Raw genomic sequence first — 56,715 nt, 5'->3', positions numbered from 1 at the left:
GGCCTGGCGCGGCCCGCTCGGCAGGCGCTGGCCGACGATCCTCCAGCGTCTGGAGAAGGTCCCCGGGGGCGACTACCCCACCTCGTCGCTGCCCTCGGACGCCGCGCACGGCGCCTGGCTGTACCGGGACAACGTCCGGGCCCGGCTGCGCAGGCCGCGCCCGGACGCCTACGCGCACGCGCCCGTACAGCTCGTCACCCCGTTGGGGGACGCGTTCCTGTCGGAGCGGCTCTACGACGAACTGGAGCAGTGGGCTCCGCAGTTGACCCGTCGCACGCTCCCGGCCAAGCACTGGGTCCCCCGCACCCGGCCGGACCAACTGGCGGCCTGGATCTCGGAGTTCGCGACGGCCGTCGAGGGCGGCCGGCCGGAGCCGGAGGGGAAGGCCGACGGCGCGTACGCCGACCGGTTCGGCGGGCAGCTCGTGCTGGTGACCGGCGCGGGCAGCGGCATCGGACGGGCGACGGCGTTCGCGTTCGCGGAGTCCGGCGCGCGCGTGGTGGCCGTCGACCGGGACGGGGAGGCCGCGGCCCGCACCGCCGAGCTGTCCCGGCTGATCGGCGCCCCGCGGGCCTGGGCGGAGACGGTCGACGTCTCCGACGAGCAGGCCATGGAGAAGCTCGCCGAGAAGGTCGCCGCCGAGTACGGCGTGGTCGACGTGCTGGTGAACAACGCCGGCATCGGCCTGTCGGGCTCCTTCTTCGACACGACACCGGACGACTGGCGCCGGGTCCTGGACGTCAACCTGTGGGGCGTCATCCACGGCTGCCGCCTGTTCGGCCGGCAGATGGCGGAGCGCGCCCAGGGCGGCCACATCGTCAACACCGCCTCGGCGGCGGCCTACCAGCCCTCCAAGGTCCTGCCCGCGTACAGCACCTCCAAAGCCGCGGTGCTGATGCTGAGCGAGTGCCTGCGCGCCGAACTGGCCGGGCAGGGTATCGGCGTGACGGCGGTCTGCCCCGGCATCGTCAACACCGGCATCACGTCGACGGCCACGTTCGCGGGCGTGGACGACGAGGAGCAGCGGCGCCGCCAGAAGCGGGCGGCGCGGCTGTACGGGCTGCGCAACTACCCACCGGAGAAGGTCGCCGAGGCGATTCTGCGCGCGGTGGTGCGCAACGAGGCGGTGGTGCCTGTGACTCCGGAGGCGCGGGGCGCGCGACTGCTGTCCCGTTGGATGCCGGGGGCGTTGCGGGCGCTGGCGCGGGTGGGGCCGGATGGTCGGTAGGGACTCTGATTGGGGCTGGAGCTGGGGCTAGGGCTGGAGCTGGGGCTTGGTATGGGGCTGGGCCTGCTTCGGGGCGGGTTGAAGCGGGCCTGGGCCTACTGGGCTTGCTTCGGGGCGGGTTGAAGCGGGGGAGGCGGCCTCGCTCGTGCACCGCGGGCGGGCGTCCCGACACCGGTATCGGGCACTTCACGAGGACACATCACATGGTCAACTCCCCGGCCACCGAGCCGTCGTACCGCATCGAGGACCTGGCCCATCTGAGCGGAGCCAGCGTCCGCACCATCCGTGCCTACCAGGACCGGGGCCTGCTCCCCCGTCCCGAACGCCGGGGCCGGGCCAACGTCTACACGGACACCCACCTCACCCGCCTCCACCAGATCGCCGCCCTCCTCGACCGCGGCCACACCCTGGCCTCCGTCAAGGAACTCCTGGACGCCCACGACACCGGCCGCGGCCTGGGCGGAATCCTCGGCCTGGTCACCGAGGTCGAAGGCCCCTGGACCGACGAGGAACCCTCCCGTGTCTCCCGCGCCGAACTGACCGCCCGCTTCGGCGCGACCCCCGACGACGACGCGATCGCCGACGCCGTCGACCTGGGCATCCTTCGACCGGCCCCCGGCGAGGACGACATCTTCCTCGTCCCGAGCCCCCAGGAGCTCGCTGTGGCTGCCGAGTTGCACGCCGCTGGTGTGCCCCTCTCCGCGATCACCGCCCACCTGAGGGAGTTGAGGGTCCAGGTCGAGCACATCGCCGCCCGCTTCCTGGAGTTCACCACCGAGCACGTCTTCGCCCGCTACCTCGACGGACCACACCGTCCCACCGACGCGGACGCGGCCGAGGCGGCCTCGCTCGTGCGCCGGCTGCGCCCTCTCGCCCAGCACACGATGGACGCCGAACTCGCGCGGGCCATGCGCCTGTTCGCCACCCGTCATCTGCGACGACACCTCGGCACGGACTCCGCGCCACATCCCGACAGCGGGACGCGTGCGGTGCAGCTCCCCGAGGAGACAATGCGAGCCGTGGACACCCTGGTTGGGCGGGATCAAGCGGCGGCGTTCATCGCTGCGGCCGCGCAACGGGAAGTGCAGGCCCGTACTTTGGACCGTCTGACCGCAAGTCATCTCACAGCACGTGATCTTGACGAAACCACCTGAATCGACAGGTGGTTGTCCACAGATTCTCCAATTCCCCTGTGGATAACTACAGTTGGTTGTGGATCAAACATCGGTCTCAAAACAAAATGCGTGATCCCCGTCTCGCGCGTCATGCTGTCCGGATGGATGAAAGACGCACCGTGAAGGTGTCGAAGTACCTCTCGAAGCACCTGCGCCATCAACCCGAGCGCATCGGCCTGACCCTCGACGACGCCGGCTGGGTCGAGATCGAGACCCTGATCGCGGCGGCCACCGCCCACGGATTCCGCTTCACCCGGGACGAACTGGACCATGTGGTCGCCGCCAACGACAAGAAGCGGTTCGCGATCGAGGGCACCCGGATCCGGGCCAGCCAGGGCCACAGCGTCGAGGTCGACCTCGGACTGCCGACGGCGACCCCGCCGCCGTACCTCTACCACGGGACCGTGGCCCGCTCCCTGGAGGCGATCCGCGCCGAGGGCCTGCGGCCCATGAACCGCCACGACGTACACCTCTCGGCCGACCGGGAGACGGCGACCCGTGTCGGCGCGCGACGCGGGCGGCCCGTCGTGCTCTCCGTGGACACCGCCGCCATGCACCGCGACGGCCACGTCTTCCACGTCAGCGCGAACGGAGTGTGGCTGACGAAGGCGGTGCCGCCGCAGTACCTACGGTTCCCTCAGACGCACTGAGCGCACTGGGCTCACTGAACGCGCCGGAGCCACCGGAGCCGCCGGAGCCGATTCCGCGGCCGTCCCTGCATCCGCCGCCCCCTCACCGGCATGATCATCGGCATGGACCACCTCCCCACCACCGAGGCCGCCGTCACCGCCCTCCGTACGATCGCCGCCACCTACCACCGCGAGATCGAGGTCACGCACGACATCGGCGCCGACCGGACCTCGCGCCGCAGCGCCGCCGGCGTGGGCGTCACCACCGACCCGGACGGTTCCCTGCCTCATGAGGCCTACGTGGAGTTCGGCGGCCTGCCCCGGGTGAGCGTGCGCCTCTACCCCGAGGACGACGCTCTGATCACGGTCGAGGGCGTCGAGTGCCCCGACATCCCGCGCGACGACGTACCCGCCTTCCTCCGGTCCGTCTACGACGGCCTCGCCTACGTCAAGGCCCGCCGCTTCCCGCCCGGCCACTTCCTGATCGTCCCCCTGCCCGGCGGCCGCGGGGTCAAGCAGTACCTGCCGATGTTCGGCCTCAGCCCGTGGCTGAGCCGATGCGTAAGGTGACCGTTTCACGTGAAACCGAGGCGGGCGCCTACGCTCGCTCCATGAGCCTGCGCCTGAGCACCGTCATCCTCCCGTACCTCCGCTGGCACGAGGGCGGCCGTTCGACATGGACGCGTGCCGAGCAGCTCGGTTTCCACACCGCGTACACCTACGACCATCTGTCCTGGCGCAGCTTCCGGGACGGCCCCTGGTTCGGCGCGATCCCGACGCTGACGGCCGCCGCGGCCGTGACCGACCGGCTGCGACTGGGCACCCTGGTGACCTCGCCGAACTTCCGGCACCCGGTGACCCTCGCCAAGGAGCTGATCTCCCTCGACGACATCTCCGGCGGCCGCGTCACCCTCGGTATCGGAGCGGGCGGCACCGGATTCGACGCCACCGCCCTCGGCCAGGAACCGTGGACCCCGCGGGAGCGGGCCGACCGGCTGGCCGAGTTCGTCCCCCTGCTCGACCGGCTGCTGACCGAGGACTCGGTATCGCACGAGGGCACGTTCTACTCGGCGCACGAGGCCCGCAACATCCCCGGGTGTGCGCAGCGCCCCCGGCTGCCCTTCGCCGTGGCGGCCACCGGCCCGCGTGGGCTGAAGCTCGCGGCGCGCCACGGGCAGGCGTGGGTGACCACCGGCGACCCCAAGCTGTACGAGAACGGCACCCCCGACGAGTCGGTCGAGGCCCTTCGCGGCCAGGTCGCGAAGCTCGCCGAGGCCTGCGCGACGGTCGGCCGCGATACCGACGAGCTGGACAAGATCCTGCTCACCGGCTTCACCCCGGACCGGGGCCGTCCGCTGGAGTCGCTCGACGCGTTCGTGGACTTCGCCGGCCGTCACCGGGAGCTGGGCTTCACCGAGCTGGTGCTGCACTGGCCCATTCCCGACTCGGACTTCGCCGCGAACGAGAAGGTCTTCGAGCAGATCGCCATGGAGGCCCCGGCACAGCTGGGCTGACCGGGACAGCCGACCGCGACAACAGGTCATCCATGTCCCACCTGCACGGGCCCCCGCACGCCTGTGCGGACCTATGCGCGAGAATGGCCGGGTGACCTCAGCGACCAGAGAACCCGCGACCCCGGCCGCCACCGTTCCGCCCCGGCTGATCGCCACCGATCTCGACGGCACCCTGCTGCGTGACGACAAGTCGGTGTCGCCACGCACGGTCGCCGCCCTCGCCGCCGCCGAGGAGGCGGGCATCGAGGTCTTCTTCGTCACCGGCCGCCCGGCCCGCTGGATGGACGTCGTCAGTGACCACGTCCACGGCCACGGCCTGGCGATCTGCGGAAACGGTGCCGCCGTGGTGGACCTGCACGGCGGCCCGGGCACCCACCGGTTCGTGAAGGTGCGGGAGCTGGCGCGGGAGAACGCGCTGGACGCCGTGCGGCTGCTGCGCGACGCGGCCCCCGGCACGGTCTACGCCATCGAGCAGACCTACGGTTTCTACCAGGAGCCGAACTACCCGAAGCTGCACCTGGAGATCCCCGACCACCGGGCGCCCGCCGAGAATCTGCTGGCGCCGGACGCGCCCGGTGCCGCCGAGCCGGTGCTGAAGATCCTCGCGTACCACCCCGACCTCGATCCCGACGCCTTCCTCACGGTCGGCCGCCTCGCGATCGGCGCCCGCGCCAACGTCACCCGCTCCAGCCCGAGCGCCCTGCTGGAGATCAGCGGACCCGGCGTCTCCAAGGCCAGCACCCTCGCCCTGTGCTGCGCCGAGCGCGGCATCTCGCACGAGGAGGTCGTCGCCTTCGGGGACATGCCGAACGACGTGGAGATGCTGACCTGGGCGGGCCAGTCGTACGCCATGGGCAACGCCCACCCGGACGTGGTCACCGCGGCCTCCGGACGGACGGTCGCCAACAACGACGACGGAGTGGCGGTCGTGATCGAACGGATGCTGGCGGAGCGCGGATGACCGCCTGCGGCCGACCGCCCGGAGGAAACGGGCGCGGAGCGGAGACGCGGTCTCATGTCCGAGGTGCCGTCGCGCATCGGTGAAGCGGTCGCGCGTCTGAGGCCCGGCCACGTATCTGAGGACCGGCCACGCGGCCGGAGGGTGACGGCCCTCGCCTATCCGACCGCCACCCCGCGCGCCCCGAGCCACGGCACCGGATCCAGTGCCGAACCCGTCCGCGGGGTGACCCGCACCTCGAAGTGCAGGTGCGGACCGGTGGAGTTGCCGGTGGTGCCGGACTGGCCGATCCACTGGCCGGCCGCCACCCGGTCGTCCCGGGCGACGGCGACGGCGGCCAGGTGGGCGTACTGGGTGTAGTAGCCGTTCTCGTGCCGGATCACGATCTGGATGCCGAACGCTCCCCCACAGGAGACCTGCACCACGCGGCCCGCACCGGCGGCCCGCACCGCGGTCCCGATCGGCACCGCGAAGTCCTGCCCGGTGTGCCGGTGCGCCCAGCGCTCGCCGCCGCTGCCGAAGCTCGCGGACAGCCGGTACGTCTCCACCGGCGCGACCCACGCCCTCGTGGAACTCGTCCGCTGCCGGCCGAGCCGGACCGCGCCGCCGCACCGGCCCGTCGCGACCGAGGCGTCCGCCCGCGCCTGCAACCGCCGCCGGGCCTCGTCGAGCCTCGCCTCGATGGACCTCCGCACGCCGGCGAGTTCACGGTTGCGCCTCTGCACCGCCCGCCACCGCGCTGCCTCCGCGGCCTGGTCGGCGGCGAGCCGGGCCTCGGCCTCGCGGCTCCTGCCGATCGCGACGGCGAGCGCCACATTTGCCTGCGGCAGGGCGCGTTGCGGGCGCGTCGGCTGGTCGGTGCCGCCGTGTCCCACGTGGGCACCGCGCCCCAGATCCTGGTACAGGACGGCGAGCGATCGGCGTTCACCGTCCAGAAGCTGCCCGGCGCGCCGCACCCTGGCCTCCTGCTCGTCGGCCTCGCGCCGCCCCGCCTCGTACCGCTGTGTCACCAGGGCGGCGTCCTGGTACAGCCGCGCCACCTCCGAGCCGGCTCCCGGGCCCCGGCCGCCCGTACCCTCCCCGGCTTCACCGTCGGCCCCCGTGGGCCGTGCCACGAGTACCGCGAACGCGCACAGCAGGACAGGAACGAGCAGCGGATGACGACGAGACAGGCGCATATGACTGATCGTCACCTGATCCGGACGAACCGGCCCTGTTCAGGTCGTACGCACGGGGGACCGACCGCCCCGGACGGCTCAGTACGGGCTGTGCGGACCGTCCGCCGGACTCGCGTCCAGCGGTGCCTGCCAGACCACCGTCGTACCCCGGCCGTCCCCCTTGCCCGGTCCGTACCGGCTGCCGCCGCCGAGGGACTCGGCCCGCCGTTCGAGGTTGCGCAGCCCGCTGCGCCGGCCGCCCTCGACGATGCCCACGCCGTCGTCCGCGACGGTCAGGCGGACACCGGGCCGCCCGTCCGGCAGGATCACCGTCGCATCGACCACGACATCGATCCGGGACGCCTCGGCATGCCGGAAGGCGTTGGAGAGGACCTCCCGCAGGGCGGCGACAAGGTTCGTGCCGGTGAGGTCGCCGACCCGTTCGTCGACCTCCCCGACGAAGCGGTGCGAGGGCCTGAAGCCGAGCGGTACGGCCGCCATGTCGATCTCGTGGAGGACGCGCGTGCGCAACCCCGACGCGGCCTGTGCGGGGCCCTGTTGCAGCGCGAAGATCGCGGTACGGATCTCCCGGATGGTGACGTCCAGTTCCTGAACGGCCTTGCCGACCCCCTCCCGCACCTCGGGCACGACGGAGCCGCGCCGCGCGCTCTCCAGCATCATCCCCGTCGTGAACAGCCGCTGGATGACGAGGTCGTGCAGACCGCGGGCGATACGGTCGCGGTCCTCGTACACCGCGAGCCGCTCCCGGTCGCGCTGCGTCTCGGCCATCATCAGGGCGAGCGCGGCCTGCGAGGCGAACTGCTCCGCCAGGGTGCGTTCGGTCCGCGTGAAGAGCCGCGCTCCGCGCGCGCGTGGGGTGACGAGGCCGCCCAGGATCCGCCCGTCGCTCTCCAGTGGAAGCAGCATGATCGGACCGTAGGCAGGCGGGAAGCAGGTGCCCATGCGGGGGTCGGTGGCCGCGTCGTCGACGAAGGCCGCGTGTCCGTGCAGGAGTTCGCCGACGATCCCGTTCTCCGCCGGGATGACCAGACCCAACAGGGTGGACGGCCGGTCGCAGGCCACCGCGACGACCTCCAGGCCGCCCTCGTCGGCGGGCAGGAGCACGAGTCCGGCCGCCGACCCGGACAGCCGGCGGGCCTGTTCGGCGACGACCTGGAGGGCGTCGTCGGTGTCACCGCCGGACAGCAGGGCGGTGGTGACGGCCACCGATCCGTCGATCCAGCGCTCACGCTGCTGGGCGGCCTCGTACAACCGGGCGTTGCCGACGGCGATGCCCGCCTCCGTGGCCAGCACCCTGACCATGTCGAGATCGTGGTCCGTGAACGGCCCCCCGCCGCGCTTCTCGGTCAGATAGAGGTTGCCGAAGACGTCGCCGTGGACGCGGATCGGGACGCCGAGGAAGCTGCGCATCGGCGGATGGTGCCGGGGGAATCCGCAGGAGCGCGGGTCCGTGGTCAGGTCGGCGAGCCGGACCGGTTCAGGGTCACGGATGAGCGCGCCCAGCAGCCCCTGGTGCCCGTCCGGCAGCCGCCCGATCCGCCGGACCGTCGTCTCGTCGGCCCCGTGGTGGACGAAGTCGGACAGTCCTTCCCCGTCCTCGGCGACGACACCGATGGCCGCGTACCGGGCGTCGGTCAGGTCGGCCGCCGTCGCGCAGATCCGGTCCAGCGTCGGGTGCAGCTCCAGTCCGCTGCCGACGCACCGCATCGCGTCCAGCAACCGTGCCACCCGCGCGGCCTGCTCGGCCGGCCCAGCCGGTTCGGCCGGCAGGCCCGACGGGGGCTCGGAGGGCGCCGCGGGAGACATGCCCCGAGCCTAATCAGACGTATTTGTCCAGGAAAGTCGAATTGCGTCCGGCGGCCGTCCCACAGCCATGGGACGGCAGCGCGTCACCCCGCCCCCACCAGCGATTCCGACTCCGCCTCCCGCCGCGCCATCCCGCGCAGCGGCCCCGCTGCCGCGGCCAGTTCCGCGTAGGTCCCGCGCTGGACCACCCGGCCCTCGACCAGGACGAGCACCTCGTCCACGGCCTCCAGGCCGGCCAGCCGGTGGGTGATGAGCAACGTCGTACGGCCCTCGGTGGCGGCCAGCAGATCGGCGGTGAGCGCGTCGGCCGTCGCCAGGTCCAGATGCTCGGCGGGCTCGTCCAGTACGAGCACGGGGAAGTCGGCGAGCAGCGCGCGAGCCAGCGCCAGACGCTGCCGCTGCCCGCCGGACAACCGGGCACCGTGCTCGCCGATCGACGTGTCGAGCCCGTCGGGCAGGCTGTCCGCCCAGTCCGACAGCCGGGCCCGCGCGAGCGCGTCACGCAGGTCGGCCTCGGTCGCGTCCTTCCGGGCGAGGAGCAGGTTCTCGCGCACCGAGCTGTCGAAGAGGTGCGCGTCCTGCGCGCACAGTCCGATGTGCCGCCGCACATCGTCGCCGTCCAGCGCGTACGCGTCCACACCGCCCAGCGTGTACGAGCCCGCTTCCGCGTCCAGGAAGCGCAGCAGGACCTGCGCCAGGGTCGTCTTGCCGGATCCGGACGGCCCGACCACGGCGATCCGGCGCCCTTCCTCCAGGGTGAGGTCGACTCCGCCGACCGCGTCCCGGGTCTGCCCGGCGTGCCGGGCGGCCAGCCCCCTGACCACGACCGGGAAAGGCGACGCGGGCGCGGTCCGGGGCCGCTCCGGTGCCCGCACGGGTTCGGGAGCGTCGAGCACCTCGTACACACGCTCCGCGCTCCTGCGCACCCGCTGCCGGAACTGCGCGGCGACCGGCAGCCCGAGGACCGCCTCGAAAGCGGCCAGCGGGGTCAGCACGACGACGGCCATCGCCACCCCGCTCAGCCTCCCGGCGGCGACCGCCTGGGTACCGACGACGGCGGTGGCGGTCACGGTCAGGCCGGACAGCAGCGCGGTGAGGCCGTCGCCGAGCGCGGTGGCGGTGGCGGCCCGCGAGGCGATCCGGGTGAGCGCGGTGTCGGCCTTCCGGGCCTCGGTGCTGCGCGCGGGCAGCGCGCCGGCGACGGTGAGCTCCGCGGTACCGGTGAGCAGGTCGGCGACCCGGGTGGCGAGGAGGCCACGGGCCGGGGCGAGACGCTGTTCGGCTCGGCGGGCCACGGCGGCCGTCACGAGCGGCACGCCGGCTCCGGCCGCGAGCAGCCCGGCCGCGAGCACGGCGCCCGCCTCGGGCAGCAGCCAGGCGGTGAAGGCGACGGACCCGGCGGAGACGAGCGCGGCTGCGCCGGCCGGCAGCAGCCAGCGCAGCCAGTAGTCCTGCAAGGCGTCCACATCGGTGACGAGCCGTGCGAGCAGGTCGCCCCTGCGGGTCCGGCGCAGTCCGGCGGGCGCCAGCCGTTCCAGCCGCCGGTACACGGCGACCCGGGTGTCGGCCAGCATCCGCAGCACGGCGTCGTGCGACACCAGCCGTTCCGCGTACCGGAAGACGGCCCGCCCGATACCGAAGGCGCGCGTCGCCGTCACTGCCACCATCAGGTACAGCACCGGCGGCTGTTGCGAGGCCCGCGAGATGAGCCACCCGGAGGTGGCCATCAGCCCGACGGCGCTCCCGAGCGCGAGGCTGCCGAGCAGCAGGGCCAGCGCGAGCCGTCCCCGCCGCGCGCCGGCCATGGCACGGACGCGGGTCAGGACACCGCGCGTGTCCGACACGGGACGCGTCCCGGCCTCGGCTTCCGGGGCGACGGGCGTTCGCCCGGCCGCCGGCTCGACCGGACGCACCTCGGCGTTCCCGCTCCCGGCCACCTCGTGGGCGTCAGGACTCGGCATCTCCAGGCGCACCACCCGGTCCGCCACCGCCAGCAGCGCCGGCCGGTGCACCACGAGCAGCACGGTTCGTCCCACCGCCAGCCGGCGCACCGCCTCGACGACCTCGGCCTCGGTCTCCCCGTCCAGTGCGGCCGTCGGCTCGTCGAGCAGCAGCACGGGCCGGTCCGCGAGGAACGCCCGGGCCAGGGCGAGGCGCTGTCGCTGTCCCGCGGACAGACCCGCCCCGTCCTCCCCGAGCAGGGTGCCGGTCCCATCCGGGAGAGCGTCGACGAACTCCAGCGCGCCCGCGTCCTTCAGCGCCCGCCGTAGCGCGCCGTCGTCCGCCTCGGGACGCGCCAGCCGTACGTTCTCGGCGATCGTCCCGGCGTACAGGTGCGGTCGCTGCGGCACCCAGGCGATCCGGGAACGCCACTGCGCGAGGTCGAGGTCGGCCAGGTCCGTCCCGCCGACCCGGACCCGTCCCTCGATCGGGCCCACAAAACCCAGCAGAACGTGCAGCAGCGTGGACTTGCCCGCACCGCTCGGCCCTACCAGCGCGACCGTCTCACCGGTTTCGACCGTGAGGGAGGTGCCGGTGACGGCGTCCGCGGACCTTCCGGGATATCTGACCGTCACCCCCTCGAAGACGACGGCCCCCGTCGGCACGGCGGACGCTCCGGACGCCGGGACCGGGGTCTCCAGCACAGCGAAGATCTCCTCGGCCGCCGCGAGCCCCTCCGCCGCCGCGTGGTACTGCGCCCCCACCTGGCGCAGCGGCAGATACGCCTCGGGTGCGAGCACGAGGATGACCAGTCCGATGTACAGGTCCATCTCGCCGTGGACGAGTCGCATACCGATGGTCACGGCGACCAGGGCCACCGAGAGCGTCGACAGCAGCTCCAGCGCGAAGGAGGAGAGGAAGGCGATCCGCAGCGTGCGCATGGTCGCCTGCCGGTACTCGCCGGTGATGCGCCGGATCGAGTCCGCCTGTGCCTTGGCCCGCCCGAACACCTTGAGGGTCGGCAGCCCCGCGACCACGTCGAGGAAGTGTCCCGAGAGCTGGGACAGCAGCCGCCACTGGCGGTCCATCCGGGACTGGGTGGCCCAGCCGATCAGCATCATGAACAGCGGGATGAGCGGCAGAGTGCCGACGATGATGGCCGCGGAGACCCAGTCCTCGGTGACGATCCGCGCGAGCACCGCCACCGGCACGACGACCGCGAGCCCCAACTGCGGGAGGTAGCGGGCGAAGTAGTCGTCGAGGGCATCGACTCCTCGGGTGGCGAGGGCGACCAGTGATCCGGTCCGCTGGTCACTCAGCCACCCGGGCCCCAGGGCGGTGGCCCGCTCCAGCAACCGCCCCCGCAGTTCCGACTTCACGGCAGCGCTCGCCCGGTGGGCCGCCAGTTCGGTGAGCCAGGAAACCAGCGCGCGTCCGCCCGCGACCGCCGCCAGCAACAGCAGGGGAGTGCGGAGTTCACCCGCCGACATTCCATGCTGGAAGGCGCCGACCACCACCTCGGCGATGAGCATCGCCTGCGCGATGACCAGCCCTGCACCGAGGGCTCCCAGGCCGACGACCGCGACCAGGAAGACGCGGGTGGCTCGGGCGTACCGCAGCAGTCGCGGATCGATTGGTTTCACGTGAAACATGCCCTTCGGCCCAGAGGGGTGTGTTTCACGTGAAACACACCCCTGATCGGACTCAGTGCGCGGCTTCGGCGATGTGCTGCGTGCCGATCCGCTTGCGGAACACCCAGTAGGTCCAGCCCTGGTACAGCAGGACGAGCGGCGTGGCGATCCCCGCACACCAGGTCATGATCTTCAGGGTGTACGGGCTCGACGAGGCGTTGGTGACCGTGAGGCTCCAGTCCGCGTCGAGCGAGGACGGCATGACGTTCGGGAAGAGCGACAGGAAGAGCATGGCCACGGCGGCCACGATGGTGACGCCGGAGAAGGCGAACGACCAGCCCTCACGCCCCGCCCGGATCGCCACGAGTGCCGCGACGAGCGCCAGCACCGCCACGACCAGGGCCACCAGACTCTGGCCGTCCCCGCTGTCGACCTGTGTCCACACCAGGAAGACCAGCGCCAGCGCGGCGGCCACCAGACCGACCCGAAGCGCCAGCTTTCGCGCGCGTTCCCGGATGTCCCCGACGGTCTTGAGGGCCGTGAACACCGCACCGTGGAAGGTGAACAGCGTCAGCGTCACCAGGCCGCCGAGCAGCGCGTACGGATTGAGCAGATCCCAGAAGCCACCGACGTACTCGAAGTTCTGGTCGATCTTCACGCCCCGCACGATGTTGCCGAAGGCCACACCCCACAGGAACGCCGGGATCAGCGAGGTCCAGAAGATCGCCGTCTCCCAGTTGCGCTGCCAGTTCTCCTCCGGCCGCTTGGCCCGGTACTCGAAGGCGACGCCCCGGACGATCAGACAGACCAGGATGATCAGCAGGGGCAGGTAGAAGCCGGAGAACAGCGTGGCGTACCACTCGGGGAACGCCGCGAACGTCGCGCCGCCCGCCGTGAGCAGCCACACCTCGTTGCCGTCCCAGACGGGGCCGATGGTGTTGATCAGCACCCGCTTCTCGATCCGGTTCCGGGCCAGCAGCTTGGTGAGGATGCCGACCCCGAAGTCGAAGCCCTCCAGGAAGAAGTAGCCGGTCCACAGGACGGCGATCAGGACGAACCAGACGTCGTGAAGTTCCATGACTGTGCAGCTCCCTCGGCCTAGTACGAGAAGGCCATCGGCTTGTCGGCGTCACGAGGGTCGCCGCCGATCTTCGTGGGCGGGTTGAGGTCGGCCTCGGTGAGCTCCGGCGGTCCTGCCTTGACGTACTTCACGAGCAGCTTGACCTCGACCACGGCGAGGACGGCGTACAGCGCGGTGAAGACGATCATCGAGGTGAGGACTTCGCCCTGGGAGACACCGGGGGAGACCGCCTGACGGGTCTGGAGGACGCCGTAGACGACCCAGGGCTGGCGGCCCATCTCGGTGAAGATCCAGCCCCAGGAGTTGGCGATCAGCGGGAAGCCCATGGTCCAGATGGCCACCAGCCAGTACAGCTTGCCGAGCTTGGGGTTGAGGGCCTTGTTCTTGAAGAGCACCAGGTGCGGCACCTCGTCGTCGCCGACCCGCAGATGCTCGGACAGCATGAACTTCTTGCGGGTCAGCCAGAGTCCGGCCAGGCCGATGGCGAAGGACGCCATGCCGAAGCCGATCATCCAGCGGAACGCCCAGAAGGTGACGGGGATGATGGGCCGGTAGTCACCGGGGCCGTACTTCTCCTGCTCGGCCTTGTTGGTGTCGTTGATACCGGGGACGTACGAGCTGAAGTTGTCGTCGGCGAGGAACGACAGTATCCCCGGGACGGACAGCTCGACGGTGTTGTGTCCCTTGCTCACATCTCCGTACGCGAAGATCGAGAAGGGTGCGGAGTTCTGGCCGTCCCACAGCGCCTCGGCGGCGGCCATCTTCATCGGCTGCTGCTTGAACATGACCTTGCCGAGGGTGTCACCGCTGATCGAGGTGAGCAGGCCGGCGATGACGACGGTGACGAGGCCCAGCCGCAGCGAGGTCTTCATCACGGTGACGTGCTTCTTGCGGAACAGATGGAGGGCCGCGATGCCGACCATGAACGCCCCGCCGGTCAGGAAGGAGGCGCTGAGTGTGTGGAACGCCTGGGCGAGCGCGGTGTTCTGGGTCAGTACCGCCCAGAAGTCCGTGAGTTCGGCCCGCCCCTTCACCTTGTTGATCCGATAGCCGACCGGGTGCTGCATCCACGAGTTGGCCGCGAGGATGAAGTACGCCGAGAGGATCGTGCCGATGGAGACCATCCAGATACAGGCCAGGTGGATCCTCTTGGGCAGCTTGTCCCAGCCGAAGATCCACAGGCCGATGAAGGTGGACTCGAAGAAGAAGGCGATGAGGGCCTCGAAAGCCAGCGGGGCGCCGAAGATGTCACCGACGAAGCGGGAGTAGTCCGACCAGTTCATGCCGAACTGGAACTCCTGCACGATGCCGGTGACGACACCCATCGCGATGTTGATCAGGAAGAGCTTGCCCCAGAACTTCGTCGCCCTGAGGTACTTCTCCTTCTCGGTGCGCACCCAGGCGGTCTGGAGGCCGGCCGTGAGAGCGGCGAGCGAGATCGTCAGGGGGACGAACAGGAAGTGGTAGACGGTGGTGATACCGAACTGCCAGCGCGCCAGTGTCTCCGGCGCCAGAGCCAAATCCACGTCGTCAGTCTCCTTACATCGCCGCGAGAGCGGCAGTTTGCCCCCTTTGTCGCCCGCATCATCGGCACAAACGGGACACGCTTGTGAACGCGTTCACATTCACAAGCAAGTATGACGCATGCCCGTTCGAAGCCGGAGCGGTGGGGGGTACCTAAGGAGGTCCTCCAACAAAACGGGCGCCTGTTCCACGTGGAACAGGCGCCCGGCGCTCCCAGCGGCTCTCCGCGAAGTTCCCCGCGGAGGGCCGCTGGGGTTCTACAGCTCCTTGCGGAACCCTTCCGCCACCTTCAGGAAGATGTCGTTCGCCTCGTTCTCCCCGATCGTCACCCGCACACCCTCGCCCGGGAACGGCCGGACCACGACGCCCGCCTGCTCGCACGCCGCCGCGAAGGCGGCCGTGCCCTCGCCCAGCCGCAGCCACAGGAAGTTGGCCTGGGTGTCGGGGACCGTCCAGCCCTGAGCGCGCAGGGTGTCGACCACGCGCGTGCGCTCACAGACCAGGGAGCCGACCCGGCCGAGCAGTTCGTCCTCGGCGTTCAGGGAGGCGACCGCCGCGTCCTGCGCGAGCTGGCTCACGCCGAACGGGACCGCCGTCTTGCGCAGCGCCGCCGCGACGGGCTCATGGGCGATGGCGAAGCCGACGCGCAGGCCGGCGAGGCCGTACGCCTTGGAGAACGTGCGCAGGACGCAGACGTTCGGCCGGCCGCGGTACAGCTCGACGCCGTCCGGCACCTCGGGGTCACGGATGAACTCCCGGTACGCCTCGTCGAGCACCACCAGCACATCGCCGGGCACCCGGTCCAGGAAACGTTCCAGCTCAGCCCGCCGCACCGCCGTGCCGGTCGGGTTGTTGGGGTTGCAGACGAAGATCAGCCGGGTGCGTTCGGTGATCGCGTCGGCCATCGCGTCCAGGTCGTGCACGTCGCCCGGCGTCAGCGGCACCCGCACCGACGTGGCGCCGCTGATCTGCGTGATGATCGGGTACGCCTCGAAGGAACGCCAGGCGTAGATCACCTCGTCACCCGGCCCGGCGGTCGCCTGGATCAGCTGCTGGGCGACGCCCACGGAGCCGGTGCCGGTCGCCAGATGGGAGACCGGGACGCCGAAGCGGTCGGCCAGCTCGTTCATCAGGGCCGTGCAGGCCATGTCCGGGTAGCGGTTGAAGGCGGAGGCCGCGGCCGTCACGCTCTCCATCACACCGGGCAGCGGCGGGTACGGATTCTCGTTGGAGGACAGCTTGTAGGCCACCGGACCTTCGGCCGCGGCGGCTTTGCCCGGCTTATAGGTGGGGATCCCCTCCAGCTCGGCGCGCAGCTTGGGGCTCGTCTCGCTCACCGCAGTCCTCCTCGTGACCACCACCGGTTCCAATACTCCTCACCTTATGAGGATTCGGCCCGGCTGCGTACTGGTGGTGCCCAACCTCCTCGGTACGTCGGGCCGCCACCGGCGCCGATCTCACCCGTCCCACCAACATCAGGGGCATCACCGTATGAAGGCGTACGAATCAGGGGGCGCGCCATACATATATCTATGCGCCGGTAGCTCACGCCGTGGCGCGCATCGCCCGTGCAGGTGAGTTGAGACCTCTTCGAGACATCGGACACTTGGCAGGTCCGTGCACGCCGACAAGTCAGGTATCGGTATTGAATCGTTCAACTGACTTGTTTTCTAACGTAGTTGATACCAAATGACCTTGCAGAAACGTGCCTGTCAACGCGTGCATATGCGTCCGCACTACCCCACCGCATGAGCCCTACTATCGGCTCGCCATGACAGCAGCAGGGAAGCACCAGGTGAGCCGCGCGGAGACCTCGCGCCGAGGCAACCGGCCGGGCCGGGCGGGTATCAGGGACGTGGCCGCCGCCGCCGGGGTCTCCATCACGACCGTCTCCGATGCCCTCAACGGCAAGGGCCGGCTCCCCGACGCCACCCGACGCCATGTCCGCGAGGTCGCCGACCGACTGGGCTATCGCCCCTCGGCCGCGGCCCGAACCCTCCGTACCGGCAAGTCGGGCCTCATCGGCCTGACCGTGACGACCTACGGGGATGAACCTTTCACCTTCACCGAGTTCGCGTACTTCGCGGAGATGGCCAGAGCCGCCACCTCCGCCGCGCTCGCCCGCGGCTACGCCCTCGTCATTCTGCCCGCGACCTCGCGTCACGACGTGTGGTCGAACGTCGCCCTGGACGGCACGGTCGTCATCGACCCCTCCGACCAGGATCCGGTCGTCAGCGAGCTGGTCCGCCAGGGCTTACCGGTCGTCTCCGACGGCCGCCCGGCCGGCGCGCTGCCGGTCACCGCGTGGGTCGACAACGACCACGAGGCCGCCGTACTCGGCATCCTCGACCACCTGGCCGACGCGGGCGCCCGACGCATCGGCCTGCTCACCGGGACGACCACCGACACGTACACCCGCCTGTCGACCACCGCGTATCTGCGCTGGTGCGAGCGCGTCGGCCAGGATCCGGTGTACGAGGCCTACCCGGCACACGACCCGTGCGCGGGCGCCGTCGCCGCCGACCGGCTGCTCGCGCGCCCCGACCGCCCCGACGCGGTCTACGGCCTGTTCGACCCCAACGGCACCGATCTGCTCGCCGCCGCCCGGCGCTACGGACTGCGCGTACCGGACGACCTGCTGCTCGTCTGTTGCAGCGAGTCCACCGCGTACGCCACCACCGAGCCGCCCATCACCACGCTCTCGCTGAAGCCGCGCCGCATCGGCACGGCGGTGGTCCAGCTCCTCATCGACGCCATCGAGGGAGTCGACTCCGACCTGCCGGTCGAGCAGGTGATACCCACGGAGCTGATCGTGCGCACCTCTTCCCAGCGACGCCCGCCTCGCACCACGGTGAGCCCGCCGAGGGCGCCTGAGAAGGGGTGACATGCGGGGCCACGCGGTCTCCGGGGCGGCCGAAAAAACGGCCGGGCCGGCGGACGAGGCGCGTCGGCCACGGCGCGGCGCGCCGCCCGGCTGTCGCGGCTGGGTGTCGGCGCCCGGATGCCGTCCCCAGGTGTGGTTTCCGGGTGTCGTTGCCGGGAGCTGTGCCGGGTGGCTCGCTGCTCGGCCGCCGCCGGGTACCACGGCGGTCGGCTCGTTTCGTCGGCGGCGCCGGCGGCGGGCACTCGGGCGCTGCGCGGCGGGTGGTGGTCCGTCTGCTCCCCCAGGAGCACTGCCTGCTCCCGACTCCGGCGGGGTGCTGCGGTCGACGCTCCGGCGAGTGAAGGCGGACGGGTACCGGGCCGGAGGGAAGTCGGCGGGGTCGCGGTGACGGAAGAGGCCCGGGGCCGACCTTCGGGCGGTCCCCGCGCCGTCGACGTGGTGGAGCGCGGCACACCCGATCGTGGGAGACAGCTGTGAAAACGGCGTCCGGTGCACCCCTCGGCCCGACGAACCCCTAGTCAGGAGGTGGTCGAAGCCCTACCCAATCGGGGCGAATGACGCACCGAACTGTAGTCGTGCGCCGATTCACCACCCCTGGGTCATCGCACGGCCCGATCCGCATTCCTATGATGGGCCCACGGCACCCCGGGCCGCTGCGACCAGGCAGTCCGAAGCGGTGCAGATGCGGCGCGATGGTGGAGGGGTCTGATGACTCAGGGGGCCGGTCAGGGACCCGAGGTGGAGCGGACGGCGACGTTGCGCGACTTCCGGGTGCCCGCGTACGTCCACGAGACCGGTCCGTACGCCCACGGCACCCACCCCGGTGAGGCCGCCATCCCGGTCGAGGAACCGCCGGTGGAGCACCCCGACGGGTACACCCCCACCCAGCGCGACCTGCCCGTCATCAACCGGGGTGACACGCTTCAGGTGGCGGTCGAGCCGGCGATCACGACGGCCCCGCAGCCGGGTGTCGGCCCCGGCCCGCTGTACGTCGTCGGAGACGTGCACGGCTACATCGACGAACTGCTCGCCGCCCTCCAGGCTCAGGGCCTGGTCGACTCCGCCGGCCAGTGGTGCGCGGGCACCGCGCGGCTGTGGTTCCTCGGCGACTTCACCGACCGCGGGCCGGACGGCATCGGCGTCATCGACCTCGTGATGCGGCTGTCCGCCGAGGCCGCCGCGGCCGGCGGCTACTGCAAGGCGCTCATGGGGAACCACGAGCTGCTGCTGCTCGGCGCCAAGCGGTTCGGCGACACCCCCGTCAACTCCGGCGCGGGCACCGCCACCTTCCAGGCGGCCTGGCTGCTCAACGGCGGCCAGAAGACCGACATGGACCGCCTCCAGGACCACCACCTCCAGTGGATGGCCCGCCTCGACGCCATCGAGGAGGTCGACGGCCACCTGCTCGTCCACTCCGACACCACCGCCTACCTCGACTACGGCGACTCGATCGAGGCGGTCAACGACACCATCCGCGAGACCCTCACCCGCAACGACGCGGACGAGGTCTGGGACCTGTTCCGCAAGTTCACCAAGCGCTTCTCCTTCCGCGACGAAGGCGGTGCCGACGCCGTGCGCTCCCTGCTCGATACGTACGGCGGCGCCCGCATCGTTCACGGCCACAGCCCGATTCCCTACCTGCTGGGCGAGGTCGGCTCCGAGGACGACGAGGACGGCACCGGCCCCGTGGTCGACGGCCCGCACGTCTACGCCGAGGGTCTCGCCATCGCGATGGACGGCGGCGTGACCATGGCCGGAAAGCTGCTGGTCCAGCAACTGCCGTTGACTGCCTGAACGTTCGCCGGACATATGTCCGGCGGCCGACGTCCGTGCAGGCCACCACCCAATTCTGGAAACCCCCTGTCACCCCGAGCCGTAGCCGCTCTACTATCGGCTTATCCGTAGCAGGCTCCCCTCCGTTTCTGCCCGACGGCTCGTCGCCATGCGAGCCTCAAGCCCTACGGAGCATCGGGGGATGCACATGAACAGCGTTCCGCAGCACCTGCTGAGCGAGGACCGCCAGGAATACGAGCGGATCCTCGGTGAGGCGCTGCGCTCCGCACCACACCGCCCGGAACTGGCCGCGGTAGGACAGCGGCTCAACGCCGAACAGCTGCGCACCATGGCGCTCAACGCCACCGCACTCATCACGGTGGCCGCGGCGACCGAGTACCAGCACTACGTGAAGGTCCGCGAGGAACTGCGCCAGCCGGCCCAGTCCACCCCGTCGTCCGTGTCCGCAGTCGGCTCGACGGAGCCGGGCGCGGGTGCGATGGGGCTCGCCGCCACCATGGGAGAGGTCGCCGAGACCGCCGGCGCGGGTGCCGTCGCCGTCGTCGCGGTCCTGGCCCCCGTCCTCGCCGGAACCGCCGCGGCGATCTTTCTGCTCGTGGGGTACCTGCTCAAGATGCTCGACCCCGAGCCGACGTTCGCCCAGACCATGATCACCGCCGGGTGGGTGTTCGGCGCCATGACGGCGGCCGCGATCCTCGTGGCCACCGTCGGGCTGCTGCTCACCGCACTGCGCAACCGGCCCTCGCTCGAAAGCGGACCACACCCCGAACTCCTCGAGGAAGTCGCCCAAGCCAAGGAAGCCTGGTGCGAGGCCCTCCTGGAACGGGGCATCCTGCCGTTCCTGCGAGAAGCACTGGCCGACCCCGGCACGGCGGTGGCGGGGTATCGCACGCCCCCGCCCGCACCGACCGGTCGCATGCCGCGCCTCGGCTACGACCGTCCGGGCTTCACCAGCCCCGACGACGGCCCCGCCGCGGGCCCGCGCCCGAGCTACACGAGCCCGGACTTCACCAGCCCGGACTTCGGCGGGCCCGAGCACCAGCCGGAATAGCCCCTCGGCTTGCGCCCCCGCAGGGAGGCGCAGGCCGAGCATCCGCCCCCGTCCGCCGGGACAGGCGCACGCTCATGCCGTCGACAGTTCCCCGGCGACGTCCGTCGTGGCCCGTACGAACTCGCGTACGCGCTCCGTGGTGTTCCCCTCCAGCCAGACCGGGCCGCGCTCGATCGGCCGCGCGTCGTGGAGGGGCACGTAGGACACGTCAGGTCGGGGGTAGTAGCGGCGGGAGTGCTCCCCGACCGGAAGGACGCCCCTGCCCATCGCGACCAGCGTGAGCATCTCGGAGAACGAAGCTCCGGCCGGCCCCTTCGGCACGGGTCTGCCCGACGGGGTGCGGTCCGGGGTGCGGTCCCGCTTGAACGCCGCCGAGGTCACCTCGGGGTACTGCACCACGGGGTGGTCCGCGAGCACTTCGAGCGACACCGACTCCTCGTCGGCGAGCGGATGTCCGGCGGCGACGGCGAGTACCCGCTCCTCCGTCAGCAGTACCGGCCCGCGGGCCATCCCGTCGAACGGGTACGAGGCGATGAGGACATCGACCGAGCCGTCGAGCAGGCTCGCACGGGAATGGGACAGCTGAACCTCCCGCACGGCGACCCGGCAGTCGGGGTGCCGCTCGCCGAACAGCGCGACCGCTTTCAGAAGAGCCGGTGCCGTCCACTCGCCGAGGAAGGCGACCCGCAGTTCTCCCGTGACCCCGCGGCTGGCGTCGGCTGCTTTTCGGACCGCGTTCTCGATGCCGGTGACCAGCGGTATCAGGTCAGCGGCCAGCTGACGCCCGATCGCCGTGAGCCGGACGGTTCTGCTGTTCCGGTCGAACAGCGGGCCACCGATCCGGCGCTCCACCTTCTTGATGACCTGGCTGACCCGCCCGGTCGTGATGTGCAGACGCTCCGCGACACGGCCGAAGTGCAGCTCCTCGGCGAGCGTCAGGAAGATCTCGATCTCCAGCCGTTCCAGCATGATCCCCCAGCGTTTAATCAGACTCAACGAACGTATAGCGATCGTGCCTTGATGACGGATTTCCCCCGGCGGATCGTAGAAGACGTCCACCCGCACCCCACGAGCCGAGGAATCCCCATGGCCGCCTCCGCCCCCACGGCCCCCCTGGTCGGGCCCGACGACGCAGAGCTCATGACCGTCGACGGCGTGGGCCACGCCCTAGCCGCCCGCCCGCATCGCGCGATCGCCCTGGAGACGACATGACCCCTCTGCGCGTCAAGGCCTTCGACCATCTGGTCCTCAACGTCGAAGATGTCGAACGGTCCCTGGACTTCTACACCGGGCTCCTCGGCCTGGATCCGGTCCGCGTGACCGAGTGGCGGTCCGGCCGAAGCCCGTTCCCCTCGGTACGGATCAGCGCCGAGACCATCATCGACCTGGTCGCCGGCCCTCGCGGCGGATCCAACGTCGACCACATCTGTCTCACCGTGGAACCGCTGGACTGGGCGGAGGTCATCGGGTCAGGGGCCTTCACGGTGCTCGAAGGCCCCGTTCAGCGCTTCGGCGCACGCGGCACCGCCACGTCGGTCTACGTCCAGGACCCGGACGGCAACACCGTGGAGCTCCGCTGGTACCCGCAGGACTCCGTGGCCTGACCATGCTCCGGTCCTCCCGGTCCGGGTCGGCTCATGCCCCGGACCGGGATCCGTCTCGGTCGGCCTCGGACCGTGTCAGTCCGCCATGGGCAGATAGACCCGGTTGCCGCTCGCCGCGAACTCCTTCGACTTCTGGAGCATCCCTTCGGCGATCTCCTCAGGAGAGGCCCCTTCGGCCCCCGCCCCGCCGAACCGCTCGGTGATGGTCTGGCTGATCTTCATCGAGCAGAACTTCGGCCCGCACATCGAGCAGAAGTGGGCCGTCTTGGCGGGCTCCGCCGGCAGGGTCTCGTCGTGGAACTCCCGTGCCGTGTCCGGGTCGAGGGCGAGGTTGAACTGGTCCTCCCACCGGAACTCGAAGCGGGCGTCGGACAGCGCGTCGTCCCATTCCTGCGCGCCCGGGTGCCCCTTGGCGAGGTCGGCCGCATGGGCAGCGATCTTGTAGGTGATGACGCCGGTCTTGACGTCGTCACGGTTGGGCAGGCCCAGGTGCTCCTTGGGCGTCACGTAGCAGAGCATCGCCGTGCCCCACCAGGCGATCATCGCGGCACCGATGCCGGAGGTGATGTGGTCGTACGCCGGCGCGACGTCCGTGGTCAGCGGGCCGAGCGTATAGAACGGAGCTTCATCGCAGATCTCCTGCTGAAGGTCGATGGTCTCCTTGATCTTGTGCATCGGGACATGTCCCGGGCCCTCGATCATGGTCTGTACGTTGAAACGCTTGGCGATCGTGTTGAGTTCCCCGAGCGTGCGCAACTCCGCGAACTGCGCCGCGTCGTTGGCGTCCGCGATCGATCCCGGGCGCAGACCGTCGCCCAGCGAGTAGGTGACGTCGTAGGCGGCGAGGATCTCGCTCAGTTCCTCGAAGTTCTCGTACAGGAACGACTCCTGGTGGTGCGCGAGGCACCAGGCCGCCATGATCGAGCCGCCGCGCGAGACGATGCCGGTCTTGCGGTTGGCCGTCAGCGGCACGTACGCCAGCCGGACCCCCGCGTGGACGGTCATGTAGTCCACACCCTGCTCGGCCTGTTCGACGACCGTGTCCTTGTAGATCTCCCAGGTCAGCTCCTCGGCCCTGCCGTCGACCTTCTCCAGGGCCTGGTAGAGCGGCACCGTCCCGATGGGGACGGGGGAGTTGCGCAGCACCCACTCCCGGGTGGTGTGGATGTTGCGCCCGGTGGACAGGTCCATGACCGTGTCGGCGCCCCACCGGGTCGCCCAGGTCATCTTGTCGACCTCCTCCTCGATGGAGGAGGTCACCGCGGAGTTGCCGATGTTGGCGTTGACCTTCACCAGGAATCGCTTACCGATGATCATCGGCTCGATCTCCGGGTGGTTGACGTTCGCCGGCAGCACGGCCCGGCCCGCCGCGATCTCCTCCCGGACCACCTCGGGCGCCACGTTCTCCCGGACGGCCACGAACTCCATCTCCGGTGTGATCTCGCCCCTGCGCGCGTAGGCCAGCTGGGTGACCGCCTTGCCGTCACGGCCGCGGCGGGGCTGGCGCGGCCGTCCAGGAAAGACCGCGTCGAGGTTGCGCAGGCCGCCACGCGGCGAGGTGTGCTTGATCCCGTCGTCCTCGGGGCGGACGGGACGCCCCGCGTACTCCTCGGTGTCCCCGCGCCCGATGATCCAGTTCTCCCGCAGCGGTTGGAGGCCCCTGCGGACATCGGTGGCGAGGAGGGGATCGGTGTACGGGCCCGATGTGTCGTACAGCGTGACCGACTGCCCGTTGGTGAGGTGCACCTGACGGACCGGCACGCGCAGGTCGGGGCGTGATCCCTCGACGTACGCCTTGTGCCAGCCGATCGATTTCCCGGCCTCCTGGGGCTGTTCGCCCTGGTCGGAGGCAGGCGTGCGTGCGTCCTTGTTGGTCATGAGACCTACTCCCTACGCCGGCATTACCCGGTAACAGGTTCAGCGGTCGACGCAGCGGCTTCCGTCGGCGGACGTTTCATGTGAAACATCACTCGTTCCACGTGAAACATCGCTAAGACGAAGGTCAGCGCCCTCTCAGCCCGGTGCTCCGAGCTCCCGCGTGTGCAAAGGTGCCTCCACGCTAGCGTCATTTGTGGCGCGGTGAACAGTGGGCCTCTGCCGTTCTTGCGATGATCGGTCGGTGACCACGACACACGAACCGCCGTACCCATCGCCGGACCAGCCTCGCGGACCCGGTGCCGACCACGGCACCGGGAGCGGCAACGGCAACGGCCCCGGATACGGCCATGGTTCCGGTGCGGGGCACACTCACGGACAGCACCACGGACACGGCCCCGGAGTTGGACAGGGGCCCAGACCTGGGCAGGGGCCCGTACCTGGACACGGGCCCGTACCTGGACACGGGCCCGACCAGGGGCATGGTCCGGGACACGGGCACGGACCCGGGGATCAGGATCCGGGTTCGGGCGGCGGACACGGGTCCGGATCCGGTGGCGGGCACGGTCACTCGCACAGCCACGGCCCCGCCGCCCCCGTCTCCAAGCACCTGCGCAAGGTCATCGCGGCGATCCTCGTGCCGTTCGCGGTGGCGGTGGTGGCCGGCCTCGCGGTGCTGTGGCCCGGTGGTGCCCCGGCACACGAACGCACCGGGGTCGGCTTCGACCGGCAGACGCAGCAGGCCACGGTCACCACGGTGGACAGCGTGAGCTGCAGTTCGGTGAACGCCCCGGGGGGCGCCCCGGCCGGAGACACCTCGACCGCCGAGGGCTCCTCCGGCCGGCAGGATGCCAAGGGCACCTGCAAGAAGGCGACGATCCGGGTCGACACCGGCTCGGACAAGGGCCGTACGTTCACCGAGATCGTCCAGCCGGACCAGTCGCGTCAGCTGCACCAGGGCGAGGAGGTCGTGGTCGCCTACGAGCCCTCCGCGCCGAAGGATCTCCAGTACTCCGTCACCGACGTCAACCGCCGGATCCCGATGACGCTGCTCGCGGGCGTCTTCGCGCTCGCCGTCGTGATCGTCGGGCGGCTGCGGGGTGTGATGGCTCTGGTGGCACTGGCCATCAGCTTCCTGATCCTGAACTTCTTCATCCTGCCCGCCATCCTGCAGGGTTCGAACCCGCTGGTCGTGGCGGTGGTGGGGTCGAGCGCCATCATGCTGATCGCCCTGTACGCGTGCCACGGACTGTCGGCCCGCACATCCGTGGCGGTACTCGGCACTCTGATCTCACTGGTGCTGATCGGCGTTCTGGGCTCGCTGTTCATCGACTGGGCCTCGCTCACCGGCAACACCGACGACAGCACCGGTCTGATCCACGGTCTGTATCCGGGGATCGACATGAGCGGTCTGCTGCTCGCCGGCATCATCATCGGCTCGCTCGGTGTCCTCGACGACGTGACGGTGACGCAGACGTCGGCGGTCTGGGAACTGCACGAGGCCAATCCGTCGATGGGCTGGCGGGGGCTGTACCGCGCGGGCATCCGCATCGGCCGTGACCACATCGCGTCCGTCGTCAACACGCTCGTCCTCGCCTACGCGGGCGCGGCGCTGCCCTTGCTGCTGCTGTTCTCCATCGCGCAGAGCAGCGTCGGCACGGTCGCCAACAGTGAACTGGTCGCGGAGGAGATCGTGCGCACGCTGGTGGGATCGATCGGTCTGGTCGCGTCGGTGCCGGTCACCACCGCGCTCGCGGCGCTGGTGGTCGCGGCCGACCGGCCGGGTCAGGACGGCGCCGTGACCGCGGCCCCGACGGGTGCCCAGCAGGCTCCGGCACGCGCGGGGAAGGGCCGCCGACGCAAGCGGTGACGCACACCTGACACCACCCGAACGCCTCGCCGCGGCATCACCCGGACACCTCACAGCAGCAACACCCGGAGCAGCCGGATCGGCCGGATTCCACAGAAGCGTTCCTGCAGACCTGCGGAGAGCCCACAGAAGCGTTCCTGCATGCCCCCACGCGCCGCTCTGACGCGTCCGGCGCCCTCAGGCGTCCCCGGCTTCAGCCCGCGCTCTGTTCCTCCGCCAGGATGCGGTCCAAGGCCTCGTCGAGATGGGCGTCGAAGTCGGCGAGAGAACCTTCCTGACCGAGCGGCACCAACTTGTCCGTGCGGTCGAGGAAGGCCACGAGCGGCGCGGTCGACGAGCGGAACAGCGCCTGGTCCACGCCGACCTGAAGCCGGATCAGGACCTCGCCCAGCGAGTCGGGGTCGACGGGCGCGACCCGCACGTCTCCCTCACCGCACGCCCGGCCCACCCCGTCGATCAGGAGCTCCCGCCCGAAGGCCCACGTCACCGGGGCGTCTCCGGGAAGGTGGAAGGTCAACCGCACGGCGTACGGATCACTGGACTCGTAGCGCAGTTCCACCGGGATGCGGAAGGAGAGCTCCTCGGAGACGAGAAAGCTCATCATGACCTCTGCCTGGACCGACTCGCGCATCGCCTACCCCGTCATATGCCGTCGCATGGCTGGGAATGAACCCCTGACATTTGGTGGCATCTTGCAGAAAGTACACGACAGATCACAAGGAGTGATTTTTCAGATACTGATAGAGAGCCCGAACGACCCCAGCAGGCGCCCGATCTCGGCCTGCAACTGCTGCACGGCGGGAATCAGCCGGTCGGCCTGATGGGAGGGCAGCGAGATGGCCATGGTCGCGGCCGTCGCACCCAGCGTGATCGGGATCGCCGCGCACACCGCCCCCAGGGCGTACTCCTGGCGTTCCGTCACCGGTCCGGTCCGCCGGGTGCGTTCCAGCCGTCGTAGCAGGGTGTGACTGTCACGCACCGTGTACGGGGTGAGGGACCGCACGGGGTAGCGGTCCAGGTGGTCACGGCGGGATTCGTCGTCCAGCTGGGACAGCAGACACTGTCCGATGGCGTGCGCGTGCCCGGTCTCACGGAAGTCGGCCCACTCCTCGACCGCCGGATTGCCCGGGGTGTCGGAGACGCACAGGAGCTCGATCTCGCCGCCGCGGTACACCGCGTAGTACACCGGCACACCGATGGAATCGCGCCATCGCGCGAGCGCTTCGACGACCGTGCTGCGACGTTTCTGCCCGGCTCCGCTGCTGCTCAGCAGCTCGGCGGCCTCGCCGAGGAAGAACAGACCCTTGTCACGGCGCAGATAGCCCTCGTACACGAGGGTGCGCAGCAGGTGGTAGGCCGTGGGCAGGGCGAGTCCGGTCTCGCGGGCCAGCTGTTTGGCCGGGGCTCCGTGTGCGTGGGTGGCGACGGATTCCAGCAGGCGCATCGCGCGCTGCACCGATCCGATGAGGGTGGTCGTCGCGGAATGCGGCTGCTCGGGAACCGACGTGGACGGCGGACGCGGAACCAGGGAGGGGACGGAGCGCGGCCGCGCGGAGGGAGCCTGCGGATCCGCGGATGCGGTGTCAGCGGTGGCCAAGGGGCACTCCGTTGCGCGAGGGGGCAGCCCGTGCGGGGAACACGGGTGGGGGGTGTACGCCGCCCGCGGGGTCTTCCCCGCGTCGAATTCCGGACTTTATCCGGCTGCCACCGCTCGCAGCCGAGCTGTCCGGGAAACTTCCCCCGCCCGAGGGAACCGGTGATTCCTGTTACCGGTCACCGGTTGCCCCCGCGGTCACCAGTCGCTGCGCGACGAGGAGCTCGACGTGAACTTGCGCACGACGTAGATCAGTCCACCGACCAGGGCTACGAAGATCAGCGCCTTGAAGAGCAGACCGATCACGATGGTGACGACCGTGGCTATGAGGCTGCCGAACACGAACAGAGCGATGACCGGCACCGCGATCCACTTCACCCACCACGGCAGTCCCGCGAAGATCTCTCGCATCGCCCTCGTCCTTTGCTGCTCCGCCCGGTTGTCCGGGACCTGTTGATGTCCTGCCGTCGATGCTAGGGCCGGGAGGGGGCCCGGCGGGGGCCGCGCACCCCTTGTCCTCCCCTGACCGTTCCCCTAGGGAACCCCGAGGGGGAGGCTCAGGCCTCGGGCGGAGAGAAGATCACCAGGACTCTGAGGTCCTCGCTGATGTGGTGGAACTTGTGGGCGACCCCGGCCGGAACGTACACCACGCTGCCGCGGGCCACCGAGGTCGTCTCCAGGCCGACGGTGATCGAGGCGCGGCCGCTCACCACGAAGTAGACCTCGTCCTGGTTGTGCGGCTTCTGTGCGTCGTGATCACCGGCATCGAGGGCGTACAGGCCGACCGACATGTGCCGTTCGCGCAGAAACTGCAGGTAGGCGCCGTCGTTGGCAGCGCGTTCCGCCTCCAGTTCATCCAACCGGAATGCCTTCATCGCTCTTGTCCGCCTCACACCACTGCTCGTATCCGATCTCTTCTGCCACGATCAGACACATGAAGAATTTCGTAGTCAAGACGATCGCCAACGCGGGCGCTCTGGCGGTCGCCGTCTGGCTGCTCGACAAGATCACCCTGACCGGTGACAGCACGGGCAAGAAGGTCGGCACCCTGATCCTCGTCGCCCTGGTCTTCGGACTGGTGAACTTCCTGGTCAAGCCGGTCGTGAAGGTACTCACCTTCCCGCTGTTCATCCTCACGCTCGGTCTGATCACCCTCATCGTCAACGCGCTGATGCTGCTGCTGACCTCATGGGTGTGCGACAAGCTCGACCTGAGCTTCCACGTCGACGGCTTCTGGACCGCCGTCCTCGGTGGCCTGATCATCTCGGTCGTCTCCTGGGCCCTCAACGTCGTCCTGCCCGACGGCAAGGACTGAGCAAGCGATGACCTACCGCGTCTGCTTCGTCTGCACCGGCAACATCTGCCGCTCGCCGATGGCCGAGTCCGTCTTCCGCGCGCGCGTGGCGGAGGCCGGGCTCGACGACCGGGTCGAGATCGACAGCGCCGGCACCGGCGGCTGGCACGAGGGCGACGGAGCGGACCCGCGCACCGTCGCCGTCCTGGAGGACAACGGCTACTCCGGCGGCCACACGGCCCGGCAGTTCCACGCGTCGTGGTTCTCCCACCTCGACCTCGTGATCGCCCTCGACCACGGCCATCTCGCGGCGCTGCGCCGCCTCGCGCCGACCGAGGAGGACGCGCGCAAGGTACGGCTGCTCCGCTCGTACGACCCCGCCGCCGTCGACGACCTCGACGTGCCGGACCCGTACTACGGCGGCACGGACGGCTTCGAGGAGTGTCTGGAGATGGTGGAGGCGGCGAGCACGGGCCTGCTCGCCGCGGTACGTGAACAAGTGGAAGGACGGGCGGCATGAGCGGCTCCGCCGAGGACCACGCGACCGGGGGCGGCAGAAACGGTACGGCGGGCTCCCCTGCCGACGGTGACGGGACACGCGCGGTGCGGGCGGGACTGCCGGCGCCGGTCAAGCACGAGCCGACGCTGCCGGGGCCGGTGTTCGCCGCCCACTTCCACCTGCCGGGGGACCCTACGGGCCCCTACACCTACGGCCGCGACGAGAACCCGACCTGGACGCTTCTGGAACGGGCCATCGGCGAGTTGGAGGCGCCGGACGACGACGGCGCCCAGACGCTCGTCTTCGCCTCCGGGATGGCAGCCGTCTCGTCGGTGCTCTTCTCCCAGCTGCGCGCGGGGGACGCCGTCGTGCTGCCCGGCGACGGGTACCAGGCGCTGCCCCTTGTGCGCGCCCAGTTGGAGGCGTACGGCATCGAGGTGCGGACCGCGCCGACCGGCGGCGACGCCCAGCTCGACGTCCTGGACGGCGCCCGGCTGCTGTGGATCGAGTCGCCGTCCAACCCTGGGCTCGACGTGTGTGACATCCGGCGGCTCGTCGAGGCGGCACACGCGCAAGGTGCCCTGGTGGCCGTCGACAACACCCTCGCGACACCGCTCGGGCAGCGCCCGCTGGAACTCGGCGCCGACTTCTCGGTGGCCAGCGGGACCAAGCAGCTGACCGGGCACGGTGACATCCTCCTCGGGTACGTCACCGGTCGCGATGCCGAGACCATGGCCGCCGTACGTCGCTGGCGCAAGATCGTGGGGGCGATCCCGGGGCCGATGGAAGCCTGGCTCGCACACCGTTCGATCGCGACACTCCAGCTGCGCGCCGACCGGCAGAACGCCTCCGCCCTCACCCTCGCCGAGGCGCTGCGGGAGCGGCCCGAGGTGAGCGGGCTGCGCTATCCGGGGCTGCCCGGCGATCCCTCGCACGAGATCGCCGCACGGCAGATGCGGCGCTTCGGGTGCGTGGTGTCCTTCACGCTGCCCACGCGCGCGCGTGCCGATCGCTTCCTCGGCGCGCTGCGGCTCGTGGACGACGCGACGAGTTTCGGCGGGGTGCGCTCCACGGCCGAGCGGCGCGGCCGCTGGGGCGGCGACGCGGTGCCCGAGGGGTTCATCCGCCTGTCCGTCGGCGCCGAGGATCCCGCGGACCTGGTGGCGGATGTGCTGCGTGCGCTGGAGGAGTCGGCGGACTGACCGGTCCGCGGGCGCCCCGCCGGTGTCCTGCTCACGTGCAACGGACGGTCCGAGCCTCCCCCCTCGTGGCTCGGACCGTCCCCGGTTCCGCTCGCCGAGAACCGCGCGCACAAGGCTAGTTGACTCTGTGTCAGTGTCCAATCACAGTAGCGACAGAGACCTATCGACATATTTATAGTTGGCCCGGCCGGGGACCCTGGTGGCGACGAGAGGGGAGGGGCGCGGCATGGATCTCGCGCTGCTGCGCACCTTCGTGACCGTGCACCGCGCCGGCTCCTTCACCCGTGCCGCGGCCCTGCTCGGGCTCTCCCAGCCGGCCGTCACCTCACAGATACGCACCCTGGAACGACAGGTGGGCCGCCCCCTGTTCCTGCGGCAGGCCCGTGGGGTGACACCGACGACCGTCGGCGACGAGCTCGCCCACAAGGCCGCACCCCATCTCGACGCCCTGGTCGAGATAGCCGAGACCGGTCTGGACGACGAGTCCTCCTTACGCACCCTGCACCTGGCCGGCCCCCCGGAGTTCACCGCGGAGCGGGCCCTGCCCGCGCTGACGGCGCTGACCGGCGACGACGGTCAGCGGCTCGCCCTGCGGGCCTCCTTCGGGAACACCGAGGAGATCCTCGAAGGGCTGGCCGCCGGGCATCATGATCTGGCCATCACCACGGCCCGGCCGCGCGGCGCGCTGCTCACCGCGACCGCGCTGTGCGACGAGGAACATGTCCTGGTCGCGGCCCCCGGCTGGGCCGAGCGGATCGGGCACTGGAAGCTCCGCCGCAAGGGCGCGCCCGCCCTGGAGAACCTCCCCGTCGTCGAGGTGCACGAGTCGCTGCCCTTCGTCTCCCGCTACTGGGCCTCCGTCTTCGACTCCCGGCCCGCCACCTCCGGTGCCGTCGTCGTCCCCGATCTGCGCGCCGTTCTGGCCTGCGCGTGCGCGGGCGCCGGGCTGGCGGTGCTGCCGCGCTATCTGTGCGCCCCGGCTCTGGAGCGCGGTGACGTGGTCACGCTGCACGAACCCGTGGTGCCCCCGCTGCGGACCTACTTCCTCGTGGTCCGCACCGGCACGCTGGCGATGCCGCACATCGCCAGGGCCCACGAGTGGCTGCAACAGGCCTCGGGCGACTGGTGTTGAGCCCGATCCCGCGTGATGTCACGGGGAGAGCTCGCCCGATGACGGTTCGCGATGTTTCACGTGGAACCAACCGGGCCACATTTCTCCCATGACCGTCCGACCCGTGGTCAAGCGCACCGCCCGAGCCGTCCTCCTGGACGGCGACTACCTGATCCTGATCAAGCGCACCAAACCCGGCGTGGATCCCTACTGGGTCACGCCCGGTGGCGGGGTGGAGCAGGAGGACACCACCGTCGTCGACGCCCTGCACCGTGAGGTGTACGAGGAGCTCGGCGCCAAGATCACCGATGTGGTGCCCTGTTTCGTGGACACCGTCGAACACATCGGCGCGGACAGCAGCACGACCGGGGTGAAGGTGCAGCACTTCTTCGTCTGCCGGCTGGAGTCCATGGACCCGGCCCTGCGGCACGGCCCCGAGGTCGACGAGCCCGCCGGTGAGTACGAGATCGTCAGGGTCCCGTTCACCCGGGTCGGGATCGCCTCCGTGCACCTGGTGCCGCTGTCGCTACGGCACTACCTGGACGGCAACATCGAGGGCGTACGGGCCATGCACGCCCCCGATCTGGGCTGACCATTCCGCGCTCGGGTCAGTTCCCGGTGACGACGAGTTCCTCCACCGCGTCGTGGCGGATGCGATTCGTGGGGATGCCGATGTCCCTCAGCGCGTCGACCCCACTGCGGATCATTCCGGGTGGGCCCGACAGATAGGCGTCGTACTCGTTCCAGGGGCCGTAGGCGCGGATCGCGTCCGGCAGTTGGACGTGGGCCTGCTGGTCGACGACAGCCCGCACGGAGAGCCAGGGGTGGGACTGCTGCAGCCGCAGCATCGTGTCGATGTCGTACAGGTCGTCGCCGGTGCGGGCGCCGTAGAACACCTCTACCGGCCGGCGTTCGCCGTGCTCGGCCACATCCTCGACCAGTGCCTTGATGGGGGCGATGCCGGTTCCGCCGCCGAGGCAGAGCAGTCCGCTCCCGGAGGTGTGGTCGACGGTCATCGAGCCGGTCGGCGGGCCGAGGCGGATGACGTCGCCGGGCCGGGCGCGATGCACCAGCGCGTTGGAGACCCAGCCCGCGGGAACCGCCTTCACGTGAAACGTCAGCAGTCCGTCCGAGCGGGGCGCGGAGGCGAAGGAATAGTGCCGCCAGACCCTGGGCCACCAAGGAGTCTCGACGCTCGTGTACTGCCCGGCGAGGAAGGGATAGGGCTGGTCCGGGCGGACGGTGACGACCGCGACGTCCGGGGTCCTGAGGTCGTGCGAGACGACCTGCGCGTGCCACCAGGGCGGGGCGCGCAGTTCGTCGACGGCCGCCGCGTCGATCATGACCTGGGAGATCGTCGTGTACGCCCGGACCCAGGCGGCTTCCGTCTCCCCGTCCCAGACGGCGGAGGCGAACTTGGCGAGCGCGCCGATGAGGCACTCGCCGACGGCCGGATAGTGCTCGGCCCGGGTGCCGTACTTGCGATGACCTCGGCCCAGGTTCTGCAGGTAGTCGACGAGAACGGGCGTGTTGTCGATGTGCTCGGCGGCGGTGAGCAGTGCCTTCAGCAACCGGTCGCGCTGGGTGTCCATCGCGGCCGGGAACAGCGAGCGCAGCTCGGGATGGCGCACGAAGAGCAGTGCGTAGAAGTACGAGGTGACCTTGTCGGCCACGGGAGCGACCTCGGCCATGGTGCGGCGGATGAGGAGGGCGTCCGGGGACGCCCTCACCGCGGGCGCGGACCACCGGGCGGGCAGGTGCTGCTCCGCGGAGGCAGAAGCAGAGGCAGAGGCGGACGGGGGCGCAGCCGAGGCGGGCGGTCGTGCGTCGGGCGCGGGCCTCCCGGTGGACGCGGCCGATGCGAGGTTCGGCGCTGCGGAAGGCGCGACGGTCGGAGCCGGGTCCGGAGCCGTGGACCGGGTGGCCGACGGTTCGGCGGCCGCTGGGCGGAGTCCGGTGGGACGGGACTCGGATGCCGTCGGCGAGGTCCCGGGAAAAACCGGCGGAGCGGATTCTGCCGGCGGTGTCCGGTGAGCGGTGTGCGGTGCGTCCGCCGGCGGCCGTATTCGCGGGTCGATCGGTGCGGCCACGGGGTCGGCCTCTGCCGCGGCTTGCGTCAGTGGGCCGCTGCCCGAGGCCGAGTGGGTCCGGCCCATCGGGCGCATCGCGGCCAGGCGGCTGCCGTCGGCCGCCTCCCGTTCGCCGCCCGGAGGCGACTCCGGGTCCTTGCGCGGGATGAACCAGCCGCTCCCGCCGCCGGAAGTGCCGTTGTCGGCCGACGCGGTCGTCGGAGCGTCCATGGTGTGCCTCGCCTCGAACATCTTTCGGTCGGTCTGCGCGCTTCCTGGGTCGGAAGGTGCCTGCTTTCCCCCGTAGACGGCTTTTTGCGCCTGTTCGGCGCCCTGGCCGATGCGGCCATGTTCAACCCATAACCCCACTCCGCACCGACAAGCGGGGCAGGAGTGTGACCTGAGCCGCAGTGCACACAGCAGCGTCCCGCTTCGGACGGTCGTCCGCGCCGCATAGTCGAAAAGGCGAGTCTTCGATCTCTCCGTCCCTTACGCTGCAGCGCCCTGCTCTCCGTTCGCGCAGGGTGGACACACCCCGCCCCGGAGCGAACCGGGCCACGAACCGGAGTCGACCCTACCGGCCGCTGCTCCGCACACAAGTCCCGCCTTCCTCAGGGCGAGCGACGGTGTCGGGCGAACCGCGGATTCCTCAATTACCGGTCGCCGCACACCAATTCATAGGCATCCCACAGATCCTTCCCCTCGTAGGCATGGGTCGCGAGACCGGACAGATGACCGTCCCCATTGACCGAAACCGAGACGGACACCACTCCGAACAGGTCCTTGTCCGACAGCGAGTCGCCATAGGCGACACAGTCGGCTCTCGTCACCCCGAACTCCTGGCAGAGCGCGTCGGCGACCCGCACCTTGGCCGCGGGATTGAGCACTCCAGCCGGGTCCACGGGTTCGGTGAAGGGAATCGCGGGGAAACGGGAACCGTATGCGGCGTGAACGCCCCAGCCCAGCAGCCGTTCCACGAAGAAGGACGGCGAGAGGGACACGACGGCGCAGTAGTCGCCTTCCTGTCGGATCGCGGCCCAGACCTCACGAATGCGGGTCAGCCATGGTGCTCCCTCGAAAGCCGCCGTGACGTGCGCCTCGGTGAGATGCGCCCACAGGGCACGGACCTGCGCCGCATACTCCGGCGGTTCCACCCGGCCCGTCGCGGCCGCCAGATCCAGCGCCATGGCCTCGGCTTCCAGGCCGAGTTGCCGTGAGATCTCCACCGGAGCGGTCGTACCCTGCAGCAACGTGCCGTCGAGATCGAAGAGATGAAGTCGCGCCATGGTTTCGAGGCTAGTGGCATGCCCTGTCAGCGCCGAGTGAGGCCACGGATCGCCGACCGTTCGTCGATGTTTCACGTGAAACGCCCTGTACCCGACTCGCCTTCGGTGGGGTTGGCCACTACATGGCCAAAAGCACGTGTGTCTCCCTGAAAGCGGTGGACGCCGAGGTCTCCCGTCGGACAGCCTGACCTGCGTGCCCCCTTCTTCCCCCGCCGTTCTCCCCGTCCGCCGACTGACGCTTCGCGATCTCTCCGCCTGCGCCGACCTGTCCGAGGATCGAGGGTGGCCCAGGGAGGAACACAAGTGGGGCCTCCTGCTCACGGCCGGAAAGGGGCACGGCATCGAGGACCCCGCCGGCGGACTGGTCGCCGCTTGTGTCGTCACCGAGTACGGCCCCCGGGAGCGACCCGACCTGGCGGCCATCGGCATGGTGCTGGTCGCCGAACGGCACGCCCGTCAGGGCGTCGGGCGTCGTCTGATGCGTCACGTGGCCGCCGCGATGGGGCCCACCCCACTCACTCTCCACGCCACACCGAACGGCCGTCCGCTGTACGAGGAGCTGGGCTTCAAGGTCATCGGGCGGGCCGAGATGGTGGCCGGGTACTTCGCGCCCGGAGGGACGCGGCCCGGCGTCGTCACGCGTGCGGCCACCGCCGGGGACCTGCCGGCGATCCTCCGGCTCGACGAGGAGGTGTTCGGCCTTGACCGCACCCACATCGTCACCCGTCTGCCGGCCTTCGCCGACCGGCTCCACGTGGCCGTGGAGAACGACCGGATCATCGGTTACGCGGCCGCCTGGCCCAACATGGACACCCAGGTGGTGGGCCCGCTGATCGCCCGTGACACGGACACCGCCAAGGCCCTCATCACCTCCCTCGCCGCTCACACCGACCGCCGCCTGCGGACCGACATCGACGTACGGCACGAGGAACTGCTGGCGTGGGTGAAGGAGCGGGGCCTCGCGCCGGTCGCCTTCAACGCGGTCATGGCCCACGGCATCCCGGAACTGCCGGGCGACTGGACTCGGCGTTTCGCTCCCGTGACGGTGGCGGCGGGCTGACCCTCACGACGAAAGCGCCGGTCCCCCGTCGGGAACCGGCGCCTCCTGCCGCACGGGCGGCGTCAGACGAGTGCGTCCACGGCAGCCGTGGCGAAGCCGTGGTCCTGCTCCGGCGCGCCACCACCGACGCCGATCGCGCCGATCAGCCGGCCGTCGCGACGCACGGGCACGCCACCCGCGATGAACAGCAGCGGTCGGTCGAGCGCGGTGGGCAGGGTGTGGAAGGGACCTCCGGGCTGTACGGCGTCGACGAGGTCGGCGGTGGGCGCGTTCAGCTGGAGCGCCGTGTACGCCTTGCGGGTGCTCGTCTCCCCGGAGATCAGCACGGCCCGGTCGTCCCGCCGGAAGGCGAGGAGATGGCCGCCCGCGTCCAGGACGGTGACGCTGACGGTGACCCCCGCGGACTCGGCGGCCTGGCGGGCGGCGGTGACGAGGGCCTCGGCGTCCTGGATGGTCAGAGGGGCGAAGGCGGTGGTGGTGCTCATGAGGTCTGTCTCCTTGCGGGTGTTTCTCGAGAGGGCGACCGAGGGGTGCGGAACGGTCCCTGCCCCGCACCCCGGCCGGCTCAGTGATGGATGGACGACTCAGTGATGGACGGCTGTCCGCTGCTCGGCGGGCACAGCGCCCGCGACGACGGCGCCGGACGCGTTGTCGCGGCACTCCAGGCCGGCTGAGAGCACGGCGAGAAGCAGGGCGCCCGCGGCGAGGGCGGCTCCGACCCAGTTGGGGGCGGTGTAGCCGAGGCCGGCCGCGATGACGAGGCCGCCGAGCCAGGCCGAGAGGGCGTTGCCCAGGTTGAAGGCGCCGATGTTCACGGCCGAGGCGAGGGTCGGGGCGCCGTGCGCCTGGTCGAGGACGCGCTTCTGGAGCGGCGGGACGGTGGCGAAGCCCAGGGCGCCGATCAGAGCGATCGTGACGGCCGCCAGCACCTTGTTGTGCGCGGTGAGCGTGAACAGGGCGAGGACGACGGCCAGCGCGCCGAGAGAGACGTACAGCATGGGCATCAGGGCACGGTCGGCGAACCGGCCGCCGACGAGGTTGCCACCGACCATGCCGAGGCCGAAGAGGACCAGCAGCCAGGTGACCGAGCCGTCGGCGAACCCGGCGACGTGGGTCATCATCGGCGCGATGTAGGTGATGGCGGCGAAGACGCCGCCGAAGCCGAGGACGGTCATCGCCATCGCGAGCAGGACCTGGACGTTCTTGAAGGCGGCCAGTTCATGGCGCAGGTGTACGCCCTCGGGCCGGGGCATATCCGGGACCAGCCGGGCGACGCCCGCCAGGCCGACGACGCCGAGCGCGGCGACGAGACCGAAGGTGACGCGCCAGCCGACGTTCTGTCCCACGAGGGTGCCCAGCGGGACGCCGACGACGTTGGCGACCGTCAGGCCGGTGAACATCATCGCGATGGCTCCGGCCTTCTTGTCCGGGGCCACCAGGTCGGCGGCGACGACCGAGCCGATGCCGAAGAACGCGCCATGGGCGAGGGACGCGACCACCCGGCCGATCAGCATCACGGCGAACGTGGGGGCGAGGGCGGAGAGCAGGTTGCCGGCGATGAACAAGACCATCAGCAGCATCAGCATCCGCTTGCGGGAGATCTTGGTGCCGAGGACGGTCATCAGCGGGGCGCCGAACATGACGCCGAGCGCGTAGCCGGTCACGAGGAAGCCCGCCGTGGGGATCGAGACCCCGAAGTCACCCGCGACCTGGGGCAGCAAGCCCATGATCACGAACTCGGTCGTTCCGATTCCGAAGGCCCCGATCGCGAGGGCCAGAAGCGCGAGAGGCATGGAGGGTCCCACCTTCCCAAACGATTGCAGATGCGCTTTGCGTGCGTCCACAATAGTTGCACACGCGGGCTATAAGCACCAGCAGACTATTGCGGGTGTGCCCTACCCTGGATGCAGCCGCCCCGGGACGGAGGAACCCCATGACAGCGACGGACCCCGCGCTCACTGCCCTCGCCCAGGGCTGGTGCGCCCTCTCCCTGCTCCACGGCAGGATCGAGGCACACATCGAGCGCGCCCTGCAGGCTCGGCACGAGCTGAGCGTGCGCGAGTACTCCCTGCTCGACGTGCTCAGCCGCCAGCACGACGGCGAGGGGGGCCACCTACAGATGAAGCAGGTCGCCGACGCGGTCGTCCTCAGCCAGAGCGCCACCACGCGGCTGGTCACCCGGCTCGAGGACCGCGGTCTGCTCGAGCGCTACCTGTGCCCCACCGACCGACGCGGCATCTACACCAACGTCACCGAGGCCGGCCTCGAACTGCTGTCGGAGGCGCGGCCCACCAATGACGCGGCCCTGCGCGAGGCGCTCGACGAGGCCGCGAAGAGCCCCGAGCTCGCACCGCTGGTCCGTGTCGTGGAGTCACTGAACGTGCCCGCATAGGCTGCGACCATGGCAGATCTCGAAATACGGCCCGCCACGGCGGAGGACGTCCCGGCGATCGTCGCGATGCTCGCCGACGATCCGCTGGGCGCACAGCGTGAATCACCGCAGGACCTGACCCCGTACCTGACGGCGCTGGAGCGGCTGGCTGCCGATCCGAACCAGCATGTGGTGGTCGCGGTGCGCGAAGGCCGTGTCATCGGCACTCTTCAGCTGACGGTCAATCCCGGCCTCTCCCACAAGGGCGCCGCCCGGGCGATCATCGAAGGCGTCCGGATCCACGCGGACGAACGCGGCAGCGGCCTGGGCACGCAGCTCATCGAGTGGGCCGTCAACGAGTCCCGGCGCCAGAACTGCCGGATGGTGCAGCTGACATCCGACAACTCCCGCACCGACGCCCACCGCTTCTACGAGCGGCTCGGTTTCACGGCGTCACACGTCGGCTTCAAGCTCCCGCTCTGATCGACGAGGGCGGCCTGTTTCACGTGAAACAGGCCGCCTCGGTCGTCGACGCCTACCCGCGCGGCGCCGACAGCCCTACTTGACGCCTCGCCACCCCTCCGGGTCCACGCCACCGGGCACCGAAGCAGTCTCGTCGTACGGCTGACGCGTGAACGCGAACGACCCGAGGTCCAGGTGGTCCACGGACCCGTCCGGGCGCCGTACGGCCCGTAGAAGCTCTCCGGCGTAGTACCCCTCCAGCCCCGTCCAGGTGCCGTCGCCGTTCGCCCGGAACCGTGAACGCCGGCCGTTGCCGGACAGCGGCTCCAGCGAGGCCCGCCCGTCGGCCGTCAGCCGCCACGCGAAGGCATGAGTCCCCCAATACCACGGCCCCGCCAACTCCAGCTCCGCCTGGTCGACTTCGGGAAGCGGGCGCCAGGGCTCGGGAATCCGCGGCTCAGCCTCCGCGACGATACGGACGAGATCAGCTCCCACAGTGCCCAGCAGCGGCCCGGAAGTGCAGTTGGCCAGCACCACCGCGGCCACGTCGTCGGCCACGCTGATCGTGAGGTTCGCGAGGAAGCCCGGCAGCGAACCCGAGTGGCCGACGAGCAGCCGACCGTCCCGCCGTTGGATCTGCATACCGAGGCCATAGCTGACACCGTCCACCACATCCGCCGCCTCGGGTGGCGCGGCCGGCGTACGCATCTCCCGTACGCTCCCGGCGCTCAGCACCCGCTCGTCCCCCCGGGCCAGGAAGACGGCGAACCTGGCCAGGTCGCCCGTGGTGGACCAGAGTTGACCGGCCGGTGCCATACGCCCGAGATCCTCCACGGGTTCCGGGAGCAGCGCGTCGGCCCAGGGGTGTACCGCCCACCCACCCGCGTGGGGCGCCTGCGGCCGGGCACTTGTCCGGTCCAGGCCCAGAGGTTCGAGCACTTCCCGCCTGAGGACGTCCTCCCACGGGGCACCCCGAAGTTCCTCCACCAGCGCGCCCAGGAGGGTGTAGCCCGGGTTCGAATAGTGGAAGCGACGGCCGACAGGGTGCAAAGAGGGCTGCTCACCCAGCACGTCGGCGAGTTCGGGTCGCACTGACCCCGGGGTGCGCTCCCACCACGGCGCGGGGGACTCGGCCGCCAGCCCGCTCGTGTGGGCGAGGAGATCGGCGATCGTGGCCTCCCCGGCTCCGGTTCCCGGCAAATACTTCTCCAGCGGATCGGACAGGTCGAGCACGCCCGCGTCACGCAGCCGCAGGACGAGAACGGCGGTGAAGGTCTTGGTGATCGAGCCGATCCTGTACTGCACGTTCTCGTCCGGCCCGTGCCCGTCCACCGAGGTACGCGCGCCGTGCCACAGGGTCTGCCCGTCTCGTACTACGGCCGCGACCAGCGACGGCGCACGCCCCTCGGCCTGGGCCACGGCGATCCGGTGGAGCAGCGCGCGGCGGGTGCCGGGAAGGAGTTGTTCGTGAGAAGACGTCATGGGCCAAGTCCACCCGGCCGGACACCCCGCGTCGAGCGCATTTCGCCGGTTGCGGGATCACATCACGTGCGGCTCGTCGGTCCCGGCTGACCTGCGGGTTCCCGATCCGTCCCTTGAGACGCCCCGGATCAGGTCTGCGCCATGTCCACGAAGCGCGAGTAGTGGCCTTGGAAGGCGACGGTGATCGTGGCCGTCGGGCCGTTACGGTGCTTGCCCACGATGATGTCCGCCTCGCCGGCCCGGGGTGACTCCTTCTCGTAGGCGTCCTCACGGTGCAGCAGGATCACCATGTCGGCGTCCTGCTCGATGGAGCCGGACTCACGCAGGTCGGACACCATCGGCTTCTTGTCCGTGCGCTGCTCGGGACCACGGTTGAGCTGGGAGAGCGCGATCACGGGCACCTCGAGCTCCTTGGCGAGGAGCTTGAGGTTACGGGACATGTCCGAGACCTCCTGCTGACGGCTCTCGGAGCGCTTGGAGCCGCCGGACTGCATCAGCTGGAGATAGTCGATGATCACGAGCTTGATGTCGCTGCGCTGCTTGAGCCGCCGGCACTTCGCGCGGATCTCCATCATCGACAGGTTCGGGGAGTCGTCGATGAAGAGCGGAGCGGACGACACCTCGGGCATACGGCGGGCCAGTCGTGTCCAGTCCTCGTCCGTCATGGTGCCCGAACGCATGTGGTGCAGGGCCACACGCGCCTCGGCCGACAGCAGACGCATCGCGATCTCGTTGCGGCCCATTTCGAGGGAGAAGATGACGCTCGGCAGGTTGTGCTTGATCGACGCGGCCCTGGCGAAGTCCAGTGCGAGGGTCGACTTACCCATGGCGGGGCGTGCGGCGATGACGATCATCTGGCCCGGGTGCAGGCCGTTGGTCAGCGAGTCGAGATCGGTGAAGCCGGTGGGCACGCCGGTCATCTCGCCGCTGCGGGAGCCGATCGCCTCGATCTCGTCGAGCGCGCCCTCCATGATGTCGCCGAGCGGCAGGTAGTCCTCGCTGGTGCGCTGCTCGGTGACCGCGTAGATCTCGGCCTGGGCGCGGTTGACGATCTCGTCGACGTCGTCGTCGGCCGCGTATCCCATCTGGGTGATGCGCGTGCCCGCCTCGACGAGACGGCGCAGCACGGCCCGCTCGTGAACGATCTCCGCGTAGTACTCGGCGTTCGCCGCCGTCGGTACGGTCTGGACGAGCGTGTGCAGATACGACGCGCCGCCGACCTTGTTGATCTCGCCACGCTTGGTGAGCTCGGCGGCGATGGTGATCGGGTCGGCCGGCTCACCCTTGGCGTAGATGTCCAGGATCGCCTGGAAGATCGTTTCGTGCGCCGGCTTGTAGAAGTCGTGGCCCTTGAGGACCTCGACGACGTCGGCGATGGCGTCCTTGGACAGGAGCATGCCACCGAGAACGGACTGCTCGGCGTCGAGGTCCTGCGGTGGTACGCGCTCGAAGGACGTCCCCCCGCTCTCCCATTCGCCGTCGTCCCGACCCCGGTCGTGCTGTTCGCCTCGGCCCCGGCCCCCTTCGCCGCGGCGACGAGAGGCGGGCAGACGATCACTCGGACCGCTGTCGGCCCACGGATCGTCCAAGGGCTCGGAAATGCTCACCGAGCCACCTCCTCCCGTCCGCGGAGCGGACCTCGCCATGCCTCTCTTTTCTACGGCACGGCACTGACAAATAAGAGGCCCTTCTCCGGTTCGGACGCGTCGGTTTTGTGAGGTTTTCACGGTCGACGGACGGAGCGGGCGCCGCACCACGGTAGGCCCGTCGGCACCGTCAGCCAATCTGGTTATCCACAGGCCATGTGGACGACGGCCCGGATGCTGTGGAGAACTCCGCAAAACCTGTGCACGACCCGGTGGACAGGCCTGTGAACAAGCTCCCACCTCTCTCGCGAGAAGTGCCCTGAGCTGGGAACTTCCCGTCCACTGGCTGTGCAGAAGAAAAACTTTCCCAGCCGGACCAAGATCGGCTCGAACGGCACGCGAAAGTGCATACGACCTCAAGAGAAGTAAGGGTCAGTGGCGCTTTGCATCTCTTACCTGTGGACGATTAGATTAGTGCTCATGACACAGGCTCCCGCGCCCGCCAGGGCCACTCGGCGACGGCACGATCGTGAGATCGTCACGCTGGCCGTCCCGGCCTTCGGCGCACTCGTCGCCGAGCCCCTTTTCGTCATCGCCGACAGCGCGATCGTCGGCCACCTCGGCACCGCACAACTCGCCGGTCTCGGCGTCGCCTCCGCCCTCCTCACGACGGCGGTCAGCATCTTCGTCTTCCTCGCCTACGCCACCACGGCCGCCGTCGCCCGCCGCGTCGGCGCCGGCGATCTCAAGGCGGCCATCCGCCAGGGCATGGACGGCATCTGGCTGGCACTGCTGATCGGCTCCGCGGTCATCATCACCGTCCTGCCCACGGCTCCGGCCCTCGTGGATCTCTTCGGCGCCTCGGACACCGCCGCCCCCTACGCGACGACCTATCTACGCATCTCGTCACTCGGCATCCCGGCCATGCTCGTCGTGCTCGCCTCCACCGGTGTCCTGCGCGGTCTGCAGAACACCAGGACACCGCTCTACGTCGCCATCGCCGGCTTCGTCGCCAATGCCGCCCTGAACGCGGCCCTCGTCTACGGCGCCGGCCTCGGCATCGCCGGCTCCGCCTGGGGCACCGTCATCGCGCAGGTCGGCATGGCAGCCGTCTACCTCGTGGTGGTCGTACGCGGAGCCCGCAGGCACGGCGCCTCACTGCGCCCCGATGCCGCCGGCATCAAGACCTCCGCCCGGGCCGGTGTCCCCCTGTTGGTCCGTACGCTCTCCCTGCGAGCGGTCCTGATGATCGCCACAGCCGTCGCGGCCCGTCTCGGTGACGCCGACATCGCCGCCCACCAGATCATCCTGTCCCTGTGGAGTCTGCTGGCCTTCACCCTCGATGCCATCGCCATCGCGGGGCAGGCCATCATCGGTCGCCACCTCGGCGCCGGTGACACCAACGGCGCCCGCGAAGCCTGTCGCCGCATGGTGGAGTGGGGCATCGCCGCGGGCTGCGCACTCGGCCTGCTCGTGGTGATCGCCCGGCCGCTCTTCCTGCCCCTGTTCACCAACGACGCCCTGGTCAAGAACACCGCCCTGCCCGCGCTCCTCATCGTGGCTCTCGCCCAGCCCATCTGTGGCGTCGTCTTCGTCCTGGACGGAGTCCTGATGGGAGCGGGAGACGGCCCGTATCTCGCCGGGGCGATGGTGGTCACCTTGGCGGTCTTCACCCCGGTCGCCCTACTGGTCCCGGTCCTCGGCGGCGGCCTCAGCGCACTGTGGGGAGCCATGACTCTGATGATGGCCGTGCGGATGCTGACTCTCTCCATGCGCGCCCGTTCCGGCCGCTGGATCGTCACGGGCGCCACGCGCTGATCGTTTCACGTGAAACCGGCGTTTCACGTGAAACATGCGCACAGCCCGAAGGCGCCAGGCCCGAAGGAGACCCACGCGCCCGCGTCGGCAAAACAAGCACGCGGAACAAGCATGCGGAAGGGGCCGCACCCCACAGGGCGCGGCCCCTTCTCGGCTGTCAAGCCAAACGCAGCGGTCAGGCCGCGACGACCTCGATGTTGACCTTGGCGGCAACCTCGGGGTGCAGACGCACGAACGTCTCGTGGGCGCCCAGCGTCTTGATCGGCGAGCCCAGCTCGATGCGGCGCTTGTCGACCTCGGGGCCACCGGAAGCCTTGATCGCCGAAGCGACGTCGGCCGGGGTGACGGAGCCGAAGAGTCGACCGGCGTCGCCGGAGCGGACGGCCAGACGGACCTTGACACCTTCGAGCTGGGCCTTCACGGAGTTGGCCTGCTCGATGGTCTGGATCTCGTGGATCTTGCGAGCGCGACGAATCTGCTCGACGTCCTTCTCGCCACCCTTGGTCCAGCGGATAGCGAACTTCCGCGGGATCAGGTAGTTGCGAGCGTAACCGTCCTTGACGTCGACGACGTCGCCCGCGGCACCGAGGCCGGAGACCTCGTGGGTCAGGATGATCTTCATTAGTCGGTCACCCTTCCCTTATCGCGCGGTGGAGGTGTAGGGCAGCAGCGCCATCTCACGGCTGTTCTTGACGGCCGTGGCGACGTCACGCTGGTGCTGCGTGCAGTTGCCGGTCACGCGGCGGGCACGGATCTTGCCGCGGTCGGAAATGAACTTCCGCAGCATGTTCGTGTCCTTGTAGTCCACGTACGTGACCTTGTCCTTGCAGAAAGCGCAGACCTTCTTCTTAGGCTTGCGCACAGGCGGCTTCGCCATGGTGTTTCTCCTGTGTGATCAAGAAGTTGGGATACGACCCACCTTCGACCCGGTCGGGCCCGAGGGGCCTGGCCGTGGGCCTAGAAGGGGGGTTCGTCCGAGTAGCCGCCACCGTTGCCGCCGGAGCTTCCGCCCCAGCCGCCACCGCCACCGCCGCCGCCCTGGTTGCCACCGGCGGGAGCGCCGGAAGCCCACGGGTCGTCAGCGGGAGCGCCGCCGGCCTGCTGGCCGCCGCCGGAGCTTCCGCCCCAGTTGCCGCCACCCTGGCCGCCACCGCCGCCGTAACCACCCTGGCCGCCCTGACCGCTACGGCCGGCGGTCTTGGTGACCTTGGCCGTGGCGTTGCGCAGGCTGGGGCCGACTTCCTCGACGTCCAGCTCGTAGACCGTGCGCTTGACGCCCTCGCGGTCCTCGTAGGACCGCTGCTTCAGCCGGCCCTGCACGACGACGCGCATGCCTCGCTGAAGCGACTCGGCGACGTTCTCCGCCGCCTGACGCCAGACCGAGCAGGTGAGAAAGAGGCTTTCGCCGTCCTTCCACTCGTTCGTCTGACGGTCGAAGGTGCGGGGAGTGGACGCGACGCGGAACTTCGCGACCGCCGCACCGGACGGGGTGAAGCGCAGCTCGGGGTCGTCGACAAGATTGCCGACGACCGTGATGACGGTCTCGCCTGCCATGGGGGAACCTCTCGGCGGGTTTGCTGCTGGCTGCTGGTGCTGCTACTCGAATCCCGAGATCGTCTGAGCGGGAGAGCTCAGTGGGTCTCGGGACGGAGGACCTTGGTCCGGAGGACCGACTCGTTCAGGTTCATCTGGCGGTCGAGCTCCTTGACGACCGCAGGCTCGGCCTGCAGGTCGATGACCGAGTAGATGCCCTCGGGCTTCTTCTTGATCTCGTACGAGAGACGACGACGGCCCCAGGTGTCGACCTTCTCGACCTTTCCGTTGCCCTCACGGACGACGGAGAGGAAGTTCTCGATCAGGGGGGCGACAGCGCGCTCCTCCAGATCGGGGTCGAGGATGACCATCACCTCGTAGTGACGCATGTGGAACCCACCTCCTTTGGACTCAGCGGCCACGGTCGTTCCGTGGCAGGAGGGTTGTGATGCGTTGTGATGCGTACGCAACGGTATCGGCCGCCACTGACAATCGCGGGCCGTCGGTAAGACGTCCCCGCTCTGTCCTGGGCGGATCCTGGCTGTGCCTGGGCAGACACCGGTGCAGACGCTACAGACTACCCGCACACCCGCTTCCGGTTGAAATCCGGCCGCGTAGACCCTCAATCTGTACACATCGGGTGTGTACGGCGCTACGATGCGCCGCCTTCCGCAGGAGGTGCCCTATGGCACAGGCATTGCGACCCAACACCGTCGGCGGCCTTTTCGCCTCGGACGGTAAGTCCCATCCCCTCCAGGTCACGCTGCTCGCGGTGACCCTGGTGCTGGGCATCACGGCTTTCGTCACGGCGATGTTCCACAGCCTGCACCTGCTCAGCTCCTGGGCCGGCCTGGTGGGCATCTTCACCGGGGCCTACGGGCAGTGGATCTCCGAAACGACCCGCGAACGCTTCGGTCTGATCCTGGGTCTCGGCGCCGCTGCCATCGGTTTCTTCCTCGGCATGGCGCACGGCGGGCTCTTCGGCGGGGTCTTCTGAGCCGCACCGAAGCACCCTCGAACGCTGTGTGAAGCTCTCCGGAACGCCCCGGCCGGCCCTCGCGCCGGGGCGTTGGGCCCGTACGCCCCAGTCAGGCCGCTTGCAAGGCGCAGTAGGCTTCGCCGCGAGAGCCGGAGCCCCTGTACCCATGGGGACAGACCAGCCCGAGGAGCGCCCGGAATGAGCCTGACCCTGAGGACCATCAGTCGAGAGCAGCATCTGGCATACATCCAGAGCCTGCCGTCGGCGAGTCACATGCAGGTCCCGGCCTGGGCGGACGTAAAAGCCGAGTGGCGCTCCGAGAGCCTCGGCTGGTTCGACGACCGCACCGGTGAGATGGCCGGCGCCGGCCTGGTCCTCTACCGGCAGCTGCCCAAGATCAAGCGCTACCTGGCCTATCTGCCCGAGGGCCCGGTCATCAACTGGTTCGCGCCGAATCTCACGGACTGGCTGGAACCGATGCTCGCGCATCTGAAGCAGCAGGGCGCCTTCTCCGTGAAGATGGGCCCGCCGGTGATCATCCGGCGCTGGGAGGCCACCTCCATCAAGGCGGGCATCCAGAACCCGGACGTGAAGCGACTGCGGGACATCGAGGCGGACTTCATCGAGCCGCGCGCCTTCGAGGTGGCCGACAAGCTGCGCCGCATGGGCTGGCAGCAGGGCGAGGACGGCGGTGCCGGCTTCGGCGACGTCCAGCCCCGCTACGTCTACCAGGTGCCGCTGGCGAACCGCTCCCTGGAAGAGGTCCACAAGAACTTTAACCAGCTGTGGCGACGCAACATCAAGAAGGCCGAGAAGGCCGGTGTCGAGGTCGTCCAGGGCGGCTACCACGACCTCGAGGAATGGCAGCGCCTGTACGAGATCACGGCCCTGCGCGACCACTTCCGGCCCCGCCCGCTCTCGTACTTCCAGCGCATGTGGACGGCCCTCAACACCGAGGACCCCAACCGCATGCGCCTGTACTTCGCCCGCCACAACGGCGTGAACCTGTCGGCGGCGACGATGCTGATCGTCGGCGGCCACGTCTGGTACTCCTACGGCGCCTCCGACAACATCGGCCGTGAGTTCCGCCCGTCCAACGCGATGCAGTGGCGGATGCTGCGCGACGCCTACGCGCTCGGCGCCACCGTCTACGACCTGCGCGGCATCTCCGACTCGCTGGACGAGACCGACCACCTCTTCGGCCTGATCCAGTTCAAGGTCGGCACGGGCGGACAGGCCGCCGAATACCTCGGCGAGTGGGACTTCCCGCTGAACAAGCTGCTCCACAAGGCTCTCGACATCTACATGTCGCGACGCTGACGTCACGTTCAGTGCTTCCATACCTCTGATACACCGCAGCCACGAGAAAGGTTCCAGGTCCGGCCATGGCGCTCACCCTCTACGTCGACACCGCGCGCTGGCGGGCGCACCACAAGCACGTGCAGGAGCAGTTCCCGGGACTCGTCCCGGTCTGCAAGGGCAACGGCTACGGCTTCGGTCACGAGCGCCTCGCGGAGGAGGCCACGCGACTGGGCTCGGACGTCCTCGCCGTCGGCACGACGTACGAAGCCGCGCGCATCAAGGACTGGTTCGGCGGTGACCTGCTGGTGCTGACGCCTTACCGGCGCGGCGAGGAGCCCGTGCCGCTGCCCGACCGGGTGATCCGCTCGGTGTCGTCGATCGACGGCGTGTACGGCCTGGTGGGCGCCCGGGTGGTCATCGAGGTCATGTCGTCGATGAAGCGGCACGGCATCAGCGAGCAGGACCTGGCCCAGCTGCACTCCGCCATCGAGAACGTCCGTCTCGAGGGCTTCGCGATCCACCTTCCGCTGGACCGCACCGACGGCTCGGACGCCGTCGAGGAGGTCATCGGCTGGATGGACCGGCTGCGCGCGGCCCGCCTGCCGCTGCACACGATGTTCGTCAGCCACCTCAAGGCGGAGGAACTGGCCCGCCTGCAGCAGCAGTTCCCGCAGACCCGCTTCCGTGCCCGCATCGGCACGCGCCTGTGGCTCGGGGACCACGACGCCACCGAGTACCGCGGCGCCGTTCTGGACGTCACGCGCGTCGCCAAGGGCGACCGGTTCGGCTACCGGCAGCAGAAGGCGGCCTCGGACGGCTACCTGGTGGTCGTGGCGGGCGGTACCTCGCACGGAGTGGGTCTGGAGGCTCCCAAGGCCCTGCACGGCGTCATGCCGCGCGCCAAGGGCGTCGCCCGCGCCGGTCTGGCCACCGTGAACCGTAACCTCGCCCCGTTCGTCTGGGGCGGCAAGCAGCGCTGGTTCGCCGAGCCGCCGCACATGCAGGTCTCCATCCTGTTCGTGCCCTCGGACGCCCCGGAGCCGAAGGTCGGTGAGGAACTGGTGGCCCATCTCCGGCATACCACCACGCAGTTCGACCGCATCGTGGACCGCTGAGCGGGGGCGCAGGCCCCTGAGGCCGCCCGGCAACGGCAAAAGGCCGTACACGGAACCTCCGTGTACGGCCTTTCACATGATCCGTCCCAGCCCTGTTCGCTCAGAGCGAACTGCCCGTCGAGTCCTGTTTGCCCCACTCCACCTGCGGCCCGTCGAAGTGGGCCGCGTGCCTCGGCGGATGGGCTGCCGAGCCGAGGACGAACACGTCCTCCGCTCCGTCGAGCACACCGCCCGACGGGTCGTCGTCGCCGGCCTGGCGCACCACGTCCCGCTCCGGCATCACGATGTCCCGCACCACGACGACGCAGAGGTACAACGTCCCCAGCAGGTGAACGCCGATGGCCCAGTGGTAACCGTCGGTCGGCAGACCCTTGTGAGCGTCTCCGCTGGTCGTGTACGCGAGGTACATCCAGATCCCCAGGAAGTACGCCACCTCGCACGCCTGCCAGATCAGGAAGTCCCGCCACTTCGGCCGGGCCAGCACGGCCAGCGGCACCAGCCACAGGACGTACTGCGGGGAGTACACCTTGTTGGTGAGGATGAACGCCGCGACGATCAGGAACGCCAGCTGGGCGAAGCGCGGCCTGCGCGGGGCGGTGAAGGTCAGTGCCGCGATCCCGCCGCAGCAGAGCAGCACCAGGACCGTGGCCAGGGTGTTGACCGTGTCGGTGCTGAGCGGGTCGGTGGAGTTCTGGGCCATGATCAGCCAGAAGGACCCGAAGTCGACGCCCCGCTCCTGGCTGAACGTGTAGAACTTCGACCAGCCGTCGAAGGCGAAGAGCATCACCGGCAGGTTCACCACGAGCCAGGAGGCGGCTACGCCCGCCAGAGCCTTGCCGAAGTCCCGCCACTTGCCCGCACGCCAGCACAGCAGGAACAGCGGGCCGAGCAGGAAGACGGGATAGAGCTTGGCGGCCGTGGCGAGCCCGAGGAGGACGCCGAAGGCCACCGAACGGCTCCGTGACCACATCAGCATCGCGGCGGCCGTCAGAGCCACGGCCAGCAGGTCCCAGTTGATCGTGGCGGTCAGCGCGAAGGCCGGCGCCAGAGCCACCAGCAGGCCGTCCCAGGGTCGGCGCGCCTGCGTGCGGGACACACAGACCACGATGACGGCCGCGCAGACCATCAGCATTCCGGCGTTGACCATCCAGTACCACTGTTCCTGGTGCTGGATGGAGCCGCTGCCGGGCGTCAGCCAGGCGGCCACCTCCATGAACACACCGGTCAGCACCGGGTACTCGAGGTACTGCATGTCGCCGGGGAGCTTGTCGAAGTACGGCACGAGCCCGTCGGCGAATCCGCGGCCCTGGTAGAGGTGCGGGATGTCCGAGTAGCACGCGTGCGTGTACTGGGAGCTGGCGCCGAAGAACCAGCCACCGTTGTAGCAGGGCGCCTTCTGGACGAGGCCGAGGGCGAACATTCCGATGGCCACGAGCGCGACGACCCGTACGGGAGTCCACCATGACGTCCCCAGGAGGGCACGCCGTCCCACGGGGCCGCCGATCAGTTCGCTGGCGGCCGCGGCGACCTCGTCGTCCCTGGTCGGCCGTACCGGATCGGGCTCGTGCACGCTCGTCGGCGTCGCTTCTGCACTGGGCATGGGGCACATCCTGCCGTACGCACCCAGGAATACGCCGAGGGCCGCCGCACCTGATCCGGTGCGACGGCCCTCGTTTCACGTGAAACATTCGGGTGTTTCACGTGAAACACCCATGCCGGGGTATAGGCGACTACCCGTCTGAACCTCCGAAGAGGCCTCCATTGCCGTTGCCGCCGTTGCCGTTGCCTCTGGTGCTACCGGTCGATTGCGAGGGCGATGGCGAGGTGGTCACTCCACCGTCGGTGCTGCCACCGTCCGTGGTACCCGCGTCGGTACCGCCGTCGTTGCCGCAGTTCCAGGTGAACCTGCCGCAGGTCTCGCTCGCCGAGGGAGAGGGGCTGGTCAGCGTCTCCGACGGCGTGGGAGACGGCGTCGGGCTGGCCTCCTCGGTCTCGGTGGCGGACGGCGTGGGCGTCGGCGAGGGCTCCTCGTTGACGACCTCACCGATGGGTTCGGGGGTCGGGAAGTCCTCGGCCTTCTGGCCCTTCAGCGCCTCTGCCATGTAGTCGTGCCAGATCTGAGCCGGGAACGACGCACCGTGGATCTTCTTCTGACCACCCGTTCCGTACATCTCGAGGAACGTGCGGTTCTTCTTGGTCTCGTCGTCGTCGTACCGGAACATCGTGATCGCCGTGGACAGCTGCGGCGTGTAGCCGACGAACCAGGCCGACTTGTTGCCGTCGGTGGTACCGGTCTTGCCGGCCACCTCACGGCCGGGCAGCTGGGCGTTGGTACCCGTGCCCTTCTCGACCACGGTCTTCAGGACGTCGGTGACGTTGTTGGCGACGGCCTCGGTGAAGGCCTCCTCGGTGGCGACCTTATGCGTGTAGACCACGCCGTCCTTGCTCTTCACCGACCTGACGGAGAACGGGTCATGCTGCTGGCCGCTGTCCGCGAAGGTGCCGTAGGCGCCCGCCATCCGGATGGCGCTGGGGTCGGAGATACCGATGGAGAAGGACGGGAAGCTGGTGCCGGTCAGGCTGGACTCCAGGAGCCCCGCGTCGATGGCCGACTGCTTCACCTTGTCCAGACCGACATCCATGCCGAGCTGCACGAAGGCGGAGTTGACCGACTCCCGCATCGCCTCACGAAGGTCGATCTGGAACTTGGGGGCGTTTCCGTACGAGGCATTGCCGTCGTTGGTCTGGAGCCACTCCTCGCCCTTCTCGTTCTTCCAGATCTCCCTGTTGTACTCCTCGATCTTGAGCTTGTTCTTTCCGCTGAACAGGCTCTTCGGGGAGGCGATGGTGCGTTCGTCCTGGGCCTGCGACTCCGGGCCCTTGGGATTCCGGACGCCCCACTGCATCGCTGCGGCGAGCACGAACGGCTTGAACGTGGAGCCGACCTGGGCGCCGGTGGTGTCGGCGTTGTTCGTGAAGTGCTTGGTCGCGCTCTCGCCGCCGTAGATGGCCTTGATGGCGCCGGACTCCGGATCCAGCGAGGCTCCGCCGAACTGGACGTGTGTGTCCGTGTCCGGCCGGTCCTTCGGCTTGATGCTCGCCTTCTGGACCTTCGTGACGGACGCCTCGAGCTCCTTGACCTTCTTCTTGTCGAACGTCGTGTAGATGGAGTAGCCGCCCTGGGTCAGCTTGTCCTGGGTGATCCCGGTGTCTTTGCTGTGGGTGACCACATAGCTGTTGGCGAGGTCGACGAGGTAGCCGATCTGGCCGCTCAGCTCGGTGTTCGAACGCGGGTTCTTCCAGTCGGGCAGTTCGGTGTACTTGTCCCGTTCCTGCGCGTCCAGATGGCCGTACTCGACCATCTTGTCGAGTGTGTCCTGCATCTGCCGCAGAGCCCGCTTGCTGTTCGCACCAGCGGTGGCGGACGAGTCGAAGGCGGTCGCGCCGGCCGGGTCGAAGTACGTGGAGCCCTTGAGCATCGCCGCCAGGAAGGCGCACTCGCCCGGGTTCAGCTTTATGGCGTCCTTGGCGAAGTAGGCACGAGCCGCGGCCTGGATCCCGTAGGCGTTGCGCCCGTAGTACGCGGAGTTCAGGTAGCCGGCCATGATGTCGTCCTTCTTGACCGTGGCCCCCACCTTTATGGAGATGAAGATCTCCTTGAACTTACGCGTGATGGTCTGGGACTGGTCGTCCAGCCGCGCGTTCTTCACGTACTGCTGGGTGATGGTGGAACCACCCTGCGTCTCCCCGCCCTGGGCCATGTTCACCACGGCGCGGGCGATGCCCTTGGGGTCGATGCCGCTGTCGGTGTAGAAGGTCTTGTTCTCCTGCGACACCACGGCGAACTGCATCGCCTTCGGGATCTGCGACAGGTTGATGATCTGGCGGTTCGTCTCACCGCCCGTGGCGACCATCGGGGTGTCGTCGGCCCAGTAGTAGACGTTGTTCTGGGCCGTCGCCGTGTTCGCGACGTTCGGCACGCTCACCATGGCGTACCCGATGCCCGCGACGGCCACCAGACTGCCGATGAAGCCGACACACAGGCCGGAGGCGAGCTTCCAGGACGGCACCCAGCGGCGCCACCCGTACTTGCCGAAGCGCGGGTAGTCGATGAAGCGCTTCTTGCCCGAAGCGACCGCACGCCCCCTGCCCCGCCCAGGGCCGTCGGAGCCGCCGCGGCGGCCTCCGGGACCGTTCTCGGCCGCTCTGCGGCGGCCACCACCTCTCTGTGCCGCGCGCCGGGCCTCGGCACGGCCGCCGTACGACGACTCCTCGCCTCCCGGCTCATAGGAATCCGACCCATACGCATCGGACAGAGACCCGGTGGCGCCACGCGGTGCCGCTCGGCGGCCGGAGGACGAGCCGGACTGGCCGCGTCGGGCCGCGGCACGTCCGCCGTCCTGCGGCTGCGGCGGTTTGCGACGGTGCTCGCTCATCGAACGATTACTCCTCGGGCAGGCGCACCCATGCGCGCCTGGAAACGGCAGCTGGTTTCCGGTCCCCCCGAAATACGGATGTGGTCGGTCACGCATTCACCCGTACTGCACCGAGGACGAGGACGTCCCCAGGCGTCACTCGGTTCCCGGTGGTGTGCATGGCGCACAGACTACGCACCGTCAAAACCCGCCGAGCCCCGAAGTTCACCCCAAATCAGGCAACTTGCATCCAACGAATCGGTGATGTGATCCCGTTCACCCTCTTCCCTCTTGTCGCGCACGGAAGGCCGTTCTATCGTTCTGATGTATCGAGTCGATACATCAGCTCGGCATAAAGACCGTCACGGCCCGTCCGCGGCAGAGAGGAGGCGACGATGAGCCGGCGTTCCGGGATCCTCGAGTTCGCCGTACTCGGCCTGCTCCGCGAGTCCCCGATGCACGGCTATGAGCTGCGCAAACGACTCAACACGTCACTGGGTGTGTTCCGGGCGTTCAGCTACGGGACGCTTTACCCCTGCCTCAAGACGCTGGTCGCCAGCGGCTGGTTGATCGAGGAAACGGGAGACACTCCCGAGGACGCCCTCGCCGCTCCACTCGCGGGGCGTCGCGCCAAGATCGTCTACCGGTTGACGGCGGAAGGTAAAGAACACTTCGAGGACCTGCTCTCGCAGACGGGACCCGACGCGTACGAGGACGAACACTTCGCCGCTCGCTTCGCCTTCTTCGGGCAGACGTCACGCGATGTACGCATGCGCGTACTGGAGGGTCGCCGCAGCCGGCTGGAGGAGCGCCTGGAGAAGATGCGCGCCTCCCTGGCACGCACCCGCGAGCGCCTCGACGACTACACGCTTGAGCTTCAGCGCCACGGAATGGAGTCCGTGGAGCGCGAGGTGCGCTGGCTGAACGAGCTCATCGAGAGCGAGCGGGCCGGACGGGACCTGAAGGGTTCCGCCTCCGGTGGGCTCGCTCAGCACGACACCACATCTGGAGCGACGGGCGGCCTGCCCCGGCCGGGGGACGACCCCCGGCCGGATACGCCCGACGACACCGCCACGTGAGTCCCCTTCAGGGCCTCACTCGTACACACAGGGAGCAACCGGAATGGGTTCGGTTCGCGTAGCCATCGTCGGCGTGGGCAACTGCGCTGCATCGCTGGTGCAGGGCGTCGAGTACTACAAGGACGCCGACCCGGCGTCCAAGGTCCCGGGCCTGATGCACGTCCAGTTCGGCGAATACCACGTGGGTGACGTCGAGTTCGTCGCCGCCTTCGACGTCGACGCGAAGAAGGTCGGCCTCGACCTCTCCGACGCCATCGGCGCCAGCGAGAACAACACCATCAAGATCTGCGACGTCCCGAACAAGGGCGTCACGGTCCAGCGCGGGCACACCCTGGACGGTCTCGGTAAGTACTACCGCATGACCATCGAGGAGTCCGCCGAGGCGCCGGTCGACGTCGTCCAGATCCTCAAGGACAAGCAGGTCGACGTCCTCGTCTGCTACCTGCCCGTCGGTTCCGAGGACGCGGCGAAGTTCTACGCCCAGTGCGCCATCGACGCCAAGGTCGCCTTCGTCAACGCCCTCCCGGTCTTCATCGCCGGCACCAAGGAGTGGGCGGACAAGTTCACCGAGGCGGGCGTCCCGATCGTCGGCGACGACATCAAGTCGCAGGTCGGCGCCACCATCACGCACCGTGTGATGGCGAAGCTGTTCGAGGACCGCGGTGTCCGTCTCGAGCGCACCATGCAGCTCAACGTCGGCGGCAACATGGACTTCAAGAACATGCTGGAGCGCGACCGCCTCGAGTCGAAGAAGATCTCGAAGACGCAGGCCGTCACCTCGCAGATCCCCGACCGCGACATGGGCGAGAAGAACGTCCACATCGGCCCGTCGGACTACGTGGCCTGGCTGGACGACCGCAAGTGGGCCTACGTCCGCCTCGAGGGCCGTGCCTTCGGCGACGTTCCGCTGAACCTCGAGTACAAGCTCGAGGTCTGGGACTCGCCGAACTCCGCGGGTGTCATCATCGACGCCCTGCGCGCCGCGAAGATCGCCAAGGACCGCGGCATCGGCGGTCCGATCCTGTCGGCCTCCTCGTACTTCATGAAGTCCCCGCCGGTGCAGTACTTCGACGACGAGGCCTTCGCCAACGTCGAGAAGTTCATCAAGGGCGAGGTCGAGCGCTAGGCGCCAGCAAGACAGAGCGCGGTGCGTCGACCGGACGCCACAGCGCCGACACTGCTCCTGCCAGGGCGGTTGAGGGTCCCCGGGTCAATGACCCGGGGACCCTCCGCATATGTGAGGCTGTGCCCCATGTCCGTCGTCCGCGATCTGCGCGTTCTGCTGCGCTTCCAGGACTTCCGGCGCCTGCTGGGCGTGCGGCTGCTCTCCCAGGGCGCCGACGGCGTCTACCAGGTGGGGCTCGCCACCTACGTCGTCTTCTCGCCGGAGAAACAGACCTCGGCCGCCGCGATCGCCTCCGCGATGGCGGTACTGCTGCTGCCGTACTCGCTGGTGGGACCCTTCGCCGGTGTGCTCCTCGACCGCTGGCGCCGTCGTCAGGTCTTCCTCCACGGCAATCTGCTGCGTGCCCTGCTGGCGTCGGTGACGGCGGCCCTCATGATCGGCCACGCTCCGGACTGGCTCTTCTACGTCTCCGCCCTGTGCGTCACCGCCGTCAACCGCTTCGTCCTCGCGGGACTCTCCGCGGCACTGCCCCGGGTGGTCGACGCCGAGCGGCTGGTGATCGCCAACTCCCTCTCCCCGACCGCCGGAACGCTCGCCGCGACCGCGGGCGGCGGTCTCGCCTTCGCCGTCAGGCTGGTGGTGGCGGACGGCGACGCCGCCGTGGTGCTGCTGGGCGCCTCGCTGTATCTGTGCGCGGCTCTCGCCGCCCTGCGCATGGCACCGGAACTGCTGGGCCCCGACCGCGCGTCGGTACAGCCGCGGCTGGGAGCGGCGCTGAGCGGTACCGCGCGGGGGCTCGCGGCCGGGGTACGGCATCTCGCCGCGCCGGGCCGGAGGGAAGCCGTCTGGGCGCTGGTCTCGATGACGCTGATGCGGTTCTGCTACGGCGCCCTGACCGTCATGGTCCTGATGCTCTGCCGGTACGCCTGGTCATCCGGTTCGGACGAGGGTCTGGCACTGCTGGGAGTGGCCGTGGGCATCTCGGGAGCGGGATTCTTCGCGGCGGCGCTGGTGACACCGTCGGCGGTGGGACGGCTGGGGCCGGGACGCTGGATCGTCGTCTGTTCCGGAGCCGGCGCCGTCCTGGAGCTCGCGCTCGGCCTGCCCTTCGCCGAAGTCCCCCTGTTCGTCGCGGCATTCGTGCTGGGGCTGGTCACCCAGGGCGCGAAGATCGCGACCGACACGGTCGTGCAGTCCTCGGTCGAGGACGGCTTCCGCGGCCGGATCTTCTCCCTGTACGACGTCCTGTTCAACGTCGCCTTCGTCGGCGCCGCCGCGGTGGCCGCCGTGATGCTGCCGCCGGACGGCCGCTCCGCGGCGCTGGTGTGGTTCGTGGCCGCGCTCTACGGAGCGATTGCTCTGTCTATGGCCCGCTTTGAGCTCCGGTAAGTGTCACATCAGAGCCACAGACTGCTCTCGGGAAAGCAAAGTGGCCGAAGCGGCCCGGTAACTTACCTGGGTCTTACTTCGCGCCCAGCGCATCCATGTTCTAGGGGGACCCCCAACGTGACAACTCCGCCGCCGCCTCAGGGCCAGAACCCGTACGCCCAGACGCCTCCGCCGCCCGCGGGGCAGCAGCCCGTCCAGCC

The 56,715-nt window shown here is 69.6% G+C and carries 52 protein-coding genes (2 of these 52 only partly in view); 28 read left to right on the top strand and 24 right to left on the bottom strand.

The window, feature by feature from the left end; translation table 11 throughout:
* The 6 genes from ACWCQK_RS06920 to ACWCQK_RS06895 all read left to right on the top strand — a co-directional run.
* Positions 1-1,228 carry the 3' portion of an SDR family oxidoreductase gene (locus tag ACWCQK_RS06920; RefSeq protein ID WP_451152689.1) on the top strand. It extends 548 nt beyond the left edge of the window, so only the last 1,228 of its 1,776 coding nucleotides appear in the window; the start codon falls outside the window, past its left edge; the stop codon is at positions 1,226-1,228.
* A gap of 203 nt (positions 1,229-1,431) precedes the next feature.
* The gene (locus tag ACWCQK_RS06915; protein ID WP_451152687.1) at positions 1,432-2,382 is read left to right on the top strand and encodes a MerR family transcriptional regulator; all 951 of its coding nucleotides are present in this window, start codon (positions 1,432-1,434) and stop codon (positions 2,380-2,382) included.
* A gap of 122 nt (positions 2,383-2,504) precedes the next feature.
* Entirely contained in the window at positions 2,505-3,053 is a 549-nt protein-coding gene (locus ACWCQK_RS06910; protein ID WP_451152685.1) for an RNA 2'-phosphotransferase, read from the top strand.
* Between the two features lie 102 nt (positions 3,054-3,155).
* A complete protein-coding gene (locus ACWCQK_RS06905) occupies positions 3,156-3,602 on the top strand; it encodes a hypothetical protein (RefSeq protein ID WP_451152683.1) in 447 nt (148 codons plus the stop codon).
* A gap of 41 nt (positions 3,603-3,643) precedes the next feature.
* Positions 3,644-4,546, top strand: a complete 903-nt coding sequence (locus tag ACWCQK_RS06900; protein ID WP_451152681.1) for an LLM class flavin-dependent oxidoreductase — start codon at positions 3,644-3,646, stop codon at positions 4,544-4,546.
* A 73-nt stretch (positions 4,547-4,619) separates the two neighbouring features.
* A complete protein-coding gene (locus ACWCQK_RS06895; protein ID WP_451152679.1) occupies positions 4,620-5,507 on the top strand; it encodes an HAD hydrolase family protein in 888 nt (295 codons plus the stop codon).
* Between the two features lie 155 nt (positions 5,508-5,662).
* On the opposite strand, the gene ACWCQK_RS06890 is transcribed toward ACWCQK_RS06895, so the two are convergent.
* From ACWCQK_RS06890 to hisC, 6 genes are all read right to left on the bottom strand, one after another.
* Entirely contained in the window at positions 5,663-6,682 is a 1,020-nt protein-coding gene (locus ACWCQK_RS06890) for a M23 family metallopeptidase (protein WP_451152677.1), read from the bottom strand.
* Positions 6,683-6,760: 78 nt separating this feature from the next.
* The gene (locus tag ACWCQK_RS06885) at positions 6,761-8,488 is read right to left on the bottom strand and encodes a GAF domain-containing protein (protein ID WP_451152675.1); all 1,728 of its coding nucleotides are present in this window, start codon (positions 8,486-8,488) and stop codon (positions 6,761-6,763) included.
* Positions 8,489-8,571: 83 nt separating this feature from the next.
* Positions 8,572-12,072 (bottom strand): thiol reductant ABC exporter subunit CydD, encoded by a 3,501-nt coding sequence (gene cydD / locus ACWCQK_RS06880; protein WP_451152673.1) that lies wholly within the window; start codon positions 12,070-12,072, stop codon positions 8,572-8,574.
* Between the two features lie 61 nt (positions 12,073-12,133).
* Entirely contained in the window at positions 12,134-13,138 is a 1,005-nt protein-coding gene (gene cydB, locus ACWCQK_RS06875) for a cytochrome d ubiquinol oxidase subunit II (RefSeq protein WP_451152671.1), read from the bottom strand.
* Positions 13,139-13,158: 20 nt separating this feature from the next.
* Entirely contained in the window at positions 13,159-14,667 is a 1,509-nt protein-coding gene (locus ACWCQK_RS06870; protein ID WP_451152669.1) for a cytochrome ubiquinol oxidase subunit I, read from the bottom strand.
* A gap of 255 nt (positions 14,668-14,922) precedes the next feature.
* Positions 14,923-16,002, bottom strand: coding sequence for a histidinol-phosphate transaminase (gene hisC, locus ACWCQK_RS06865; RefSeq protein WP_451152667.1), 1,080 nt, complete (start codon positions 16,000-16,002; stop codon positions 14,923-14,925).
* 434 nt (positions 16,003-16,436) lie between these two features.
* Here hisC and ACWCQK_RS06860 point away from each other — a divergent pair, with 434 nt between their 5' ends.
* The 3 genes from ACWCQK_RS06860 to ACWCQK_RS06850 all read left to right on the top strand — a co-directional run bounded on the left by ACWCQK_RS06860 (position 16,437) and on the right by ACWCQK_RS06850 (position 20,394).
* Positions 16,437-17,549, top strand: a complete 1,113-nt coding sequence (locus ACWCQK_RS06860) for a LacI family DNA-binding transcriptional regulator (protein WP_451152665.1) — start codon at positions 16,437-16,439, stop codon at positions 17,547-17,549.
* Between the two features lie 708 nt (positions 17,550-18,257).
* A complete protein-coding gene (locus ACWCQK_RS06855; RefSeq protein WP_451152663.1) occupies positions 18,258-19,343 on the top strand; it encodes a metallophosphoesterase in 1,086 nt (361 codons plus the stop codon).
* A gap of 181 nt (positions 19,344-19,524) precedes the next feature.
* Positions 19,525-20,394: a hypothetical protein gene (locus ACWCQK_RS06850; protein WP_451152661.1), complete on the top strand. Its 870-nt coding sequence runs from the start codon at positions 19,525-19,527 to the stop codon at positions 20,392-20,394.
* 72 nt (positions 20,395-20,466) lie between these two features.
* Here the strand turns inward: ACWCQK_RS06850 and ACWCQK_RS06845 are convergent, their stop codons facing one another.
* The gene (locus ACWCQK_RS06845; RefSeq protein ID WP_451152659.1) at positions 20,467-21,363 is read right to left on the bottom strand and encodes a LysR family transcriptional regulator; all 897 of its coding nucleotides are present in this window, start codon (positions 21,361-21,363) and stop codon (positions 20,467-20,469) included.
* A gap of 117 nt (positions 21,364-21,480) precedes the next feature.
* Between ACWCQK_RS06845 and ACWCQK_RS06840 the strand changes: the two genes are divergently transcribed.
* Entirely contained in the window at positions 21,481-21,606 is a 126-nt protein-coding gene (locus tag ACWCQK_RS06840; RefSeq protein ID WP_451152657.1) for a hypothetical protein, read from the top strand.
* Entirely contained in the window at positions 21,603-21,998 is a 396-nt protein-coding gene (locus tag ACWCQK_RS06835; RefSeq protein WP_451152655.1) for a VOC family protein, read from the top strand. The genes ACWCQK_RS06840 and ACWCQK_RS06835 overlap by 4 nt, the downstream gene beginning before the upstream one ends.
* Positions 21,999-22,073: 75 nt before the next feature.
* On the opposite strand, the gene thiC is transcribed toward ACWCQK_RS06835, so the two are convergent.
* Positions 22,074-23,876, bottom strand: coding sequence for a phosphomethylpyrimidine synthase ThiC (gene thiC / locus ACWCQK_RS06830; RefSeq protein ID WP_451152653.1), 1,803 nt, complete (start codon positions 23,874-23,876; stop codon positions 22,074-22,076).
* Positions 23,877-24,117: 241 nt separating this feature from the next.
* On the opposite strand from thiC, the gene ACWCQK_RS06825 reads away from it, so the two are divergent.
* On the top strand, positions 24,118-25,743 hold the full coding sequence (locus ACWCQK_RS06825) for a YibE/F family protein (RefSeq protein WP_451152651.1): 1,626 nt from the start codon (positions 24,118-24,120) through the stop codon (positions 25,741-25,743).
* 193 nt (positions 25,744-25,936) lie between these two features.
* Here the strand turns inward: ACWCQK_RS06825 and ACWCQK_RS06820 are convergent, their stop codons facing one another.
* From ACWCQK_RS06820 to ACWCQK_RS06805, 4 genes are all read right to left on the bottom strand, one after another.
* Positions 25,937-26,374: an SsgA family sporulation/cell division regulator gene (locus ACWCQK_RS06820; protein WP_451152649.1), complete on the bottom strand. Its 438-nt coding sequence runs from the start codon at positions 26,372-26,374 to the stop codon at positions 25,937-25,939.
* A 99-nt stretch (positions 26,375-26,473) separates the two neighbouring features.
* Complete coding sequence (locus tag ACWCQK_RS06815) at positions 26,474-27,340, bottom strand: IclR family transcriptional regulator (RefSeq protein ID WP_451152647.1); 867 nt, start codon at positions 27,338-27,340, stop codon at positions 26,474-26,476.
* Between the two features lie 195 nt (positions 27,341-27,535).
* On the bottom strand, positions 27,536-27,748 hold the full coding sequence (locus tag ACWCQK_RS06810) for a DUF5326 family protein (RefSeq protein WP_451152645.1): 213 nt from the start codon (positions 27,746-27,748) through the stop codon (positions 27,536-27,538).
* Positions 27,749-27,894: 146 nt separating this feature from the next.
* On the bottom strand, positions 27,895-28,212 hold the full coding sequence (locus ACWCQK_RS06805) for a cupin domain-containing protein (RefSeq protein ID WP_451152643.1): 318 nt from the start codon (positions 28,210-28,212) through the stop codon (positions 27,895-27,897).
* A gap of 59 nt (positions 28,213-28,271) precedes the next feature.
* On the opposite strand from ACWCQK_RS06805, the gene ACWCQK_RS06800 reads away from it, so the two are divergent.
* The 5 genes from ACWCQK_RS06800 (at position 28,272) to ACWCQK_RS06780 (ending at position 32,035) form a co-directional block, all read left to right on the top strand.
* Entirely contained in the window at positions 28,272-28,652 is a 381-nt protein-coding gene (locus ACWCQK_RS06800) for a phage holin family protein (protein ID WP_385775181.1), read from the top strand.
* Positions 28,653-28,659: 7 nt separating this feature from the next.
* Positions 28,660-29,151 carry a low molecular weight protein-tyrosine-phosphatase gene (locus ACWCQK_RS06795; RefSeq protein ID WP_451152641.1) on the top strand — a complete coding sequence of 164 codons (492 nt, stop codon included), beginning with the start codon at positions 28,660-28,662 and terminating at the stop codon, positions 29,149-29,151.
* The gene (locus ACWCQK_RS06790) at positions 29,148-30,332 is read left to right on the top strand and encodes a cystathionine gamma-lyase (protein WP_451152639.1); all 1,185 of its coding nucleotides are present in this window, start codon (positions 29,148-29,150) and stop codon (positions 30,330-30,332) included. Before ACWCQK_RS06795 ends, ACWCQK_RS06790 begins: the two co-directional genes overlap by 4 nt.
* A gap of 226 nt (positions 30,333-30,558) precedes the next feature.
* Positions 30,559-31,464, top strand: coding sequence for a LysR family transcriptional regulator (locus ACWCQK_RS06785; protein WP_451152637.1), 906 nt, complete (start codon positions 30,559-30,561; stop codon positions 31,462-31,464).
* Between the two features lie 88 nt (positions 31,465-31,552).
* On the top strand, positions 31,553-32,035 hold the full coding sequence (locus ACWCQK_RS06780; protein WP_385775173.1) for an NUDIX domain-containing protein: 483 nt from the start codon (positions 31,553-31,555) through the stop codon (positions 32,033-32,035).
* 16 nt (positions 32,036-32,051) lie between these two features.
* Here ACWCQK_RS06780 and ACWCQK_RS06775 read toward each other — a convergent pair whose 3' ends face one another.
* Entirely contained in the window at positions 32,052-33,743 is a 1,692-nt protein-coding gene (locus ACWCQK_RS06775; protein ID WP_451152635.1) for a globin domain-containing protein, read from the bottom strand.
* Between the two features lie 422 nt (positions 33,744-34,165).
* Positions 34,166-34,798 carry an HAD family hydrolase gene (locus ACWCQK_RS06770; protein ID WP_451152633.1) on the bottom strand — a complete coding sequence of 211 codons (633 nt, stop codon included), beginning with the start codon at positions 34,796-34,798 and terminating at the stop codon, positions 34,166-34,168.
* A 193-nt stretch (positions 34,799-34,991) separates the two neighbouring features.
* Between ACWCQK_RS06770 and ACWCQK_RS06765 the strand changes: the two genes are divergently transcribed.
* Positions 34,992-35,858 (top strand): GNAT family N-acetyltransferase, encoded by an 867-nt coding sequence (locus tag ACWCQK_RS06765; protein WP_451152631.1) that lies wholly within the window; start codon positions 34,992-34,994, stop codon positions 35,856-35,858.
* A 62-nt stretch (positions 35,859-35,920) separates the two neighbouring features.
* Here the strand turns inward: ACWCQK_RS06765 and ACWCQK_RS06760 are convergent, their stop codons facing one another.
* Positions 35,921-36,343 carry a GlcG/HbpS family heme-binding protein gene (locus tag ACWCQK_RS06760; protein WP_451152629.1) on the bottom strand — a complete coding sequence of 141 codons (423 nt, stop codon included), beginning with the start codon at positions 36,341-36,343 and terminating at the stop codon, positions 35,921-35,923.
* A gap of 99 nt (positions 36,344-36,442) precedes the next feature.
* Positions 36,443-37,651, bottom strand: a complete 1,209-nt coding sequence (locus ACWCQK_RS06755; protein WP_451152627.1) for an MFS transporter — start codon at positions 37,649-37,651, stop codon at positions 36,443-36,445.
* 140 nt (positions 37,652-37,791) lie between these two features.
* Between ACWCQK_RS06755 and ACWCQK_RS06750 the strand changes: the two genes are divergently transcribed.
* Positions 37,792-38,250, top strand: a complete 459-nt coding sequence (locus ACWCQK_RS06750; protein ID WP_451152625.1) for a MarR family winged helix-turn-helix transcriptional regulator — start codon at positions 37,792-37,794, stop codon at positions 38,248-38,250.
* A gap of 9 nt (positions 38,251-38,259) precedes the next feature.
* The gene (locus ACWCQK_RS06745) at positions 38,260-38,712 is read left to right on the top strand and encodes an N-acetyltransferase family protein (RefSeq protein WP_451152623.1); all 453 of its coding nucleotides are present in this window, start codon (positions 38,260-38,262) and stop codon (positions 38,710-38,712) included.
* A gap of 75 nt (positions 38,713-38,787) precedes the next feature.
* On the opposite strand, the gene ACWCQK_RS06740 is transcribed toward ACWCQK_RS06745, so the two are convergent.
* Both ACWCQK_RS06740 and dnaB read right to left on the bottom strand, forming a co-directional pair.
* The gene (locus ACWCQK_RS06740; RefSeq protein WP_451152621.1) at positions 38,788-40,173 is read right to left on the bottom strand and encodes a serine hydrolase domain-containing protein; all 1,386 of its coding nucleotides are present in this window, start codon (positions 40,171-40,173) and stop codon (positions 38,788-38,790) included.
* A gap of 128 nt (positions 40,174-40,301) precedes the next feature.
* The gene (dnaB, locus tag ACWCQK_RS06735) at positions 40,302-41,780 is read right to left on the bottom strand and encodes a replicative DNA helicase (RefSeq protein ID WP_451152619.1); all 1,479 of its coding nucleotides are present in this window, start codon (positions 41,778-41,780) and stop codon (positions 40,302-40,304) included.
* Positions 41,781-42,239: 459 nt separating this feature from the next.
* Between dnaB and ACWCQK_RS06730 the strand changes: the two genes are divergently transcribed.
* A complete protein-coding gene (locus tag ACWCQK_RS06730) occupies positions 42,240-43,577 on the top strand; it encodes an MATE family efflux transporter (RefSeq protein WP_451152617.1) in 1,338 nt (445 codons plus the stop codon).
* A gap of 175 nt (positions 43,578-43,752) precedes the next feature.
* On the opposite strand, the gene rplI is transcribed toward ACWCQK_RS06730, so the two are convergent.
* From rplI to rpsF, 4 genes are all read right to left on the bottom strand, one after another.
* Positions 43,753-44,199, bottom strand: a complete 447-nt coding sequence (rplI, locus tag ACWCQK_RS06725) for a 50S ribosomal protein L9 (RefSeq protein WP_351934107.1) — start codon at positions 44,197-44,199, stop codon at positions 43,753-43,755.
* Positions 44,200-44,217: 18 nt separating this feature from the next.
* Positions 44,218-44,454: a 30S ribosomal protein S18 gene (gene rpsR, locus ACWCQK_RS06720; protein ID WP_003949403.1), complete on the bottom strand. Its 237-nt coding sequence runs from the start codon at positions 44,452-44,454 to the stop codon at positions 44,218-44,220.
* 80 nt (positions 44,455-44,534) lie between these two features.
* Complete coding sequence (locus tag ACWCQK_RS06715) at positions 44,535-45,131, bottom strand: single-stranded DNA-binding protein (RefSeq protein ID WP_451152615.1); 597 nt, start codon at positions 45,129-45,131, stop codon at positions 44,535-44,537.
* Positions 45,132-45,208: 77 nt separating this feature from the next.
* Positions 45,209-45,499, bottom strand: coding sequence for a 30S ribosomal protein S6 (gene rpsF, locus ACWCQK_RS06710; RefSeq protein ID WP_005482942.1), 291 nt, complete (start codon positions 45,497-45,499; stop codon positions 45,209-45,211).
* Between the two features lie 296 nt (positions 45,500-45,795).
* Here rpsF and ACWCQK_RS06705 point away from each other — a divergent pair, with 296 nt between their 5' ends.
* From ACWCQK_RS06705 to ACWCQK_RS06695, 3 genes are all read left to right on the top strand, one after another.
* On the top strand, positions 45,796-46,107 hold the full coding sequence (locus ACWCQK_RS06705) for a hypothetical protein (protein WP_451152613.1): 312 nt from the start codon (positions 45,796-45,798) through the stop codon (positions 46,105-46,107).
* Positions 46,108-46,287: 180 nt separating this feature from the next.
* Complete coding sequence (gene femX, locus ACWCQK_RS06700) at positions 46,288-47,409, top strand: peptidoglycan bridge formation glycyltransferase FemX (protein ID WP_451152611.1); 1,122 nt, start codon at positions 46,288-46,290, stop codon at positions 47,407-47,409.
* Positions 47,410-47,474: 65 nt separating this feature from the next.
* Positions 47,475-48,506, top strand: a complete 1,032-nt coding sequence (locus tag ACWCQK_RS06695; RefSeq protein WP_385775144.1) for an alanine racemase — start codon at positions 47,475-47,477, stop codon at positions 48,504-48,506.
* A gap of 100 nt (positions 48,507-48,606) precedes the next feature.
* Here ACWCQK_RS06695 and ACWCQK_RS06690 read toward each other — a convergent pair whose 3' ends face one another.
* Both ACWCQK_RS06690 and ACWCQK_RS06685 read right to left on the bottom strand, forming a co-directional pair.
* Positions 48,607-50,106: a glycosyltransferase family 87 protein gene (locus tag ACWCQK_RS06690; protein WP_451152608.1), complete on the bottom strand. Its 1,500-nt coding sequence runs from the start codon at positions 50,104-50,106 to the stop codon at positions 48,607-48,609.
* Between the two features lie 130 nt (positions 50,107-50,236).
* Complete coding sequence (locus ACWCQK_RS06685; RefSeq protein ID WP_451152606.1) at positions 50,237-52,942, bottom strand: transglycosylase domain-containing protein; 2,706 nt, start codon at positions 52,940-52,942, stop codon at positions 50,237-50,239.
* A gap of 374 nt (positions 52,943-53,316) precedes the next feature.
* Here ACWCQK_RS06685 and ACWCQK_RS06680 point away from each other — a divergent pair, with 374 nt between their 5' ends.
* From ACWCQK_RS06680 to ACWCQK_RS06665, 4 genes are all read left to right on the top strand, one after another.
* On the top strand, positions 53,317-54,000 hold the full coding sequence (locus tag ACWCQK_RS06680; RefSeq protein WP_451152604.1) for a PadR family transcriptional regulator: 684 nt from the start codon (positions 53,317-53,319) through the stop codon (positions 53,998-54,000).
* A 43-nt stretch (positions 54,001-54,043) separates the two neighbouring features.
* Positions 54,044-55,126 carry an inositol-3-phosphate synthase gene (locus ACWCQK_RS06675; RefSeq protein ID WP_451152602.1) on the top strand — a complete coding sequence of 361 codons (1,083 nt, stop codon included), beginning with the start codon at positions 54,044-54,046 and terminating at the stop codon, positions 55,124-55,126.
* Between the two features lie 126 nt (positions 55,127-55,252).
* Positions 55,253-56,515 carry an MFS transporter gene (locus ACWCQK_RS06670; protein ID WP_451152600.1) on the top strand — a complete coding sequence of 421 codons (1,263 nt, stop codon included), beginning with the start codon at positions 55,253-55,255 and terminating at the stop codon, positions 56,513-56,515.
* Between the two features lie 117 nt (positions 56,516-56,632).
* Positions 56,633-56,715, top strand: partial view of an LppU/SCO3897 family protein gene (locus tag ACWCQK_RS06665; RefSeq protein ID WP_451152598.1) — the 5' portion only. 412 nt of this gene lie beyond the right edge of the window; the window shows 83 of its 495 coding nt (coding positions 1-83); its start codon is at positions 56,633-56,635; its stop codon lies beyond the right edge, outside the window.

This window comes from Streptomyces sp. NPDC002306, assembly GCF_053593435.1.
This window is presented reverse-complemented; position numbering and strand designations above follow the sequence as displayed.

Coding starts and splice junctions, on each gene's coding strand:
- ACWCQK_RS06915 (WP_451152687.1), top strand. CDS start 1,432: ATGGTCAACTCCCCGGCCACCGAGCCGTCGTACCGCATCGAGGACCTG.
- ACWCQK_RS06910 (WP_451152685.1), top strand. CDS start 2,505: ATGGATGAAAGACGCACCGTGAAGGTGTCGAAGTACCTCTCGAAGCAC.
- ACWCQK_RS06905 (WP_451152683.1), top strand. CDS start 3,156: ATGGACCACCTCCCCACCACCGAGGCCGCCGTCACCGCCCTCCGTACG.
- ACWCQK_RS06900 (WP_451152681.1), top strand. CDS start 3,644: ATGAGCCTGCGCCTGAGCACCGTCATCCTCCCGTACCTCCGCTGGCAC.
- ACWCQK_RS06895 (WP_451152679.1), top strand. CDS start 4,620: ATGCGCGAGAATGGCCGGGTGACCTCAGCGACCAGAGAACCCGCGACC.
- ACWCQK_RS06890 (WP_451152677.1), bottom strand. CDS start 6,682: ATGCGCCTGTCTCGTCGTCATCCGCTGCTCGTTCCTGTCCTGCTGTGC.
- ACWCQK_RS06885 (WP_451152675.1), bottom strand. CDS start 8,488: ATGTCTCCCGCGGCGCCCTCCGAGCCCCCGTCGGGCCTGCCGGCCGAA.
- cydB (WP_451152671.1), bottom strand. CDS start 13,138: ATGGAACTTCACGACGTCTGGTTCGTCCTGATCGCCGTCCTGTGGACC.
- ACWCQK_RS06860 (WP_451152665.1), top strand. CDS start 16,437: ATGACAGCAGCAGGGAAGCACCAGGTGAGCCGCGCGGAGACCTCGCGC.
- ACWCQK_RS06855 (WP_451152663.1), top strand. CDS start 18,258: ATGACTCAGGGGGCCGGTCAGGGACCCGAGGTGGAGCGGACGGCGACG.
- ACWCQK_RS06850 (WP_451152661.1), top strand. CDS start 19,525: ATGCACATGAACAGCGTTCCGCAGCACCTGCTGAGCGAGGACCGCCAG.
- ACWCQK_RS06845 (WP_451152659.1), bottom strand. CDS start 21,363: ATGCTGGAACGGCTGGAGATCGAGATCTTCCTGACGCTCGCCGAGGAG.
- ACWCQK_RS06840 (WP_451152657.1), top strand. CDS start 21,481: ATGGCCGCCTCCGCCCCCACGGCCCCCCTGGTCGGGCCCGACGACGCA.
- ACWCQK_RS06835 (WP_451152655.1), top strand. CDS start 21,603: ATGACCCCTCTGCGCGTCAAGGCCTTCGACCATCTGGTCCTCAACGTC.
- thiC (WP_451152653.1), bottom strand. CDS start 23,876: ATGACCAACAAGGACGCACGCACGCCTGCCTCCGACCAGGGCGAACAG.
- ACWCQK_RS06820 (WP_451152649.1), bottom strand. CDS start 26,374: ATGCGCGAGTCGGTCCAGGCAGAGGTCATGATGAGCTTTCTCGTCTCC.
- ACWCQK_RS06810 (WP_451152645.1), bottom strand. CDS start 27,748: ATGCGAGAGATCTTCGCGGGACTGCCGTGGTGGGTGAAGTGGATCGCG.
- ACWCQK_RS06805 (WP_451152643.1), bottom strand. CDS start 28,212: ATGAAGGCATTCCGGTTGGATGAACTGGAGGCGGAACGCGCTGCCAAC.
- ACWCQK_RS06800 (WP_385775181.1), top strand. CDS start 28,272: ATGAAGAATTTCGTAGTCAAGACGATCGCCAACGCGGGCGCTCTGGCG.
- ACWCQK_RS06795 (WP_451152641.1), top strand. CDS start 28,660: ATGACCTACCGCGTCTGCTTCGTCTGCACCGGCAACATCTGCCGCTCG.
- ACWCQK_RS06790 (WP_451152639.1), top strand. CDS start 29,148: ATGAGCGGCTCCGCCGAGGACCACGCGACCGGGGGCGGCAGAAACGGT.
- ACWCQK_RS06785 (WP_451152637.1), top strand. CDS start 30,559: ATGGATCTCGCGCTGCTGCGCACCTTCGTGACCGTGCACCGCGCCGGC.
- ACWCQK_RS06780 (WP_385775173.1), top strand. CDS start 31,553: ATGACCGTCCGACCCGTGGTCAAGCGCACCGCCCGAGCCGTCCTCCTG.
- ACWCQK_RS06775 (WP_451152635.1), bottom strand. CDS start 33,743: ATGGACGCTCCGACGACCGCGTCGGCCGACAACGGCACTTCCGGCGGC.
- ACWCQK_RS06770 (WP_451152633.1), bottom strand. CDS start 34,798: ATGGCGCGACTTCATCTCTTCGATCTCGACGGCACGTTGCTGCAGGGT.
- ACWCQK_RS06760 (WP_451152629.1), bottom strand. CDS start 36,343: ATGAGCACCACCACCGCCTTCGCCCCTCTGACCATCCAGGACGCCGAG.
- ACWCQK_RS06755 (WP_451152627.1), bottom strand. CDS start 37,651: ATGCCTCTCGCGCTTCTGGCCCTCGCGATCGGGGCCTTCGGAATCGGA.
- ACWCQK_RS06750 (WP_451152625.1), top strand. CDS start 37,792: ATGACAGCGACGGACCCCGCGCTCACTGCCCTCGCCCAGGGCTGGTGC.
- ACWCQK_RS06745 (WP_451152623.1), top strand. CDS start 38,260: ATGGCAGATCTCGAAATACGGCCCGCCACGGCGGAGGACGTCCCGGCG.
- ACWCQK_RS06740 (WP_451152621.1), bottom strand. CDS start 40,173: ATGACGTCTTCTCACGAACAACTCCTTCCCGGCACCCGCCGCGCGCTG.
- ACWCQK_RS06730 (WP_451152617.1), top strand. CDS start 42,240: ATGACACAGGCTCCCGCGCCCGCCAGGGCCACTCGGCGACGGCACGAT.
- rplI (WP_351934107.1), bottom strand. CDS start 44,199: ATGAAGATCATCCTGACCCACGAGGTCTCCGGCCTCGGTGCCGCGGGC.
- rpsR (WP_003949403.1), bottom strand. CDS start 44,454: ATGGCGAAGCCGCCTGTGCGCAAGCCTAAGAAGAAGGTCTGCGCTTTC.
- ACWCQK_RS06715 (WP_451152615.1), bottom strand. CDS start 45,131: ATGGCAGGCGAGACCGTCATCACGGTCGTCGGCAATCTTGTCGACGAC.
- rpsF (WP_005482942.1), bottom strand. CDS start 45,499: ATGCGTCACTACGAGGTGATGGTCATCCTCGACCCCGATCTGGAGGAG.
- ACWCQK_RS06705 (WP_451152613.1), top strand. CDS start 45,796: ATGGCACAGGCATTGCGACCCAACACCGTCGGCGGCCTTTTCGCCTCG.
- femX (WP_451152611.1), top strand. CDS start 46,288: ATGAGCCTGACCCTGAGGACCATCAGTCGAGAGCAGCATCTGGCATAC.
- ACWCQK_RS06695 (WP_385775144.1), top strand. CDS start 47,475: ATGGCGCTCACCCTCTACGTCGACACCGCGCGCTGGCGGGCGCACCAC.
- ACWCQK_RS06690 (WP_451152608.1), bottom strand. CDS start 50,106: ATGCCCAGTGCAGAAGCGACGCCGACGAGCGTGCACGAGCCCGATCCG.
- ACWCQK_RS06685 (WP_451152606.1), bottom strand. CDS start 52,942: ATGAGCGAGCACCGTCGCAAACCGCCGCAGCCGCAGGACGGCGGACGT.
- ACWCQK_RS06680 (WP_451152604.1), top strand. CDS start 53,317: ATGAGCCGGCGTTCCGGGATCCTCGAGTTCGCCGTACTCGGCCTGCTC.
- ACWCQK_RS06675 (WP_451152602.1), top strand. CDS start 54,044: ATGGGTTCGGTTCGCGTAGCCATCGTCGGCGTGGGCAACTGCGCTGCA.
- ACWCQK_RS06670 (WP_451152600.1), top strand. CDS start 55,253: ATGTCCGTCGTCCGCGATCTGCGCGTTCTGCTGCGCTTCCAGGACTTC.